This is a genomic window from Anaerococcoides asporogena (assembly GCF_029590275.1).
Lineage (GTDB): Bacteria > Bacillota > Clostridia > Clostridiales > Clostridiaceae > JG1575.
In genome coordinates this window covers 2,531,408-2,589,078 of sequence record NZ_CP120965.1, presented here as the reverse complement: position 1 = coordinate 2,589,078, position 57,671 = coordinate 2,531,408, and the positions used below count along the sequence as shown (strand labels likewise).

49 protein-coding genes and 4 tRNA genes (2 of these 53 running past the window's edge) are annotated in these 57,671 nt (G+C 48.7%); 43 read left to right on the top strand and 10 right to left on the bottom strand.

Annotation, left to right across the window (positions count from 1 at the left end):
- The 3 genes in view from P6M73_RS11905 to P6M73_RS11895 are tightly spaced (at most 44 nt apart) and all read right to left on the bottom strand, a layout consistent with a single transcriptional unit that may run on beyond the window.
- On the bottom strand, positions 1-652 hold the 5' portion of the coding sequence (locus tag P6M73_RS11905; RefSeq protein ID WP_277853269.1) for a PHP domain-containing protein. Its footprint begins 176 nt before the window's first position; 652 of the gene's 828 nt are visible here — the first part of the coding sequence; its start codon is at positions 650-652; its stop codon lies off the left edge, out of view.
- Complete coding sequence (locus P6M73_RS11900; RefSeq protein ID WP_277853268.1) at positions 649-1,875, bottom strand: lactate/malate family dehydrogenase; 1,227 nt, start codon at positions 1,873-1,875, stop codon at positions 649-651. The genes P6M73_RS11905 and P6M73_RS11900 overlap by 4 nt, the downstream gene beginning before the upstream one ends.
- Positions 1,876-1,919: 44 nt before the next feature.
- Entirely contained in the window at positions 1,920-6,647 is a 4,728-nt protein-coding gene (locus P6M73_RS11895; RefSeq protein ID WP_277853267.1) for a nucleotidyl transferase family protein, read from the bottom strand.
- A 690-nt stretch (positions 6,648-7,337) separates the two neighbouring features.
- Between P6M73_RS11895 and P6M73_RS11890 the strand changes: the two genes are divergently transcribed.
- The 11 genes from P6M73_RS11890 (at position 7,338) to P6M73_RS11840 (ending at position 16,240) form a co-directional block, all read left to right on the top strand.
- On the top strand, positions 7,338-8,408 hold the full coding sequence (locus P6M73_RS11890; RefSeq protein ID WP_277853266.1) for a hypothetical protein: 1,071 nt from the start codon (positions 7,338-7,340) through the stop codon (positions 8,406-8,408).
- Entirely contained in the window at positions 8,408-10,435 is a 2,028-nt protein-coding gene (locus tag P6M73_RS11885; RefSeq protein ID WP_277853265.1) for a hypothetical protein, read from the top strand. The genes P6M73_RS11890 and P6M73_RS11885 overlap by 1 nt, the downstream gene beginning before the upstream one ends.
- An 8-nt stretch (positions 10,436-10,443) precedes the next feature.
- On the top strand, positions 10,444-11,100 hold the full coding sequence (locus P6M73_RS11880; protein WP_277853264.1) for a carbohydrate-binding protein: 657 nt from the start codon (positions 10,444-10,446) through the stop codon (positions 11,098-11,100).
- 15 nt (positions 11,101-11,115) lie between these two features.
- A complete protein-coding gene (locus tag P6M73_RS11875) occupies positions 11,116-11,568 on the top strand; it encodes a hypothetical protein (protein ID WP_277853263.1) in 453 nt (150 codons plus the stop codon).
- Positions 11,565-12,308 (top strand): N-acetylmuramoyl-L-alanine amidase, encoded by a 744-nt coding sequence (locus P6M73_RS11870; protein ID WP_277853262.1) that lies wholly within the window; start codon positions 11,565-11,567, stop codon positions 12,306-12,308. Before P6M73_RS11875 ends, P6M73_RS11870 begins: the two co-directional genes overlap by 4 nt.
- A 12-nt stretch (positions 12,309-12,320) precedes the next feature.
- A complete protein-coding gene (locus tag P6M73_RS11865) occupies positions 12,321-12,689 on the top strand; it encodes a phage holin, LLH family (protein WP_277853261.1) in 369 nt (122 codons plus the stop codon).
- 323 nt (positions 12,690-13,012) lie between these two features.
- On the top strand, positions 13,013-13,525 hold the full coding sequence (locus tag P6M73_RS11860) for a PARP domain-containing protein (RefSeq protein WP_277853260.1): 513 nt from the start codon (positions 13,013-13,015) through the stop codon (positions 13,523-13,525).
- A complete protein-coding gene (locus P6M73_RS11855) occupies positions 13,513-13,752 on the top strand; it encodes a hypothetical protein (RefSeq protein WP_277853259.1) in 240 nt (79 codons plus the stop codon). The genes P6M73_RS11860 and P6M73_RS11855 overlap by 13 nt, the downstream gene beginning before the upstream one ends.
- Complete coding sequence (locus P6M73_RS11850) at positions 13,749-14,186, top strand: protein-export chaperone SecB (RefSeq protein ID WP_277853258.1); 438 nt, start codon at positions 13,749-13,751, stop codon at positions 14,184-14,186. Before P6M73_RS11855 ends, P6M73_RS11850 begins: the two co-directional genes overlap by 4 nt.
- Positions 14,187-14,267: 81 nt before the next feature.
- Complete coding sequence (locus P6M73_RS11845; RefSeq protein WP_277853257.1) at positions 14,268-14,447, top strand: hypothetical protein; 180 nt, start codon at positions 14,268-14,270, stop codon at positions 14,445-14,447.
- 293 nt (positions 14,448-14,740) lie between these two features.
- Entirely contained in the window at positions 14,741-16,240 is a 1,500-nt protein-coding gene (locus P6M73_RS11840; protein WP_277853256.1) for an IS5 family transposase, read from the top strand.
- Between the two features lie 24 nt (positions 16,241-16,264).
- Here P6M73_RS11840 and P6M73_RS11835 read toward each other — a convergent pair whose 3' ends face one another.
- From P6M73_RS11835 to P6M73_RS11825, 3 genes are all read right to left on the bottom strand, one after another.
- A complete protein-coding gene (locus tag P6M73_RS11835) occupies positions 16,265-16,834 on the bottom strand; it encodes a hypothetical protein (protein WP_277853255.1) in 570 nt (189 codons plus the stop codon).
- Between the two features lie 232 nt (positions 16,835-17,066).
- Positions 17,067-21,938 carry a DNRLRE domain-containing protein gene (locus tag P6M73_RS11830; protein ID WP_277853254.1) on the bottom strand — a complete coding sequence of 1,624 codons (4,872 nt, stop codon included), beginning with the start codon at positions 21,936-21,938 and terminating at the stop codon, positions 17,067-17,069.
- Entirely contained in the window at positions 21,844-22,710 is an 867-nt protein-coding gene (locus P6M73_RS11825; RefSeq protein WP_277853253.1) for a hypothetical protein, read from the bottom strand. The genes P6M73_RS11830 and P6M73_RS11825 overlap by 95 nt, the downstream gene beginning before the upstream one ends.
- Before the next feature lie 1,106 nt (positions 22,711-23,816).
- Here P6M73_RS11825 and P6M73_RS11820 point away from each other — a divergent pair.
- The 9 genes from P6M73_RS11820 (at position 23,817) to proC (ending at position 32,003) form a co-directional block, all read left to right on the top strand.
- Positions 23,817-24,167 (top strand): hypothetical protein, encoded by a 351-nt coding sequence (locus P6M73_RS11820; protein WP_277853252.1) that lies wholly within the window; start codon positions 23,817-23,819, stop codon positions 24,165-24,167.
- The gene (locus tag P6M73_RS11815) at positions 24,160-25,110 is read left to right on the top strand and encodes a DUF4097 family beta strand repeat-containing protein (protein ID WP_277853251.1); all 951 of its coding nucleotides are present in this window, start codon (positions 24,160-24,162) and stop codon (positions 25,108-25,110) included. The genes P6M73_RS11820 and P6M73_RS11815 overlap by 8 nt, the downstream gene beginning before the upstream one ends.
- A 229-nt stretch (positions 25,111-25,339) precedes the next feature.
- The gene (locus tag P6M73_RS11810; protein WP_277853250.1) at positions 25,340-25,516 is read left to right on the top strand and encodes a ferredoxin; all 177 of its coding nucleotides are present in this window, start codon (positions 25,340-25,342) and stop codon (positions 25,514-25,516) included.
- A 196-nt stretch (positions 25,517-25,712) separates the two neighbouring features.
- Positions 25,713-26,960 (top strand): O-antigen ligase family protein, encoded by a 1,248-nt coding sequence (locus P6M73_RS11805; RefSeq protein ID WP_277853249.1) that lies wholly within the window; start codon positions 25,713-25,715, stop codon positions 26,958-26,960.
- Between the two features lie 136 nt (positions 26,961-27,096).
- Positions 27,097-27,579 (top strand): ferritin family protein, encoded by a 483-nt coding sequence (locus tag P6M73_RS11800; protein ID WP_277853248.1) that lies wholly within the window; start codon positions 27,097-27,099, stop codon positions 27,577-27,579.
- A gap of 426 nt (positions 27,580-28,005) precedes the next feature.
- Positions 28,006-28,638 carry a GyrI-like domain-containing protein gene (locus P6M73_RS11795; protein WP_277853247.1) on the top strand — a complete coding sequence of 211 codons (633 nt, stop codon included), beginning with the start codon at positions 28,006-28,008 and terminating at the stop codon, positions 28,636-28,638.
- 69 nt (positions 28,639-28,707) lie between these two features.
- Positions 28,708-29,157, top strand: coding sequence for a VOC family protein (locus P6M73_RS11790; protein ID WP_277853246.1), 450 nt, complete (start codon positions 28,708-28,710; stop codon positions 29,155-29,157).
- Between the two features lie 268 nt (positions 29,158-29,425).
- The gene (locus tag P6M73_RS11785) at positions 29,426-31,207 is read left to right on the top strand and encodes a M3 family oligoendopeptidase (protein WP_277853245.1); all 1,782 of its coding nucleotides are present in this window, start codon (positions 29,426-29,428) and stop codon (positions 31,205-31,207) included.
- Positions 31,208-31,211: 4 nt separating this feature from the next.
- Entirely contained in the window at positions 31,212-32,003 is a 792-nt protein-coding gene (proC, locus tag P6M73_RS11780; RefSeq protein ID WP_277853244.1) for a pyrroline-5-carboxylate reductase, read from the top strand.
- Between the two features lie 71 nt (positions 32,004-32,074).
- Here the strand turns inward: proC and P6M73_RS11775 are convergent, their stop codons facing one another.
- A complete protein-coding gene (locus P6M73_RS11775; RefSeq protein WP_277853243.1) occupies positions 32,075-32,827 on the bottom strand; it encodes a hypothetical protein in 753 nt (250 codons plus the stop codon).
- 115 nt (positions 32,828-32,942) lie between these two features.
- On the opposite strand from P6M73_RS11775, the gene P6M73_RS11770 reads away from it, so the two are divergent.
- From P6M73_RS11770 to P6M73_RS11710, 13 genes are all read left to right on the top strand, one after another.
- Complete coding sequence (locus P6M73_RS11770) at positions 32,943-33,206, top strand: hypothetical protein (protein ID WP_277853242.1); 264 nt, start codon at positions 32,943-32,945, stop codon at positions 33,204-33,206.
- 57 nt (positions 33,207-33,263) lie between these two features.
- A tRNA-Leu gene (locus P6M73_RS11765) sits at positions 33,264-33,350 on the top strand.
- Positions 33,351-33,784: 434 nt separating this feature from the next.
- Positions 33,785-34,630: a cobyric acid synthase gene (locus tag P6M73_RS11760; RefSeq protein ID WP_277853241.1), complete on the top strand. Its 846-nt coding sequence runs from the start codon at positions 33,785-33,787 to the stop codon at positions 34,628-34,630.
- Complete coding sequence (locus P6M73_RS11755) at positions 34,627-35,280, top strand: Dph6-related ATP pyrophosphatase (protein WP_277853240.1); 654 nt, start codon at positions 34,627-34,629, stop codon at positions 35,278-35,280. The genes P6M73_RS11760 and P6M73_RS11755 overlap by 4 nt, the downstream gene beginning before the upstream one ends.
- 15 nt (positions 35,281-35,295) lie before the next feature.
- A complete protein-coding gene (locus P6M73_RS11750) occupies positions 35,296-35,568 on the top strand; it encodes a cysteine-rich small domain-containing protein (protein ID WP_277853239.1) in 273 nt (90 codons plus the stop codon).
- Positions 35,569-35,709: 141 nt separating this feature from the next.
- Complete coding sequence (gene polA, locus P6M73_RS11745; RefSeq protein ID WP_277853238.1) at positions 35,710-38,421, top strand: DNA polymerase I; 2,712 nt, start codon at positions 35,710-35,712, stop codon at positions 38,419-38,421.
- Complete coding sequence (gene coaE / locus P6M73_RS11740) at positions 38,408-39,037, top strand: dephospho-CoA kinase (RefSeq protein ID WP_277853237.1); 630 nt, start codon at positions 38,408-38,410, stop codon at positions 39,035-39,037. The genes polA and coaE overlap by 14 nt, the downstream gene beginning before the upstream one ends.
- A complete protein-coding gene (locus P6M73_RS11735) occupies positions 39,027-39,614 on the top strand; it encodes a lytic transglycosylase domain-containing protein (protein WP_277853236.1) in 588 nt (195 codons plus the stop codon). Before coaE ends, P6M73_RS11735 begins: the two co-directional genes overlap by 11 nt.
- Before the next feature lie 23 nt (positions 39,615-39,637).
- Positions 39,638-40,501: a DUF2161 family putative PD-(D/E)XK-type phosphodiesterase gene (locus P6M73_RS11730; protein WP_277853235.1), complete on the top strand. Its 864-nt coding sequence runs from the start codon at positions 39,638-39,640 to the stop codon at positions 40,499-40,501.
- 165 nt (positions 40,502-40,666) lie between these two features.
- The gene (locus P6M73_RS11725; protein WP_277853234.1) at positions 40,667-41,146 is read left to right on the top strand and encodes a GNAT family N-acetyltransferase; all 480 of its coding nucleotides are present in this window, start codon (positions 40,667-40,669) and stop codon (positions 41,144-41,146) included.
- A gap of 291 nt (positions 41,147-41,437) precedes the next feature.
- A tRNA-Leu gene (locus tag P6M73_RS11720) sits at positions 41,438-41,523 on the top strand.
- Between the two features lie 25 nt (positions 41,524-41,548).
- Positions 41,549-41,634, top strand: a tRNA-Leu gene (locus P6M73_RS11715).
- Positions 41,635-41,834: 200 nt separating this feature from the next.
- Positions 41,835-41,920: transfer RNA gene (locus P6M73_RS11710), tRNA-Leu, on the top strand.
- A gap of 67 nt (positions 41,921-41,987) precedes the next feature.
- Here P6M73_RS11710 and P6M73_RS11705 read toward each other — a convergent pair.
- The gene (locus tag P6M73_RS11705) at positions 41,988-42,491 is read right to left on the bottom strand and encodes a hypothetical protein (RefSeq protein WP_277853233.1); all 504 of its coding nucleotides are present in this window, start codon (positions 42,489-42,491) and stop codon (positions 41,988-41,990) included.
- 553 nt (positions 42,492-43,044) lie between these two features.
- On the opposite strand from P6M73_RS11705, the gene P6M73_RS11700 reads away from it, so the two are divergent.
- Together P6M73_RS11700 and P6M73_RS11695 are read left to right on the top strand one after the other, a co-directional pair.
- Complete coding sequence (locus P6M73_RS11700) at positions 43,045-43,740, top strand: response regulator transcription factor (RefSeq protein ID WP_277853232.1); 696 nt, start codon at positions 43,045-43,047, stop codon at positions 43,738-43,740.
- A complete protein-coding gene (locus tag P6M73_RS11695) occupies positions 43,730-45,145 on the top strand; it encodes a sensor histidine kinase (protein ID WP_277853231.1) in 1,416 nt (471 codons plus the stop codon). Before P6M73_RS11700 ends, P6M73_RS11695 begins: the two co-directional genes overlap by 11 nt.
- Before the next feature lie 184 nt (positions 45,146-45,329).
- Here the strand turns inward: P6M73_RS11695 and P6M73_RS11690 are convergent, their stop codons facing one another.
- Entirely contained in the window at positions 45,330-45,803 is a 474-nt protein-coding gene (locus P6M73_RS11690; RefSeq protein WP_277853230.1) for a hypothetical protein, read from the bottom strand.
- 283 nt (positions 45,804-46,086) lie between these two features.
- On the opposite strand from P6M73_RS11690, the gene P6M73_RS11685 reads away from it, so the two are divergent.
- From P6M73_RS11685 to P6M73_RS11675, 3 genes are all read left to right on the top strand, one after another.
- Positions 46,087-46,977 (top strand): hypothetical protein, encoded by an 891-nt coding sequence (locus P6M73_RS11685; protein ID WP_277853229.1) that lies wholly within the window; start codon positions 46,087-46,089, stop codon positions 46,975-46,977.
- Between the two features lie 432 nt (positions 46,978-47,409).
- On the top strand, positions 47,410-49,809 hold the full coding sequence (locus P6M73_RS11680) for a VIT and vWA domain-containing protein (RefSeq protein WP_277853228.1): 2,400 nt from the start codon (positions 47,410-47,412) through the stop codon (positions 49,807-49,809).
- Positions 49,810-49,990: 181 nt separating this feature from the next.
- Complete coding sequence (locus tag P6M73_RS11675; RefSeq protein ID WP_277853227.1) at positions 49,991-50,983, top strand: hypothetical protein; 993 nt, start codon at positions 49,991-49,993, stop codon at positions 50,981-50,983.
- A gap of 255 nt (positions 50,984-51,238) precedes the next feature.
- Here the strand turns inward: P6M73_RS11675 and P6M73_RS11670 are convergent, their stop codons facing one another.
- Positions 51,239-52,198, bottom strand: a complete 960-nt coding sequence (locus tag P6M73_RS11670) for a hypothetical protein (RefSeq protein WP_277853226.1) — start codon at positions 52,196-52,198, stop codon at positions 51,239-51,241.
- A 538-nt stretch (positions 52,199-52,736) separates the two neighbouring features.
- Between P6M73_RS11670 and gcvT the strand changes: the two genes are divergently transcribed.
- The 5 genes from gcvT to lpdA form a co-directional block, all read left to right on the top strand.
- A complete protein-coding gene (gene gcvT / locus P6M73_RS11665) occupies positions 52,737-53,825 on the top strand; it encodes a glycine cleavage system aminomethyltransferase GcvT (RefSeq protein ID WP_277853225.1) in 1,089 nt (362 codons plus the stop codon).
- A gap of 88 nt (positions 53,826-53,913) precedes the next feature.
- Entirely contained in the window at positions 53,914-54,300 is a 387-nt protein-coding gene (gene gcvH, locus P6M73_RS11660) for a glycine cleavage system protein GcvH (protein ID WP_277853224.1), read from the top strand.
- A gap of 3 nt (positions 54,301-54,303) precedes the next feature.
- The gene (gene gcvPA, locus P6M73_RS11655; protein WP_277853223.1) at positions 54,304-55,644 is read left to right on the top strand and encodes an aminomethyl-transferring glycine dehydrogenase subunit GcvPA; all 1,341 of its coding nucleotides are present in this window, start codon (positions 54,304-54,306) and stop codon (positions 55,642-55,644) included.
- Entirely contained in the window at positions 55,645-57,180 is a 1,536-nt protein-coding gene (gene gcvPB, locus P6M73_RS11650; RefSeq protein ID WP_277853222.1) for an aminomethyl-transferring glycine dehydrogenase subunit GcvPB, read from the top strand.
- Positions 57,181-57,671, top strand: the 5' portion of a protein-coding gene (gene lpdA / locus P6M73_RS11645) for a dihydrolipoyl dehydrogenase (RefSeq protein WP_277853221.1). It continues 889 nt past the right edge of the window; the window shows 491 of its 1,380 coding nt (coding positions 1-491); it begins with the start codon at positions 57,181-57,183; its stop codon lies off the right edge, out of view. It abuts the gene before it with no gap.

Here is a 57,671-nt window from a genome sequence, read left to right as displayed (position 1 = left end):
TATGATTCGGGTAGTAGCATTCCGCTCCGTCAAAATCCAGTTCGAACAACTCAGCGAAGCTGCTTTTGCGCAGCTCTCCCGGGTGGGCCAGGATCACGGTGGCTCCGGCCTCTTTCAACAGCTGGATTCCTTCCTGAACCGGCATTCTGGAGGAGGGGATGAAGGCTTTGGTATGGTCTCCAAGGAACCGGGCAAAAATTTCGTCTTTTGGAATTCGATACTTTTCCTGGATCAGGCGGGCAATGTTGGCCCGGCCAATGGAAGCGCCCGCCTGATGCGGCAGCAGGGACAAGTCGATGTCCAAACCGTAGTGGATTTTCAGGCGTTCCTGAATCTCCCTGGCACGTTCCGTTCGGCGGGTCTGAAAAGATTCCAGCTGTTCTGTCAGTTCCCGGTTTTGATAGTCACTGCCGCGAAAATATCCCAACAGATGAATGCTTTCCTCTCCATTCCAGGTGGACAGTTCGATGCCCGGAATGAAGTAAACCGAAGTATTTGCGCACAGTCTGGCTACTTCCGCCAGACTCTTGGTCGTATCATGATCGGTCACGGCCAGAACGCGCACATTTGCCGCAAGGGCTGTCTTCACAAGTTCAGCCGGGCTGTACAAGCCGTCCGAAGCGGTGGTGTGGCAGTGCAGTTCGATGCTCATGGGGTCACTCCTGTCATCGAGTTGATCAGATTGACTCGGGTCGCCTCCAGTTTTCCCAGAAAGGATTCGGTCAGGGGCAAGGCTTCGTATTCATTGTAATGGCCATGCTGGCGGTTGCGTGCTCCAAACCAGACACCATCCATCAGGGTGCTGGAATAATGCCATTGTCCCTTCAGACAGGCCAGAATCGACAGGGCACCGGAGGAGAGAGCCGGCGCGATGTACGGCTTGAAGCCGGTCGCACGGATGGTCAGGTTTTCGGTCCTTGTTTTCTCGGTCAGCAGCTCAGACTGGGCTTCATGATACTTTGTAATGCGGTCGAGTATCTGAAGTCCTTCGCCATGCGGTCCGTAAACCCGAAGTTCGTCCATGGGCAGATTCTGTTCTTTGGCGTGGAAGACTGCCCGGGCGTACATGACGCCGAGGCCGAATCCCCGGATCTGCTGACTGTGCAGGCTGCCGCTCTGCCAGGCCGTCATGCAGAGCTGGTCCACCGGGTCGGAAACGATGAAGAAGTGACCCTGGTAATCGCACTCCTGGGCCAACTTGACATATTCTTTGAGGATCTCCGCGTTTCTTTCAAGCTGGATCATCCGTACATCGCGCCCAGCTTCTTCACCCAGCGGCGGAACGCCAGCAGATACGCAGAAAATGAAGACATCGCCCTGGAACAGGTCCTTTTTTTCAATGATCCGGACGGGCGGCATATAGGAGCCATCCGGCTTGAAAATCTGAGAGGCTTCCCGGTACCAGCGCTGCAGCTTGGATTCGCTGCGGTCATAAAGCAGAATTTCAGAGATGGTTTCGTCACCCAGCAGCCTCAGACCGCTTGAGAGGGTGCCACCGACATCGCCCAGGCCGCAGATCACGACCCGGTATGATTCCGGACTTTCCGGCGCCAGTTTCCCTTCCGCCAGATTTAGGACCTGATAGAGGACCTCTCCGTCATTGATGTGAGCCGTGAAACTGTGGTCTGGAGCGGGGCCCGGATCCATCAGGAGTGGGAACGGGCGGCCATTTCCGCAGAAATCAAGATTTCTGGCCAGAAAGCGGCCCGTGAAGCGATGGTCGTCGACCAGAAGATTCAGGCTTCTACTCGATTTCAGGGGTGTCAGATCGGTCAGGGGGTGAAGAGTGACGGAATCACCCAGCCGGTTCCGAACCTGTTTCGTATATTGATCAGGAACCAGGAAGGTTGTTCCGTTCCATTGGCATTGATGCATAGCGTACCTCCAGGCAGATTGCCTGAACGGCCACCCCGTGGCGGTCACACCAGGGGATTGAGCCGGATCAGGTTTTCCAGATTATTTTGAATAAAGGTAGAAGGGCTTTGGGTCAGATCATAGTGAATTCCGACGCCGGGATCCACCGACCGGGGGATCGTGATGACCTGACCAAGATTCCTGAGCGTCATTTTGCGGGCATTGAGGCGGTTATACTCGGTTTCAATGACCCGGAACAGCTCCAGGGCGTTTTCATGACAGATCCTTGAGAGGCGGATGACTTCTTCCCGGGGCTGAGAAGTCAGGAAGGAAGGAAAGGTATAGGGCAGAATCAGGTTGATGCTGGGCAGCAGGTTGCGCTCGGGGAAATGGCCCCGCCACATCGAGTCGCCACCCAGGAAGGGATACAGCTGGTTTTCGTTGAACCATGACTGAATTCTGGGGAAGTAATAGATGGAGTCGATTTTGTGGCCCATGGTTTCAATCAGGTCCCGCCCGCGGGCTGACACGATGCCGGATATGATTTTGCGGATCCGGAGGTCATGCTTGATCAGCAGCGGATTCAGGGCATCCATACGGTACCCTTTGTGAGTCAGAGTATCTACCAGGATGAGGTCCCGGTTGAAGGACTTGATGGTCTTGACCTGATTTTCCAGGTTCAGGTAGAAGGGGAGTTCCCGAATCGAGAACGTGGTCAGATCCGTCTCATAGTATTTTTCAGTATGCAGTGACTTGGTGACGGTATTGGGGATGAGGTGGTCATCCAAGAGATCCCCGTAAGGGACACACATGTATTTGCCCAGTTCTCGCCGGGGACCTTCCACCGGCGGGACTTTGTTTTCTGAGGTGATTTTCCGGATCATGGCCTGATGGAGCATCAGCGGTTCCAGCGGAATGATCAGTTTGCCGGGGAACAGGTCGCCCAGGGCGCCTTGCAGGCGGCAGCGCGTACGAACCACGGCGCGGCGGATGATGGGGGAGCTGCGGAAGGGCTCTTTCAGAATATTCTCCAAATCCAGGTTCAAAACCACCGGGGCGGTCATGTCCACCATATAGAGCCGCCGGCCTGCTTCGTCCAGACGACTGAAATTAAACAGACTCAGGGTCTCTTCAATGCGCGGATCTTTGACCGGAAGCTTCGGATTGTACAGGCAGTTCTCATAGTCCCGGGCAATGAGGAAGGACAGCGCTTCGGTTAAAAGAATCTGATGGTAATCGCGCTGCTCGTCATGAGCTGCCACCCAGGCATAGTCAATGGTGGCCAGGCGGCCCAGCGTGGAATGACGCAGAGTGTCAGCCAGGGATACATGGGGCACTTCCTTGAGGAACATGGACGTTCGAGTCCAGTGGACCAGCACCAGTCCGGCCAGCTCGTTGCGGTCATGATCGCGCAGGATCATAATCCGGCCGGACGGTTTCACCAGGGTTTGCCGGATCAGACCGGCCAGGGATGGTTCCCCCTGGAACAGTCCAGCCAGTTCCTGCTCGAGTTCCGCCGTCAATTTGGTTTCGACGGACAGCCTCAGGTTGTTGAACCGAGCCATTGGTTTTTCAATGGGGGTTTTCTGATAGAAACCATTGTCGTATATATAAGACTGAGCCAGCGGATCAATCAGCGTTGAAATGTCCCGGTTCTCGTCGATGTAGTCCCGGATTTGCGAGGAACTGATAGTTTTCAGCTCATCCGGCAGATTGAGCATCCGGTACTCGCCGAGTCGCTGTCTCATGAGGTTCAGGTGTTCGGCCGGCTCATTGCGCAGAAAGAGCACATGGGGCAGAGCAGCCACGGCTTTCTGATTCTGGTAGGCGGAGGCGTTGAGCACGACATCGGACCCGCACAGGATGGTCACCTGGTCATGGAACAGCTGGCGCAGGTGATCGATATCCTGATCATTGGCTATGTTGATCGGCGTTCCCTGCGGAAAGAGATAGAGGTCTTCCTCGCCTGCAATGCTCATGCTGATGATCTGACGGCGAACTTTGTTAGGCAGGGTCTTTTTTGACCAGGAGAATTCATCCACAGCCAGGTAGACTTCATAGCCCATGTCGCGGGCCAGCAGGGCAATTGCTTTGTGGGACAGCGTAAAGGGATCAAAGGAGCCGGCGAAGAAGGCGTACCGTCCCCGATCGCGGACCTTCAGATCGCCCCGAGCCATTTCATGGTCGCCCATGAAGCGGTAAATATGATTAAAGGCAGCTGCATTGGACATGAAGGTCAGGGAGTCGCCATCCTGTTCATGGGTCAGAACAACGATTTTTTTCGCCAGATCGTGGAAGAATCCGGCTTGATGATCAATGGACAGGATGGGATTGGCAAACAGCCGGCGACCGATTACTGTCATGGCGGTTCGCCGCACCTGGCTGTCCGGGTCGGCCAGGGCCGACAGCAGAATGCCGATCAGGGCATTCAGATGGTCTGCTGTGTGCTCTTTAAGAAACTTGTCCTGGAACTGACGGTAAAAAGCCAGGGCAGTGCCCGCGGTGTTCAGAATCAGGGTTTTCAGTTCAGGCTTGGCGACCTTGATCTTTTCTTCCATGTCATCGATGGTCTCGGACAGTTCGCGGTCTTCCAGATAAAGCATGGCCCGGCCTAAAAAGTTCGGGATGTACTGGGTGAAGCGCTGTCCTTCAATCTCCAGGGCGCGGATCAGTTCCACCACCACCTCATTGCGTTCGAAGGCATTCAGGTGATTCATCAGGGCCAGCAGAGCATTTCCCGCGCTGCGCCGAACCGTTTCAAAGGCGGATACTTTGATCAGGTTGCAAAGATGGATCGCGGTATTGATGGTGGACACATCATCCCGGGTAATGGAAAAATACAGGAGCAGCTTCAGCTGATTTCGCTTGAGGGACCAGTGGGTGGCGGTCTTGAGGTTGGACAGGAACACAATGGGAATCCGGTCCTTGGAATTCTCCATGAAGCCCAGCAGCACCTGCCGCTGTTCCGGTGTCAGGAAGCGGTTGGAAACCTTGAGCAGGAGCTGAGTCACGGTTCGGCCAAGTTCATCCCGGTAGATCAGACCAGTCAGCAGCGGATGCAGGACCTCAGCGTCCAGATCATTCGCTTCGTAGCGTCCGATCAGTTCCAGGCTCAGGATAATCTGCCAGCGGTCGCCGTGTTTCAGAAAATGGGCCAGGACCGGCATGGTTTCGGGTCGGGCGGCTTTGGGCAGGTATTTGGCTGCTTCCAGAAGATAGAGTGATGTTTCCGGGTCTTCCTGAGGAGCTCTGGCGAAACGATCCAGGAACAGATCGGAATATTTTCGCACATAAGCGGAGTCCTTTGTCGGAAGTTCGGGAAACAGAGCAGCCAGAAGCTGACCCAGGGAATGCCCCAGCATGTGGCGATGACTGTCGATGGTTTGAACCGGAGGGTGAATGAGGTAATCCATCAGATCCAGGAACAGTTCCGGACCGCCGGTGCTGCCGGTGTCCGGGACAACTCCCTCCGGCAGTTCCTTTCGATAATCCTCATCATAGCTGGCGATCAGTTCGCCCATAATCCGGATCGAGTGGAGCCGGATGTCATCTTCCGGATGGACCAGGTTCTCCTTCAGGTATTCCAGGGTCTGCAGCTTCTGCTTCTGAGTCAGATACGTCTTGTATTCTTCAAAAACTCTGACATATTCGCGCAGATCCTGCCAGCTGTTGGAAGACCGGGCTTCCTCCAGCAGCGTGCCAAGGCTCTTTTCATCCTTCAACAGCCACATGATGCTGGTGTTGTGGCGCACGGCAAAGAATTTGAGCGTGTGCGGAAGCTGAGCGCCGAAGGTCAGGGCCAGGTCATCCCGGTAGATTTCACGGTATACCGGTGTCTCGCGGGAATAGGGATCTGTAATGATGCCGCTGGCCTCCATATACTCCTCAAAGTCATGGAGCTTGTTGTAGACCTTCTGATAACGGTTGGCTTTTTCCTGTGTGACATTGTCCAGCTTGTGGAGAATAATATCGTAAGATTCATCCAGCGGATAGATGTGCATCTCAAGCGGCTGAGAACCCTCGAGATTCTTAACCCGGAAATCGGAATAGATCAGAATCAGGGATTCCAGGGACAGGTTTTCCAGTTCCAGATCCCAGGTGGAATGGTTCACGGCGATGTTGCGGATATAGTGGATGTCATGCCGCCGGAACCAGAGGTCCGAATAATAGTAATGGAGGTAGGGAACTCGTCGGCTGTCTTTTTTCAGTACGCCGAACTTGCCGATGTCGTGACCTGCGGCTGCACCGGAGACACGCCCCAGGTCGATGTTGAATCCAAGCCGGCGGAACTGGCGCGCGATGTGCATGGCGACAAAATGAACGCCCAGCACGTGATCCAGCGTATTGTAGCCAAAGATCTCCCGGGACAGTTTCATAATTTCATAGATCCGGTCCCGGCTGAACGCTTCGAGGAAGCTGCGGTATTCGTCATCGGGCAGGCTGGCCAGTTCATCCCGGGTCAAAAAATGGAAGGGGTGGCGGCCGATGAAGTCATCGCCCCCGAGGGTCTTAAAGTAGTCCGTCAACGCCGAATAGACTTCCAGTAAACCGGAAAATTGGCGGGCTGTTCTGGAGTCCACGGCCCGGGCCTGATCCGGATAGGCATAGGTCACAACGTACTCGTAAAAGGCCTCTTTGGGAATCTCGAGACCCAGTGCCCGTTCCATGGAAGCCAGGGAATAGCGGTCTTTGCTCCCTTCCCGGATCAATGCCTTGGCCAGGGTACGGGGACCTCCGAGATTTTTCCCTTTCAAGATCTCGGCCAGGCGATTTTCCAATTGTTCCAGGTTCATATCGTCACCTCCGTGGTTCTGCTTATCTATCATTATAATGGGCATTGGCGCGGAATGCTTGCCCATCTTCGCCTGTTTTCGTCCCAATGGCTGAATGTTATTAGATTTGTCATAATTTCACCAATCGGCCTGCTCATTTCTGATTTTTTGCGTTCTTAAAATTTAGAATACGGGGATCTCAATCCAGCATCAGGACTTTATCATCAGGACTCCGTGATCAGAATCAGGAATCAGGCAGCACTGTCACTGGAATCTTCAAATTAGAGTCCGAAACCAGAATCTGGAAATAATAACTGAATCAAAAGGGGAATAATTCTTTAGTCTGGGGAGAAGATATCATTTGGCGCGGTATTTGATATTTTTATAACAGCGACTTTTAATTTTAGGTTAAACTACGAATCGTTCAACCGTGCGGTTTATCTGTCTTTTCGTCAGAAATTCGTCAGAAATTTAAAAACCCTCTAGAAGTTTGGCTGCACGATCCATCATGTCAGCGTTGACGTGGCTGTATACCTTATACACCATTTCTACGGAGTCACCGATTAGAGCCGCTGTCGTCTTGTAGTCGATTCCGGCTGAGATACAGTTAGGAACACCCGGTATTTTGGCGGAGCAAAACAGGTAACACTAACCGCAGAGGATGTAAATCAACGAGCATCCTTTAAATGCGAAATTTTGGAGGAATAACAAATGGCAATTGCAACTGGCCAAATAACTATCATCGATTATAATGACGCACTTACACTCACTGGGTATATCCAGAGTAATCATCCGAAAACTCAGATGTATAACCCGGATAACGGTACGTATCAGCCGAACTGGGCGTCATCCAACCTGGTTTTAACCCCATCCCTGTTTAAGCTTGGTACTGCAACGGATATCATCACGGATGCAGCGGTTCAAAGTGTTCAGTGGTATGACGTAACCACCGGGTCGGAGGTTGCCATTACAGCAAATGCCACTCATGTTTTCAGCGGCACGAAAAACCATATCCTGACCATTAAAGCCAACACTCTGGCGGGTCTTCCCGGTAAGGACTACATGTGTAAAGTTACCTACAAGGATCCTTCGACCGGACTGGATCTGATCCACAAGTTTGACATCTCCTTCTCTCGTGTCGTAAATGGATCAGGTATTACAGATGCCGTATTGACGGCACTTGACGGAGCTGTTTTTAAGAATGGTTCTGTAAGTTCCTTGAGACTGAAAGCTGAACTGTGGCGTGGATCCACGATTGACACCACCTCAGTTACTTACACCTGGTACATCATGGATTCTTCTGTATCCACCGATCAGGGCGGCGGAATCGGATGGCGCAAAATTACCGCCGATGCTGCAAATGTAATTACAGGCTATAACCTTGACACTTTGACCGTCTACCCGGCAGCATTCAATAACATCGGAGTCTTTAAAGTCTACATCAAGGACACGGATGCTGCTTCACCCACCAACGGAACCAGCTTTATCGACACGATTACCCTTGCTGACCAGTCGGATCCAATTCAGGTATCCATTACTTCAACCGGTGGAGATGTCTTTAAGAACGGTTTAGGGTCTACGACTCTTACCGCTAAGCTCTTTCAGGCAGGATCCGAAATTGATGCTGGAGGAACGAAAACCTACCGCTGGTATAAATACAACTCAGCAGGCACCCTTGTAACCGGATGGGGCGGAGCCACGGACTACAAGACGGGCAAATCAATCACCGTCGGTGATTCGGATGTTGATACAAAGGCAACGTTCCTGGTGGAGGTGTCGTAATGGCACCTCTTGCCGTTGGGCAATTTACAATCACTGACCTTAACGATGTCAATATCTCAACCACACAGCCGGCAAATCCAGTTCTGAATCAGCTTTGGTTAGACACCTCTTTGGTGCCTAACCAGCTGAAACGGTGGGATGGGTCCAAGTGGGTCATTGTGAATGATCCGGCGGACACTAACGCAGATGTGGCAGATCTTACTACCCGGGTTATCACTGTGGAACATAAGGTTACCCCAGCTGAAATTGTTGGAGTGATTGAGCAGGCAACGGAAATTGGCGGAGAAAGGAAATTTGCTAAAACTTCTGATGTGACGCAGGCTCTCGATGACTGGACGGCGGAGTTCTCTAAAATCGGCGGGAAGAACCTGATCCCAAACAGTAACGAAATGATCCTATCATCCAGCTACCTGATCAATGAGTACACGACCAATGAGGATCTGATTGCAGGGGAGTGGTACACCCTATCACTCAAGGGCTCAAAGCCTGCAGGGCAAGAATTTGGCGCATGGATGAATTCCGGACAGACGACCGTTGGGATTCTCGGACACAATGGCAATGGAATCTACTCCATCACATTCCAGGCACCCACTCCACAGACAGGAAAAGAGCGGAAGATCAGTATCTACCAGCCACCCATTAACACCCCGGGAGCTGCAGTAATCGAATGGATCATGCTGGAGAAGGGGAAAGTTCAAAGTGACTGGACTCCAGCACCTGGAGAAATTTACAGCGGACGTACAAGGATCAATATTGACGGTGTGTTTGTTGGAGTTTCAAACAGTGATATCAATACGCATATCAATCACCGAGGCATTACAGTTCTCGACATTGACGAGCCCATTGCTTCCTTTGGTGAGGCTGGAGCGGTTATTGCCCAGCTTAAATCCGAGTCAATTATCGGGGATATTATCAACATCCTCCCAGCGGATGTCACCTTTGATGTGGGACCAGCTAAATCAATCAAAACCATTTCTGCAGCGCTGGAATCTTTGGATGCTGACGGAAAGCGGATAAGGTTCTTAAACGGCAAGAAGATCCTGATCAATGTGTATGGCGAACTAAGCGACAATGTATACATCAATGACTTCATGGGCGGGGAACTGGAGATTTTCTTTCAGCCCGGGGCAAAACTAAATGGACATATAACAACCCGAGGAAACGCTTCTCGGGTTATAATCCGTGGAGCCTCCGGAGCTAATGGAACGATTAAACGGGTCAATGCCACTCATCCGATCAACTCAACCGGGGATAAGTACATCCAGGTTGATCGAATGAACATCGATGTCAACGATGGAACGGAAGGTGGAGTTCGAGCAGACAAAGGATCCTTTGTGTATGTTGCTAACTGTGACTTTGTGCGCACCAATTTTGCCATTATGGCCTATGATGCTGCTCAGGTCTTTGCGATCGCTAATCGTGGAAACTGTGGAGCTAATTCATATCGGACCAGCAGTGCAGCGATCTATGCCAGAGGAACTGCACCAAACTGCACCGGATCGGTTGAATTAAGCTATGGTCACTATTTTTCCAGTGGGACCATTACTAAGACGACATCCGCCTACTCACCGCCAGCGGCAACGGCTAAAACATTCACGGCTATTTTTAAGCCCAAGAAGATCTACACCAAGCACCATGGCACTAACACCATTTCCACTTACTACGGAAACAATGCAGCTCAGGGAAAGTGGGACGGTATGGCCAATTGGGAAGATGCTTGCTTTGATTTTGGATCAGAAATAGCAGAATTCCTGGAAGGTGGCACTAACCCGGTTGTTAAGATCAGGCTCCATCGTAAGAACACTACCCACGGACCATCGACCGGAGTAGCACCAGATCCATACAGCTTCTCACTGAGTGGATTCACCGGGGTTAACCGTGGAGCATGGGGCAATCAGGTAACCGGTTCACCGACTCTATTTCCATCAAGCGGAACGACACTGAAATTCTACTCAAGTGTCCTCAATTCTGGATATGCGATCTGGGATGATTTGGAGGTTGAAGCCAGTGTTACCAGGACAGTATAGGAGGAAACATGTTGTATTTTGACGGAATCAAATGGAGGCCTTACACGAAGAAGGTTTCCTATTCGCAGATTATTACAGAATATGACGATGACGCAACAAGGTTTCAAGGATTGTCGGATCTGAAGGTTGAGGACGTGACGCTAACAGATGAGCAGTTAGGCAGGCTGGAAGCGATCAAACATGTGTATAACCTTGGTTCTGAAGAAGTAAGCAGGTATGTTTTAAATGGTGATTTGACCAGTGCCCCGGAAAGCCTGCTCCGAGCTGATTCGATCAGTAAATCAAACGAAGCTCTCAAATCTCTAATTGATTTTGCGAATGCTCCGGCTGAAACTCTGAGCCAGTTGAAATACCTGATCCGAACTTATGACCCGACTGCCTTTTACAGGAAGAATGATCTGGTGGAGGCAGAGGGCGTACTCTATGTTGTGCTTCAGTCTCATTCTGCTCAAAAAGATTGGATTCCAGCTCAGACTCCGGCACTTTATGCGCCAAAACTGACAAGTCTTGATGGGACACCAAAAGAATGGGTACAGCCTGGAAGCACGAATCCATACATGAAAGGGGACCGGGTGCTATATAAGGGGAAGGTGTATGAATCAACAATCGACAATAACGTATGGAGTCCGGAAGGCTATCCTGCCGGATGGAAAGTTGTCCAATAGTTAGGAGAAGAGTGGATGGATGCAAAATTCTTGACGGAATGGTTTGGTGTTGCAGGTGCCGTATTCGCTGTTGTATGGGGTCTTTTCAAAGCCATATGGCCAGAGATTAAGACCCAACTCGAAATCCGTTCCCGGTTAAAAAATGAGGAGAATGAACTAAGGAAGAAAGAGCAGGCCAATGCCAGGGACATGATCGAGGCAGTGAAGGTCACTAATGATCTGGTAGCTAAAAACAACGAAGCCTTCAGCCGTCACAATACGATCTTTGACTTTCATATCGAGATGCTCAAAGAGCTGCGAGAGCATCAGAAGGGCTTAAAATCGGACATGCATAAACGATTTGATCTTGTGGAAGATAAACTGGGAGAACATCACGCGAATGCAGTGAAGATTGAATCCGAACAGTCGGAGCTTGTTGCTGGGCTGCGAAACATGTATGGAATCGGAAAAACTAAGGAGGATAAATGATGTCAATAATTAGAGCGGAAAACTATAATGTCAAAATCTCAACCTTGCGGCGCAACACAACCTTTAAAACCCCGCAAAAGTGGGATGTGATTGTCAACCATATCACTGATGGTCTCATGCCTGGTACGCTTAATTGGCTCACCAACATCGAGAAGAAGGAAGTAACAGACGACGTGTGGCGTTATAAGGCTGAAGTGTCCTGCCATTTCCTCGTTACCCGCAAGGGAGAGGTGTACCAGTTGGCCGATCTTAAGCACGGAACCTGGCATGCGGTGAGGCACTCACCGTCGGCCAGGATCGTCAAGGAACGGCCTGCGCCGGCAAATCTATATACAGTAGGGATCGAGCATGAAGGGCGTCACGAGGACACGCAGGGGCGTCTGACGGCCGCACAGTACGAGGCAACGCTTTGGCTACACAAATACATCATCGAGCAGTATGAGGCTACTTTTAAGGAGCCTTTTTTGATTGACCGGGATCACATCTTAGGTCATTACGAGGTGGACACGATCAACAGATCTATCACAGATCCGGGCAAAGAATTCCCTTGGGAAGAGTTATTGACCGATCTGATCAAATGGGACAAACAAAGAAAACAGGAGGTATCTGTTATGGATGAAGCACAGAAATGGGCAGTGGAAAATGGACTGGTAAAGGACGAAGATTGGAAAGGGCCGATCAGCAAACATACCATGGTATGGATTCTGTTCGCATTTTTCAAGCGTGTACTGAAAAAGTAGGAGGATAGAAGTATGACTGAAAGAACGATTATTGTGGATGCTGTTATTAAGATGGCGATGCTGTTGGTAACAGCCGTGCTGGTACCAGCACTCAAAGAGTGGATTGACCGCAATCGGGACAACCGTGAGATCCAACTGGTGCTTCAGATGGCGGACATTGCCGTGAAATCTGTTGAGAATGATCTGAAGACTGAGCCTGGTCAGAAAAAGAAGGCTGAAGCACTGGCCCGGCTTGCCTGTCAGATTCAGGGCTGGGCAATCAAAGGATTTACTACGGACGAATTGAACCATTATATTGAAACCGCAGTTAAGGAAATGTGGGACCAGGAGCTGCCTGAAGCTCTGCCGATTGTCATTGACGCCCTCGATCCAAGTATGTAAACTAGTTATGACATCATAGGTAAGACGTTAAAAGAGCCCTCGGAGTGATCCGGGGGCTTTTGAATTTTAACTTGCTGGCAACTTAATTTTTCAGCTATTCCACTGTATGGAGGATGCGTAACATGGGGCTTGATTCTATCCTGGGGTTACCAAATAAGTCACTTTTTACGATTTCGCCTAGTTTTTGATTACCTGTAATACCCAAGGATGCTCTCCAATTAAATAAAGTTCATTCAGTTGTAACATTAATCATTAATTTTTGTGCTATACAATTTAAGCCATCATTTTTGGCCTAATGTATTTTTCAAGGGGAAAATTATCCAATGGAATACAATAAACTTTGTTTTCACGGTACCCATAAAAATAACGTAAGTGGGATCTTGAACAATGGGTTTACGGCTTCGAGTAATGAAGTTGATGATAAATATCTTGGCAAAGGTGTCTACTTCATGGAAGAAGATGCCAAAGCATCATTTAATTTCTGTCTTGGAGTACACAAAATGGATCGCGATGATATTAGAGTTATTAAAGTTTTAATAGAGTCTTCGAACTATTTGAATTTAATTAACACAGTGGAGTATGATGAGTTTATTAAAATAGGAAATGAACTTAAAAAAACACTTAAGGAAGCTGGAAAATCTGCAAAAGTAACCCCTGGTATCGTTTTAAATTACATATACAATAACCATGATAAATTTGATTTCGTTAGGCATTGTTTTACAATTCCATGTGTAACTGAATATAAAACGATTAGAAGACAAAATATTTACGTTTGTGTAAAGGACAATAATTGCATAAACATTATTGGAGAGGAGAGTAAGAAATGGGAAGATTAGCTAAAGCTTTGGAAGAATTATACGCAACCCCGGTTGATGAAGTGCTAAGGGGACTTTATGAAGCTGGTTACTCTGAAACAGCAACTCTTGGCAACTTACCTGATGTATTTACAGATTCCGAGGAGGCGCAAGAGTATATTAGTAGAAAGCCATTTTTGACCATGGAATTAGGTGGTATCACGAAGAACGATTTCAATGAAATTATGTTCTGTGGAGTAGCTGCATGATTACTAACGAGCAAATACTCTATAGGTTTGATGATTACCGCTTTGAAAGTATTTCTTTCCAATTAAAAGAAAAACCAATTTTTGATGAATTTACAATTGAAGGGAACATTGATGCGAAAATAGGTTATCAAAAAGACTTAAAATCATGTCAAGTGAAAATGTCCATCGATTTGTTTCCCGAAGAAAGTGACGGACCTTTTAGTTTGAAAGCGACAATAGTAGGGAAATTTTCATTCAAGGAGTCATTAACCGAACAGCAGATTCAAAATTTTATTAAGTTTAATGGTATTGGTACCCTGACACCGTACTTAAGATCAGCGATTACAGATATAACGAAGGTCGCAAATGTCGCTCCTATGATTCTTCCTTATATTAATCCTTCTCAATTTGAGTTATCAGAATTTCAAATAGGAGAAGGAGATAACATCTTTTAAGTTTAGAGTGCTTCTCTAAACTTTTCTTTTTTGTCCGCTCCACATGTTAGAATGTATGTACGAACTAACGAGGTAAGACAAATGAGTGAAAAAGACTTCTTAAAGGCAGCAATCGATCAGTATTTCAGGACCGGAAACCCGGTGTATCAAGCTGAAGGGCGAATGGTACACGTCAACCTGAACACGGTAATCAGGTACAAGCAGCTGGCTGGTCCGGTTCAGTACACAGACTTTTCAGGCACTGCGATCTGCCCGGACTGACAGACATCCCTGATGGGTAGGATCCGGGATGAGATCTACTGGTGCCTGGAATGCAGAGAGCTTTTTGATATGAGCATTTGAGAAACCCCGGAGTGATCCGGGGTTTATGTTGCGAAAACCATGCTAAATGTCGATCCTACCAGGGGGTGTTACCAATTAAACCAGCTATAATTAGAGACTGCTGAATGGGTCCGGAACATAGTGTTCAAGCCACTTTTAACTGGTTTCTGGTATAATAAAGTTATAAGTTTTCATTAAATTTCAGCATTTTTGCTCGTATTCAGGAGATTTTTATGGGTTTTAAGAAGAGAAATCGTCAAATTTCGGTGTTTGAATACCCAAGTGGTTTCCATGGGGTCAGCATTGATCCCTCCAATCGATGGGTGAAATTATCCCATCAAATGCCCTGGGATCTCATCGAAGAAATCTATGCCACTAAGTTCAATGGGCCTCGTGGCAACCGGGCATACTCATCCAGACTGGCCTTTGGCGCTCTTTTTCTCAAACAAGCCTTGAATGTCTCTGATGCGGATTTGATTGAGCTGGTTCGTGAAAATCCATATCTTCAGTTTTTCCTTGGATTCGAAGAATTCTCAAGTGAATTGCCCTTTGATACCAGCTTGATGTCTTACTTCAGGCAACGCTTTACAGCTGCAGAAATTTGCCAAATCAATGAAGCTATTATTGCTCAGAATCCCTTAAAGAAACCATCGTCCAATGATGATAGTGATGATGATTCGAGCGGCGGCCATTCGGGGGAAAGCGATCCCAAAGACTCTGAGTCGAGCACTTCTTCGGTCAATGACTTGGTACAGACAAACAGCGGTACGTTGATCCTGGATGCTACCTGTGTTCCACAAGACATCCACTTCCCGACGGATATCCGCCTCCTGTATGAGGCGGTCTGTTCAGCCATGCGTCATCTAGAAATAACACGAGGAAAACCCATTACCAAAACTCAGAAGTCATTGTTGAATCATGCCAGACAGGCTTATTTGAGCATCTCCAAATCGAAAAAAAATACTCCAGCCCAGTTCCGAGAAAAACAGGGTATTCTCTTGAGATTGCTGAAACGCTGCCTGGGATACTTTGACTCACCAGCCATGAACAAACCCATCAGCCCAAAGACGATGGATGCACTCAAGACACTGTCTTTGATTCATGATCAGCAGTTTGAGATGTGGAAGTTAAAAATTAACCGGATCGAACGTCGAATTGTCAGTGTGTCCCAGCCCTGGGTAAGGCCTATCAAGCGGGGCAAGGCATCCGTCAACACCGAGTTTGGTTCGAAAATTGCCCTCTCAACGGTGGATGGGTATGTGCGAATGGAGTATTTTTCGTTTGAAAACTTCAATGAAGCCCTGACCTTGCAAGAGAGTGCTGAGCGTTACAAAGAAAGAACAGGATCATATCCTGAAAGGATCCTGGCAGATAAGATATATCGAAACAAAGCCAACCTGGCATTCTGCAAAAGCAAGAATATCCGAATGAACGGTCCGGCACTTGGCAGACCCCCAAAGGATCCTCAGGTGCGCCAGCAGCAGCGAGCAGCAGAGGTCCAGGAGGCTGGCGATCGCAATATGGTGGAAGCCAAAATCGGAGAAAGCAAACGGAAGTATGGTCTAGACAGAATTATGGAGAGAACACAGCAAGCCACTGAGGTGATGATCTGTGTTAGTTTTGTTGTGATGAATTCCTTCCGCAACCTGAGGAAGCATCTTGCTTCTTTTTTTGACAAAAACCAAGTCTTCAATTTCTACATATCTTTCGAGGTTTATGCAATTGCTTCCTGAAAAGTAGCAATTATTCATAACCCTCTAATTACGTGTATGATTCTCTTTGTCAATTCTGTCTAAAATGACTTTAAGACTCTGATCATCATAGGTTGGTGTATATGAAAATACAAGTGAATCTCTATCATGTCCCTTATTAAACACAGATTCGGCATAGTTAGAATCTAAGTAACCCACTCCATTTTCTTGCGGTTCTATTTTATATGATTTTTTAAACAATTCCTTGCTAACATCTTTTGGAGTGAAAAAAGTCATTCCTTCAAAATAATTCCAAAAGTCTAGAATTTTTTCGTAGGTTTGATTATTGACTGGCAGAAAACCAATGCTATCAAAATGTTCATCATCAATCTTAAATGGTACTAGATAATTATCAGAAGAGAATTGATTTGGAACATCGTGTCTACACTTAACCAGTTCATCATCTTCTAGAAAAAAACTATCTTCATTGGAAAAATGAAAATAATATTCGATTCCAGAGGTTAGTAGGCTAATAATAGTTTTTAACAATTCTTTTGATTCAGCGGTTTCAATATCGAAACCAGTAATTTCAACTTCATGAATTCCGTTTTTAAGGATCTTTTTATTGTAGCGCATTTAGACTAACTCCTATTAAATTTTTATTGCAATTTATGTTTTAATTAAATGAGAATTATTATGAACATATCATTTGCTCTTCAGTGGCTAGAAGTAGGGAAGTATATATGATTATCCCTATATTGGTATCCTGGAAATTGCCTTAGATAAATTAAAACGAGTTTTAAAATAAATAAAAACTCGTTTTAATTTATCGTTTTAATGACTTGTATTATTAAGTCATTTGTTTATTCTACCAGAATTTTTTCGGTTTCCCAAAGTTCCACGGGTATAAACTTCGATGAATTTTTTTAGCTGCTTTTCCTTTACCCCAGTGTGCGTGCAAACCATGTGTGAAGTCTAAATCTAGCCTGACCCTACTTTTTACATGTGAAATAATAGTTCCTCCGCTTTTTTTACTGGGATTTTTATATAAAGCTTCGAATTTCTTTCCGATTTTAAACCCGTAACCTCCATTCCCATTAAAAATGGCTTTTGAAAGTACTTTTGATGCAAATGTTTCGCCTGCTGCCCCAACACCACCCCACATAAAACCGTTTATCGCACCATCAATAGCACCACTTATGATTCCCTTCTTGCCATTTTTTACTAGGCCAGATAATCCGCCAACCACTGAGCCAAGAACGGCAGAATGCCCAGCCACTTGTAGAGCTCCTAACATTGCTGGGGCTGCTAAACCACCACTTGCAGCGGTTATTACACCTGTTGCTACAATGGCAACTGCCCCTATGGTAATTTTTGCCCAATTAGGAATTTTCCAATTTCCTGTATTATCAAAATTATTAACTGGATTATTACTACAATAGGTAAAAAGATTTTTACTCAATTCTTCATGGTGGTCGTTTACAATCTCAGCTCTATCTGCATTTATGAATCGACCGCTCTCAGGATTGTAGTATCGACTTTGGAGATAATATAGTCCAGTCTGGGTATCATAATGGTATGCGCGATAGCGATACGGGTTCTTTGCACCAAGTGTAGTTGCCATAGACCCGGTGGTGCTCATGAGCTTACCCCAGCTGTCGTAGGTGTAGCTGACAACAGTGGCGCCTGTGGCATCAGCAAGTCCTGTCACATCCCCTTGGAGGTTCGTGAGATAGAAGAACTCACTGCCGTTATAGGTCATGGAGAAGGGCGCCCCACTTCCGTCATAGGTGTAGTGGATCGTCTCAGTTCCTGTGGTTTCAAAGGCTACTTTTCCGTCTAGGTAGATGTATTTGGTCGAAATACCATTGACACTTTTCTCCGTGCGCAGGCCGCTGGAGTTGTACTTGAAGCTTAAGCTGGTGTCGTTTTTATACAGGGTCTTAAGCTGGCGGCCTTCTTCCCAGGTATAGGTCCAGCCGTCAAAGCTTAAGGGGTTGCCAATGGCATCATAGGTTATGGCTTTGCCGTCAAAGCTGGTCAGTTTGTCTTTCCAGTTGGTATCGGCATACCCATAGGAGATGGTTTTGTCAGGGGTTCCTAAGGGATCCGTAGTGCAGGCGTATTCCTTCTTCTCCAGGAGATTGCCGCCGGCATCATAGCGATAGGTGATCGTCTTGTTTATTACTTCATTGTCTTCCCGGACTAGTTCACTTAATTCGTTGTAGGTATAAGTGATGAGCTTGCCGGCAGAGTTAATGGTCTTGATGTTGCCGTTATCATCATAGGTATAACTTATCGTCTTGTCCGGATCCGTGACCGTCTCGACCAAGTTGCTGGTACTGCCGTTAGTTCCCGCTTTGTAAGTGTAACTGGTAATCGCATTTGTTGATCCTGCCTCAAGCGTGATTGTGACCAGGCGACCCAGGCTGTCATAGGTACGGGTCATCGATCCACCGGCATTAGTCAATTTAGTTAGCTTGCCGTCCTTATCATAGGTGTAGGCGGTGTTGTAGCTTTTCTCGCCAAAGCTCTCCGTGATCTGGGTCGCTTGTCCGTTTGGGTCAAAGCCCATGCTGAGGCTGCTGCTGTCACTGACCGTTTCTTTAACCAGACGATCGGACATGTCATAGAAGTAGCGATGAGATAGGTTGTTTACCGCATCGTACTCATAGCCGACGTTTCCTGAAGCATCATACTCATAACGGAACTTAGTTTCATAGCTTCCCGTACCACTATTATATACCTTATAGGCTTTCACCTGATCCAGAGGATCATACTCTACTAATGTTTTATGGCCGTTGCCAAACTCCGTGGTGGTCAGATTTCCACGCGAGTCGTACTTGTAGCCGACCAGGCTCTGGCTGCCGACTTTAACCCCAGTGGCTCGACCGAAAACATCCTTCGTGAAGGAGTAAGAGAAGCCATTGTGGTTAATGCCTGACAGGTCATCCCCATCATAGGTGTAACCTACTGCCACTGTTTGACCGTCCACTTGCTTGGACACACCTTTAAGCTGGTCGGTAGCATCATCATAAGTATAGGTCGTGGTTTTTCCAGCTGCGTCGGTGAGACTTTTCAACAAGCCATTGACGGTATTGTAATCATAGGTGATGACCTTGCCCAAAGGATCGGTCATGGTATTGATGAAATTGCCGTCCTCGGTATAGCTTGAATGACTTTCAATAAAGGGAGTCGTTCCAGTTTTTGTCTTTGTGACATTACCATATTGGTCATAGGTGAAACTGGTATTCTCGCCTTCTGTTGTTTTTACTCCCGTCACCTGATGATTATCATCATAAGATGCCGTGGTGGTATTCTTCAAAGGATCGGTCACAGTGGTGAGATCATCATTTGTGGTATATCCGTATTCTGATGTGTTGCCCGAGAGATCAGTTGAGGGGGTCAGATTACCGGTAGTTTCATCATAAATAGTTGATTCTCCAAAGGTTTCCTTGTAGAGCTGCAGCCCGTCAAAATAACCGGTGTTTAAGTTTTTGTAGTACATGAGGAAAAGATCCACAGAGGTATATGGCTTCTCGGCCACGGCTTCTTCGGCCAGATACTGCCAGTCTTTGGTCTCTTCGTTGAAATGGATGGTTTTCCACGTCGTGGTGCCATCCGTGTTATTGATTCCAAGGCACAGAGAGAAATGGCGGTAAGGTTCCACCGGCAATGAGTCCGATCTTCCCCAGCCGGCAAAGACGAAGGTGTCACCTTTACCACCGCTGACCTTGACATTTTGCGCGATAGCATGATTCTGTGTTGAATCACCCTTGATGGGATACACCTGGTCACTTAAGGATGTGGGGTGAGCCGGATCGGAAGTTGTGATCACCGCTGCATCGGTTGAGTCATCCTGCCAGGAGATCCAACCTAATCCCTTATAGCTGAAGTCCCCGTTTTCGATTAAGTTGTAACGGTTGGACAGAGTGCCTTCCTCCAGCTGGATGTTATCGACCAGAAGATTTCCTGTGGTTGCCCGGATTCCAATGCCAAGGTATACCGTGGTGGAAGCGGCATCAGAGGGCAGTGTGAAGGTGAATTCTCTCCGTTCCCAATCCGTGCTGGTACCTGATAAAAAGGGGCTGTACTGATAGCTGGCTGTGCCCGCACTATTGGTGTACTGAATTCGCAGGTAGGCCCCTGTAGAAGCGCCGGATGCGAGCTCTGTTGGCTTCATCCAAGCAGACAATGTGTAGGTTTTGCCTTTTTCCAGGGTTTGGCTCTGAGTGATTTGGTGGAGACCATCAGGGTTGGTCTTGGAAATCAGTTTGGAATAGGATCCCATAAGCGGCATAGTACTGATTTTTTCAACTTGGCCGATTGAGCCATTCACTGCATTGGATGACCAGTCGGTATCGCGTTCCAATCCGGGATTTCGGATGAGGTTGATGACCGTGCGCTGCAATTTTGAGGATAGGGTCAGTTTGTTCGAGTTGCCTGCGCCTTTACTGTTGTACTCGGAGAACGAGGCGGAACCTTCCTGATCCCGGATCGAAATGGTTTTTCCCATATTGTTGAACTGATAGATGTTTGTACGACCGGTACCATCCGTTAATTTCGTGTTGTTTAATCCATAAACCAGGCTGATGGAAGTTCCCAGCGTCCCATTGGTCCCAACTTCGGTTATTTTGGACGTTTTATAGGGTTTGACTGAAGTATAGGAAAGATTCAAACCATAGCTGTCAAAGTTGCGAACCGAAGTCAGATATCCGCTGGTTGAGTCATAGGTATAAAGGGAAGACTTCCCATCAGGATAAGTGATCTTGGTTAAGCGGTTATTGGTATAGTGATAGGTTGTTTCTTTCCCATCCGGTGCTTTGATTGTGGTGAGTTGACCGGCAGTTGAGTAAATAAACTTCGTAGCTCTTCCGGCTCCATCGGTTACTTGAGTTACTTGTCCGTTGGCACCGGTTTCGATGTGAATAGTGTTGCCATTGGCATCGGCGATTTTAGACAGCAGCCCATGGACCGAGTCATAACGGAAGATCAGCTGATTGCCACTTTTATCTTCCAGTTTAAATTGTTCTTCCGGTTTGCTGGTATTAATCGTCAGTTCCCACTGATCGTCATTTTCTTCTAGCCATTTCCCATCCCTTTGGTTGAAATAATGGGCTGTTCCGTCCTCATCGTAATATCGATAATAGGTCTCCCCTCCAAAGATCATCTTTTTAATGGTCTGGCTGTAGTTAAGCCGCCATCCCAAGCCATATTTTGCATCTGTGGATTTCGTGTTGCCAAATACATGGCTGACCGGGGCTGGCAGGTGGCTGCCTGAAGCTGCGGTATCCGGATGAATGAGAGTCAGTGCGCCGGTGAAGTAGTTGACGTGAACACTTCCTGCCCGCCCGGCTGATGCAGTCTGATAATCCCAGTAAGGCTCCAGGCCATCATTGTTCACGTAAGCCATGGTAATATATGGCCGAGTTTTCCCGCTGAGTGTGGTACCCCCGGAATAGAAGGTAGCGAACTTCCCTGTTTCATCAGCATTTTTTAGCATGACGCCATAGTTTTTACCTGAACTATACCAATCCCGTACCATTTGGGTTACATCAAAGGAAACTTCCTCATCCGCCTTGGCGAATCGATCATATTCCCCAATCAGGCTTTCGTGGGTTGGTATATTATTCCAGGTAATGGTCTCATCGCTCCAGTCTGAAGTTACCCGATGAAGATAGATCTCGCTGGAAGAGGCTAGTTCGTACTTGCGTACCTGTAAGTTCAGGTTGGCATCCACCACGACATCCGATGGGTCCAGGCTCGGGAAGATTGAACTTTACGTAGACCCGGCAAAGGCTGTCCGGTGTATCGGAGGAACCAATGGAGAGATAATCGGTGGTGGTAAAATTCTTATCCGGAGCCAGGCGCGAGACATGGGTATCCTGGATATCCGAAGTGAGGGAAGACGTCCGCAGCGGCGGATCGATGACCACCGGATAGACGCGCTCAGGCGAAGACAGCCACGCCGGGTCCACCGACACGGTGACTTCGATCTTGCCGTTGCCCAGATCCTTCAGGGACAGAGCAGCTTCTGATGCTTCATCCTTGCCGTCATATACAAAGGGAGCAGTCAGAGCCCAGATTTCCTTCGAAGAATCGTTCAGATCATAAAACACAATCCTTGAATCTATTTTCTTCGCGATCAAGTTAGACAGTTGATAGGTGAAGACATAGCTGGTCGGGAGTCCCGCCTGTTTTAAAATCAGATTTTCTTTCACGACAGAGCCGGAAACCACATATTCCAGATCCGTGGCGGGCAGGATGTCTCCATAGCGGACCGAAGAGTGAACACCTGGCAAATCCCAAGCTTGATCGGAGGATGGGGAAGCAGACTCAACCTTTTTAACCGCCGAATCCTTTGCCCCCGAGAGGGACCACTTGAGGCTATAGTTGCCCTTATGAAGCATGCCAAGAAAGTTTGCCTTGGTATTCTTGGCAAACTTCACATAGAAGTCATTGGCCATGTTGGCGATGGTTTCAGTCCCATCAACCGTACTTTCTTGCTTCATTGTGTTATCAATGTTTTTCCACTGTTCGCCATCACGATAGTGGACGGCATCCTCATACAGCGCAATAAAATTAATGCCATCCTTATTTCGGAAGGTCTTGGAGTTTTGGCTGCGTAGTGATGAGATTTCTACAAGTTCCGTTTCATCAATGCTGTCAGCTAGTCCAAGTTCTTCCTCTGAAGGAGGGGCGGATCGTTCGGAAGCAGGCTGTGGTGAAGCCTGAACGGTTTGAAACGAAATTCCCGTAAATGCTGTCAGAAAGATCGCAAAGGATAATAGAATAGATAAGAACGATGAGATCGATGGATCATAAAATAGTACTCCCCTTAATCACTACTTTGTGATTTGAACAATAGGATATCCGTACACATCAAAACCAGATTTCTTGATAAAAAAAGAACGAGCCTCCTCTGGGAATAAGTGTATCTTAAGTGTGTAATTATTAATAGATTTAACGTTCATAAATCGATTTAAATTGCGTTATTTATTAAAATAATCTGCAATATTTGAATATAATACCAGAGCTTGTATCAAGGGGTACAAGTTATTAACGGATTATGAAAGAAAGATTTAAAGATACTCCCAGTATGATATTTAGGTTCATTTTGGAAATGAGAGATTGGATAAAAATCCACATTCAACTGCGGATTATCTGTCGAGGTAAAATTATAATATAAAGACAGAAAAGTTGTTGAGAACCGATACGATTTTCATTCTTTTCCCTTCTTTATACCGAAAGGGCTATGTGTACCCAATGACATTCGGTATTATGGCTTTACCTCCCATAGTATAGAACAAACCTACTGACGTCATATGAAGTGTGTGAGAGCTTCATATGACTCTTTTTTTATGCGCTTACCGCCACGACTGGAAACTGTAAAGAAAAGAGTCTCATTGCGAGACTCTTAATTTTTTCTGATTTCGTCAGAAATTCGTCAGAAATTATAGATAGACATAGGTATATGCTGGTAGGCTATTTTATTGAGAACTGTTCAAAATAGCCATTTTCATAGCTTGAGGTTACTGCTGGTAGGTCCATTTTTTTAATTTTAGGTTAATTAACCATTGGTACATTTGAAATAAACAATAGGACAAGGGTGGTACAGATGAAAAAAACGTTCATGACCCAGCTTATTGTGTTGATTATCGTACTCACGGTGGGACTTCCTGTAGTGGTGGGGCTTGGCATATTTTTACTGACCGGACTGCTTCTGCTTTTCGGAGCGCTGGTGATGGCAATCGGGGTGACATCTGCTCCGGTTATCGCGCAGATTGAGCCGGCAGTAGCCACTTTGATCCAGGGAATCCCTTCTGAATCCATCATATTTTTTGGAATCGGGATCACAGCGCTTACGCTGGTGTTCTTTATTCTGTTTATATTTGGAGTGACCCTCGTCATTCGATTTGTGATTGATATGATTCGTCGGATGATCGGAGTGGAGGTACGACATGGGTAAAACAATGAAGCTTTTTCTGGTGCTTGCGCTGCTCGTAAGCCTGGTTGGTTTTGCCATGAGCGTGATTTCAGCACAACAGGCCGGTTTGTCCGTTGCCGATCTGGCACGGATGGTGGAAATGAATCTGAAAAAACTGAACATTGACATAGTGGTTCCTGAATACAGCAGCGTGGAGCAAACCATGACGGTAACACCCAAAGGCGAAGTGCACAATATTGTCCTCAAGTCGTCCTTTGCGGATATTGCCGTTGAATCCGGCGAGGAATTCCAAGTCCGGCTTCAGGGAAATGTCACCAATGAGCTGGACGATTTACTGTCCTGGCGGCAGTCGGATGATACACTCTATCTGGATGTCGCTGCAGTCATCAAGGAAAATCCTACTGCGACAGGCTTATATGCTCTGGTCACCCTGCCGGCGAAACAATTTCGTGAGTTCGAGCTGGCAACTGTCTCAGGTTCGGTTCAGATTACCGGAATTGAGGCCGATCGGATCCAGATGGAATCCAAGTCCGGTAATTTGAATATCTACGATTCCACTCTGACAGAAGCAGTAATCAAGACAACTTCAGGGGATATTCTGATTCTCAATGATGATCCCATGGAGTTCCAGTGTCGGACCGACAGTGGCTCCATCGATATTATGGGAGAGGATTTATCTGGATCCCTCAAGACGAAATCCGGCTCAATCAGCCTTAATTTCGGCGATCTGACGAATGATCTTGTGCTGACCACGGATTCCGGTCATATGGAGATTTACTACAGAGGTTCTGATCTGGCATACCGCTTTACGAGTGAATCCGGCGATGTCCGGGTGCATCAGGATGATGCGGAGCTGGAAGCATCGGGTACTGCGGGAGAAGGGCAGCATTCCATCAGAGGGAGCAGCCAGTCCGGTTCAGTCACCTTCGAGTTCATTGAGGAAGATCTGATGATTCGTGAGTAATCCATCGGAAAGCCAGTTTTCCTGATGCCTCAATGGTTCAGGAAGTTCGAAATCAAAGGCGCCGGCAGTTTCCGCTTCAGATGCAGTCCAGACACTTAAGATGCATTTTCAATTCTGCTTGACAGGATTCCAGAAAACGATATTATTTATATTGTATCCAGGGGAATCCTTTACGAAGCGGTTTCTGATGTTATAATGGATATGTAAAAAAAACACGGGGGTGTATTATATGAATCCAGTAGTTGATAAAGACTTATGTATCGGTTGCGGCCTTTGCCCAAGCATTGCTCCTGAAATCTTCGAAATGGAAGACGACGGAAAAGCAGTTGCTCTGGTTGCTGAAACTTCAGATCCAGCCGCTCAGGAAGCAGCTGACAGCTGCCCAGTCGGAGCAATCCTGCTCTAAGACCGGCTCGAGGAATTTAACGATCGAAGGGTTTGACACGAAAGTGATCAGACCCTTTCTTTATGTTCAGGAATATGAACCAAGGCAGAGATATGACCCTGGCGGCAGCTCGGAGGACCTGGGATCATGGATCCGCTTTCGTGCAATTTGACTAGACACAGGCCGGGACTTAGAATGGAATGACTGAGGTGATCAAATGACTTATACCTTAAGATCAAGGAATTACATAGATACATACAGCCGTCCCGCCATGTTCAGCCTGCTGCTGATTTTTGTGGTCGGATCTCTCCTGCTGGAATACGGTGAGTCGATCCTGCTGGGATGCAGTGTGCTGGTTTTGTACGGCATTTACTTATATTTATATGCCCCGGCCCGACAGCGTCTGGTCGAAGGCCTGCGTGACGCCAGATACAGCAGAACGACCCTCGCCATGGTGTTTATCCCACTATGGTCATTTATTTCCGCCATCTGGTCGGAAGCCAGGCTCGATACGCTGGGCAACAGCCTGATGTATTTTTACCTGCTGATTCTATATCTGGCCATGAAATACGAGTTTAACGAGGATCATTACCGAAAACGGCTGTTCCAGGCATTTACACTGGCCATCGCCGGAACGATGGGTTACCTGGTCTGGCAGTATGCCTCGGCTTATGTCAGGCACGAGGCCATTGTGCGCGACCGCTTCATTTCAACCATAGAAAATTCGAACAATCTCGGCATCATTGCCATGATGTTTTTTCTGATCTGCGCTTCGTTGGTGCGCAGTGCCGTGGGTTGGAAAAGCCGCTTTCTGTATGGTGTTCTGGCCCTGTTCAGCCTGGCTGGAATCCTGACTTCGCAGTCCCGCTCAAGCATTGTGGTGATCGGCGTGATGCTGATCTATATCATCTGGAAATATAATCCCAAGTATATTCTGGTGCTGGCACTCCTGGCGATGGTGGTGGTGGTCACCCCCACGCTGCAGCAGCGGGTGCTGGATATTTTCTCCTACGAACAGAATGTTCAGCGGGTCAAAGTATGGCATGTCGCTTCCATGCTGTTTCGGGAAAACCCGTTCTTCGGAGTGGGCGCCAACGCCTTTCGGGTGGGCTATGTCCGAATTTTTGAAGCAAATCCCCAGATGTTCAACAATTATGACATCAAAGTTCTGTGGCATGCCCACAACATGTTTCTGCGCTTTGCCGCAGAACAGGGCATTCCGGGACTGGCTTCGCTGTTCCTCCTGATTGGCGGTTCGGTCCGGATGATGCGTTCCATCACCAAGGCTCAGGTTTACCGCGCCAGCCGATCTTTTTTAATGGATGGTGTATATCTGGCCATCATCGCATTCTATCTGGGTAATATTCTGGACAGCTACTGGATGTCGCCCAAACCGCTGTTTGTGTTCTACTTCATCCTGGGACTGGCCGGAGGATATGCCCGGCATCATCGCCTCTCATCCTGATCAGCTCTGCTCCTGCATCGGATAGGCAATGAACCCGCCAGCGTGCTCTGGTAACCGAATTAACGAAACCGTTACTAAGTTTGCGGCGGATTTACGCTATAATGAGGTTGTAATACTTTACATAAGGAGCGATCAAATGGAAAACCAGAAAAATCTTGAGATCATCAAGCAGGCCATCCTGAACGAAGTAGAAGGTTATCAGTTTTATAAGATGTATTCGGAAAAGGTAACCAGCCCCGAAGTGAAGAAAACCTTCCTGGATATCGCCAATGAAGAGCTGGAGCATATTGAGTACCTGAAAAAGCTGATGTCCAACTCCAGAGAAGATAACCTGAAAATGGCTGAGATGGAAGTGCCCGCACCGGGAATCTTTAAGTTCTCCAATCTGACCCCCGCAGAACTGTCTCTCGCACTGGCTGCTTTCTCTATCGCCACCAAGATGGAGGATGACTCTCAGAAATTTTACGCAAAGGCAGCCGCCGATGCCCAGACCGACGAAGAAAAAGTGTTATTCAACAAACTTCAGGAGTGGGAGATTTCACATCGGGATGCCTTCGATGCAAAATACCAGGAACTGAAAGAAGACTGGTGGGCTGACAATGCCTTCGCCCCATTCTAAAACGGAAAGCAGACTGATCCTTGACGGATCGGTCTGTTTTTTTAAGTGAAAATAAAACGTGAACAACACTCTTTTCACAACTGGGTCAGGCTTTTTTTCATATACTTAAATCAAAGGATTTCCTCCGAATTTTTTTCTCGTGCATAGGGTCCCGCCTCCTGGCAATCCGATCGCTGAGGAAAGTCCGGATTACAGGACTTGAGAAGCCTGTATCGAACTGAATACGGATCCGGCCGGAACCGGTGTGAAGGCAATGGCTGAAAGCCGATGCCGAGGGATCAGTACTATGTTCAGGTGGGATCGTTCGGCGGGATCCCTTCACTCAGGTTGTCTGATTGGGAATCTCATCCCATTCGATTCGTGAATAGCAAGATCCAGAGTTGCGCTCTCTGGAAGAGGACGCTGTGACCTTAAGGAGGAATATAAGTGGCTTATGATTTTAAGAAAGAGCAAAAGGAGTTGTATCAGCCAAAGACAAAACCTGTGATTGTGGACGTTCCGCCCATGCGATTCTTGATGATGGACGGTCAGGGAAATCCAAACACCAGTGCAGACTACCAGAACAGCCTGAATGTCCTGTATGGCCTGTCCTATACCATCAAGATGACCAAAGACTGGCCCGGCTGGTTTGAATACGTCGTGCCACCCCTGGAGGGCCTCTGGCGGGTGAACGATCAACTGTTTACCGGACCGGATTCCATACCGCTGAACAAAGCGGATCTGATATGGACTGCCATGATCCGCCAGCCGGAATTTGTGACAGAGGCCGTTCTGACGGGAGCATTGGACATTCTGCGGCGGAAGAAACCGGAGTTGGATCCGACTGGCGTAAGACTGGAAGAGTATCACGAAGGCCTGTGTGTTCAAGTCCTGCACATCGGATCCTATGACGCGGAACCGGAAACGATTCGGGCCATGGATCGATTTGCCGCCGAATCGGGCTATGAGATCGATATGTCAGGGGAGCGCAGGCATCATGAGATATACTTGAGTGATCCCAGAAGAACAGCTCAGGGCAAGCTCAAAACGGTGCTGCGCCATCCCATCCGGCTGAAGTAATCCGGCAAAGCGCGGCTGCAGCTCGAGTGGGAACCGGTGGCATGAAAAAAAGGATAGGAAGGTGAGACCATGACGGGTGTAGAGATCGATCTGGTTGTGCACGACAGTGTGAAAGCCATGAGTTTTTATCAGAAGGTGTTCCGGGCGGAACGCCTGGAAGTGACGAATTTCGAAAGGGGACTCAATGAGGCGGTGTTTGTCTTGTTTGAAACCCGTTTTCATCTGCTGGACGAGAATCCGGAATATGGACTGGTTGCACCGCTGCCGGAGGAAGACAAGCCGTTCTGGGTTAATCTGATGGTGGAAGACCTGGATCGGATTCTTGAAACAGCGCTGGAGAACGGAGCCACACTGATTCAGCCGATTACGCCCATTCCAGAGATCGGTGTGAAAAATGCCAGCTTTATGGATCCATACGGTCATGTCTGGCTGCTGCATCAGCTGCTGGATGAGACGATTTCGGATGATCCGGAAGCGCGCATGGCATTTCTGGAAGAGAAATTCGGCAGAAAATCCTGAGGAATGGCTGACTTTGGCGGCCCGATGAGAAATCACAGCAAATGAAATGGCCAAAGGGAATCTCCTTAAAACGAGCTGGTCCAATCCAGATGAAGGGGCATAGATTGTGAAGTGAAAAGAACACTTTCATCGGAGGGATGATGGAATCAAGACTGGACCGGGAGTACAATGGATGGAAGAGGTCCTGTCGGAGAGACTGACCATCATATGAACTGAATGAGCGGGCGAAGAGATCATGACCGCGCATTCGGGATAGAAAGGATTTGGAATGAAAAGTTTACGATGGAATCTGGATTCGCTGTATCAGGGGTTTGAGACAGATGATTTCAGGGAGGATTTTGATCGCCTTGAAACCGGGTTGAAAGAATTTACCCAGTGGACAAATCTTCGGATGAGTGGCAATGATTCAGCAGTTGAGACGTTGGAGGATTACCTCAGACGTCTGGTGGAAATCAGAAAATTATCTGCCCGGCTGGGTGCATTCAGCCATCTGACGCTGTCGGTGGACTCAAAGAACGAAGCAGCCAAGCAGGCCATGAACCGACTGCAAAATCTTTCCGGTGAGATGACTCAGCTGGAAGTGCGGCTGATCCAGTACTTAAAGGGTCTGTCTGATCTGGAGTCGGTCATGAAGGAAAGCCAGTTCCTGCAGGAACATGAGTTCTTCCTGAAGGAGCATAAGAACAAAGCAGATCATCTTCTTTCTGAAGCGGAGGAAGTTCTGATCAGCAAGCTGAGAAATACCGGGTCTACGGCGTTTGGCCAGCTTCAGGGCGATCTGACGGCCAACCTGCTCATCGAAGTGCCTCTGGACGGGAAGAGCCAGAGCCTGCCGCTGCCGGCGGTGCGAAACCTGGCCTATCACAGTGATGCACAGGTGCGCCGGGAGGCTTACTTCAGCGAACAGAAGGCCTATGCAGCAGTCGAGGAAACATCAGCTGCCGCCCTCAATGCCATAAAAGGCGAAGTCATTACGGTGGCGGAGCTTAAGGGGTATGCCTCTCCGTTGGAGGAGACGCTGGAAGACTCCCGCATGACAGCAGCGGCATTGGATTCACTGCTCGGAGTGATCCGCGAATATCTGCCCTGGTTCCACCGTTACCTCCGGCGCAAAGCAGAACTCCTGGGACATTCTGACGGTCTGCCGTTCTATGATTTATTTGCGCCCATGGGTGAAGTGTCAAGAACCTTTACTTATGATGAGGCGATTGGCTACATCGTCGGAAATTTCCGGAAATTCAGCAGTCGTCTGGCCGGCTATGTCCAAAAGGCCTACGATGAGGAATGGCTGGATGTTGAGCCCCGCATGGGCAAGCGAGGCGGAGCCTTCTGCCTGAATCTTCCAGTCATCAGGGAATCCAGAATTATGTCAAATTTCAATGGTTCCTTCAGCAATATGACGACTCTGGCCCATGAACTGGGACACGGTTATCATGGATTCAATCTGAAGGATGAGTCGATCTTAAATACCTCTTATCCGATGCCAATCGCAGAAACGGCATCGATCTTCAATGAAACCATCGTGGTCAACGCGGCACTTTCTGAATCGTCTGACCAGGAGAAAATTGCGATACTGGAAGCCAGCATCTCGGATGCCACCCAGGTTATCGTGGACATCTATTCCCGGTATCTGTTTGAATCGGATCTGTTCGCGCAGCGTAAGGACCGCACTCTGTCTGCGGACCGGCTCAAGGAGATGATGCTGAACGCTCAGCGGGAAGCTTACGGCGACGGGCTGGACCATAGCCTGCTGCATCCGTACATGTGGGTCAACAAACCGCACTATTACCGTGCCGGACTGTCCTTCTACAACTTCCCCTATGCCTTTGGACTTCTGTTTGCCAAGGGGCTGTACGCCATGTACCTGGAAAAGGGAGAAGACTTCCTGCCGCTCTACGACAAGCTGCTCAATGAAACCGGCCGCAATGATCTGAAGGATCTGACGGCATCAGTGGGGATTGACCTGGAGAATCCTGCCTTCTTCCGTTCCTCCATGGAACTGATCCGGCAGGATATCGAAGAATTCCTCAAGCTCACGGGAAAGGAATGATCAGATGAAAGTTGGTTTTATTGGATTTGGCAATATGGCCTATGCCATGGCCGGAGGAATGATAAAATACGGCGGCTTTGATCCGGCGGATCTAATGGTATCCGCCCGGGACATGGATAAGCTGAAAAGTCGGGCGAATGGACTGAAAATCGCCTGCACCAAGGACAACCGTCAAGTCGCAGCCCAGTCGGAGATTCTGTTTCTGGCCGTTAAACCACACTTTATCAGCCAGGTCATTCAGGAGATTGCCGATGTACTCCGCCCGGAAACCATCGTGGTTTCGGTTGCTGCCGGCATCAGTCTGGCGGAAATGGAGGAGTGTCTGGGAAGACCGGGAAAACTGATCCGAGCTCTGCCAAACACGCCGGTTCTGGTTGGACAGGGAATGACCTTGTATGAAGCCAACGAACAGGTGACACCAGCTGAAGAAGATGCAGTGGTTCAGCTGCTGGAAGGATTTGGCAAAGCCCGTCGAATTGATGAAGCACTGTTTGCGGGCACCGGTTCAATGACCGGTTGCTCACCGGCCTTTCTCTACATGCTCATGGAGGCGATGGGAGATGCCGCGGTCCGTCAGGGTATGACCCGGGAGGCAGCCTATGAACTGGCCGCCCAAACCGTCAAGGGCTCTGCAGAAATGGTCCTGGAGACGAAGCTCCACCCGGGACAGCTCAAAGATATGGTCACCAGTCCGGGCGGAACCACCATCGAAGGGGTAAGAGTTCTGGAACGTCTGGGATTCCGCTCAGCGATCATGGAAGCAATCATCGCTGCCGCTGAAAAAACCAAAAAATAAAGAAATCTCCCTCGCCGCCGGAAAGCGGTTGGGGAGATTTCCATTTCAAGCAACACACAAGCAGCTGTTCATCAGCTTTCTTGCCGTACTTCCTGAACGGTATACTTTTTCTTTCGATTGATGCCGGGAACCTCTGAGTCACCCGATACCACAAAGGCGTGGTGATCATACATATTCAGATCAGGGGAGATTCCGAAATAGACATCTGCCCGAGTCAGCTGATTCCTCTGGTAGGTATACTTCTCATAATGGAGAAACATCAGTTCCGGTTCAGCCTGATCGTATTCGGAAGCAGCATAGGACAAGATTTGTCCGTCGGCTCCGTATATCACTTTGGATACCTTTGTTACTTCTTCCCATCCATGATGGAACGTAACGCCATATTCGACATTTTCGGCCCGGAATATAAATTCCATATCCTCAGGAAGTTCAGGCGGACCCTGAAGCTGAAAGCGGGAGACACAGATTAGCTCCCCAGCTTCATTAAAGCTGTAACGAAAATAATCGTCGGTCGCGGCCTCCGGACCGGGAATCTCGACGCCCTGATTGCAGCCTGCCAGTAAATTAAGCACCGGGCTGGGATTCATGATTCCCCGATGCAGGCATTCTCCGCCCTGGGCATAGGTTGTCGTGGCTGTCCTTTGTCTGGTTTGAACGATAAATTCCGGGAACAGGTGAACATACTGGTCAATCAGGATTCGGAATTCCTCCAGGACAGACTGGAAATTAGCCATCAGAACTTCGTCAGAGTCAGACAGAAATCCATTGATCAGGTTCTGAGCCCCGCTGGTCAGTTTACGGATGGGGTGAATGAATCGTGCCACAATTGTGACCTCCTTCAGGTGTACTCTGAAATCCAAGAATTCGTTGGCTGGAGCAGGATTTGAATTCATCGGATGTCAATCATAACATTACCATGAAAAGCAAAAAAAGGCGAAAATGCATCTTGGCATAGATGCTGAAGCAGGAAAAGAAGCGAACAAGTTTGGATATCGAAAAAGGCTGGATCTCGACATAAGCTGGAAAAACAGGAAGGCAGGTATAGGCGAACACAGCGACAGTCGAACACCGACAGGCGAACACCGACAGGCGAACAAAGAGGTTTCGGGCAAGCACAGCAAAGAAGGCAGAGCCGGCAATCAAAGATTATTGGCGGTAATGGGCGAAGAGGGGCGGATCTGGCCTGCCCGGCTGGGGGGATAACATTTGGAAAAAGTATTTACCTGTGGCTCTAAGGTGTGATACAATAACTTTTGTTAAGCCGCTGTGGCGGAATTGGCAGACGCGCTGGACTCAAAATCCTGTGGTAGCAATATCGTGCCGGTTCGACCCCGGCCAGCGGCACCAGAAGAGCACCGTATCGAAAGGTACTGTGCTTTTGCTTTTTGTGAAATTCATAATGTTTGAACTAAATTGGAATTAGGTATCAAACCGATTCTGATGGATTTCTTTCGTTGGGAATATTATAATCTTCCCGCATTCTCTGATTTGTCACCGGCTGGAGCGGCAACTTGCGTTAAAATGAAAAAGGACGCATCGGGAGGACAGATCTCATCAGTTCAATGGAGATTTGTCTGGCGGACGGATTCGGGATTCGCCGTGATTCAGAGGGAGTGAAAGATCCTTTGCTTTGAACAGCCAGACGGATGAGTTTCCTGAATTTAGGGTGGATTATGGATCCTTTGACAATGGACTGACCCAGCGGGCTTGGCCTGCTCAACCGGAGCTGCCTGATGCGCGCTTGCAGCTGCAAAATCATTCAATCAACGGAGAATAATAAGATGACAAAAAATCTGATGATCCTTGGCACCTCATCCGGTGCGGGGAAATCTACAGTAGTGAGCGGTCTGTGCCGGATTTTCCGACAGGACGGCTTTCAGACCGTGCCTTTTAAATCACAAAATATGTCAAATAACAGCCACGTGCTGCCGGACGGCAGGGAAATGGCGCGGTCCCAGGCCATTGCCGCTTATGCCTGCGGGGTCGAACCCAATGCGGACATGAACCCGATTTTGCTGAAATTTGGGCCGAGCGGTCTGGAGGTCTACGTGCAGGGGAGATTTTCCGGAAAGATGGATTCCTCCACTTACCGCAGGGATCAATCAAGCCTGTGGCAGGCCATTTTGGAATCATACCATCGCCTGGCAGATCCAGCGGACCTGGTCATTCTGGAGGGGGCGGGCAGTCCGGTCGAAATGAATCTGAAGCCAGGCGACCTGGCGAATCTTGATGTAGCCGCACGAGTCCAGGCGCCCTGTTTACTGGTGGCTGACATTGACCGGGGCGGAATGTTCGCTTCTGTCTACGGAACCCTGATGCTTATGACACCGCAGGAACGACGCCTGATTCGGGGCATTATCCTCAATCGGCTGCGAGGCCAGAGCGATTCCTTTGCACAGGTTCGTCAGAGTCTGGAGGAGATTACCGGACTGCCCGTTGTCGGCATGCTGCCTTACGCTGCCATCGCGCTGGAGGATGAAGATTCCCTGATTGACGCCGCAACGGGCGAAAAAGGGGTTCAGACCCATGAGGCGATGGATCAGGAGTTTGACCGGCTGGCTGACCTGTTCCGGGAACATCTGGATCTTGAAGCGATTCGCCGGATTATAGAGGAGGGCGTAGTTTGAAGTTCGCACTCTCCTACAGCGGAGGCAAAGACTCCGTCCTTGCCCTGAAAAAAGCTCTGGATCTGGGTCATGAGCCCGCAGCCCTTCTGACCACCTTTGATGAGGCCAAGGGCAATTCGCACTTTCACCGGATTCCAAGGGAACTGCTGGTTCAGGCAGCAGCAGCATTAAACATTCCGCTCCGACTCATCATAACCGAAGGGGAGCGGTACACCGCAGATTTTGAATTGGCCTTGACCAGGTTGAAACAGGAAGGCGTGAGCATGGTTGTCTTCGGCGACATTGACATTGACGAGCACAGGTCCTGGTGTACACAGCGCTGTGAAAACACCGGACTGGAAGCGTTCTTTCCCTTGTGGCAGATCCCGCGGCATGAGGTAGTCAGCGAGTTCATCGATACGGGCTTTCAGGCTCTGATTACAGCTTTGGATACACAACGGTTGGATGCTTCCTTTTTGGGGCGGGTTCTGTCTCATGAAGTGATTAAAACCATGGCGGTTCAGGGAGTCGATGTCTGCGGCGAAGCCGGAGAATTCCATACTTTCGTTGTGGGCGGTCCGCTGTTTCAAGTTCCGGTGCGCTGGCGGTCCCAGGAGCCCATCGCTTCGGGTCATCATCTGTTTCTGCCTCTGATCAGTCAGGGCGAGTAAAGTTCAGGAGGTTTCATGAAAAACAATTACAAATTTTTCAGCAACGTAGAATGTGAGTACTTTCCCTGTCATGGGACGGACAAGCCGGAGGAGTTCAACTGTCTGTTCTGCTATTGCCCGCTCTACCTGCTGGGACGCGACTGCGGCGGAAATTATCAGTACGTCGGGCCAAACGGCACAATTAAGGACTGCTCCAACTGCACTCTGCCGCATCATCCGGCCTACTATGACATCATTCTGCAGCGTCTGCGGGAGGCTTCTCAAAAACAGAGTAAAAAAACTGAATAAGCGGGATCTGCGGCCGGATATAGACTCCGGAACAGCCATTTCCCGTTGATCCGTTCGATCCCCTGCCTGGCGGGGGATTCTTCACTTTTTTTTCATTTTCATGACGTATAATAATTAAAGCAACGCGAAAGGAAAAGAATCATGGAAAAATTACTGATCATCGATTCCAATTCGATTATGAACCGGGCGTACTTTGCCCTGCCGCCCATGGTGACGCAGGACGGACTGCATACAAACGCCATTTACGGATATATCAATATGCTGCAAAAGATCCGGGAGGAACTGAATCCGGACTTTATTGTGGCGACCTTCGACCGCAAGGCACCCACCTTCCGCCATCAGCAATATGACAATTACAAAGCCGGCCGCAAGGGCATGGATGATGAACTGGCTCAGCAGCTGGCTCCCATGAAGGAAATACTGACCGCCATGAGCATTTCGATTCTGGAGATTGATGGCTATGAAGCCGATGACCTCATCGGCACCCTGAGCCTGGAAGCGGAAAAGCATGGGATTGAATCATATATTATGACTGGGGACAAGGACAACCTTCAGCTGGCCTCAGACTTGACCCGGGTCATCATTACCAAAAAAGGAATTACGGAAAAAGAAGTGTATGACGGACAGCGGTTCCGGGAGGAATTTGGCATTACACCCACTCAGTTCATTGACGTCAAAGGACTGATGGGAGATAAATCCGATAATATCCCCGGCGTGCCGGGCATCGGAGAAAAGACCGCGATGCAGCTGGTTCGGGATTATGGCTCGATTGAGGGCGTATACGAACACCTGGACGCCATCACCAAACCGAAACAGAAGCAGAATCTCCTGGAGTATCGCGAAGATGCCTTCTTCTCAAAAAAACTGGCCACTATTTTGCGGGAAGTTCCCATTGAGATCAACTTGGAAGAGCTGAGGGACCAGAACGGATACAACGAGGAGAGACTCCGGGAGCTGTATCTTCGGTTCCAGTTCCGCACATTGCTCAATCGTCTGGGGAAAAGTTCGGCAGGGACTGCAGGTCAGGTCACCCAACCGGCCGTCGCCCCGGCCGGGGCCGTGGCAGAGACCAAGGGCGGTCTGGAAACAAAGGCTGAACCGGCACCTGTCGGTGCTCTGGCTGCTTTGTCAGACTTCCGGGTGGCAGCGGATGCCGCCGGACTGGCTTCGTTGGAAGCGCAGCTGAGGCTCAAAGGGGACGAACCGCTCCTGTTGTCCTTCCTGTACCAGGAGGATGCCATGCTGTCCCGACGAGAAATCAACGTGATATATGCGGTTTGCGGTGATCTGAATCTGGTATTGGATTTTCCTAGCCTGCGGTGGGATCAGGCAGCCATGGAGATCCTCCGACGCATCCTGGAAGACCACAGGATCCGGAAGCTGGGCTACAACGTCAAAAACGCCTATACCATCTGCAAGAAGCATGGCATCCGGTTTGATCGGGTGGAATTTGATGTGCTGATGGCAGCCTACATTCTCGAGCCCGTCCGGGGACAGTACAGCCTGAAGGATCTTATTTCGACCTACCTCTTCAAGGAAGTGGAAGGGGAAGGCCATGCCTTTGAACTGGCCAAGACGCGGGAGCTGAAGGAACTGAGCCAGATCCTGGCCCGAGAAATTCAAACCGCCGGAGCGGACAAGCTTTTATACGAAGTGGAGCTGCCCCTGACCAATATCCTTTCGGATCTGGAGATCGAAGGATTCCGGATTGACCGTGATTTACTGGATGAGGCCGGCGGGAAAATGCAGGGGGAAATCGCCCGGATTCAGGCGGAGATCTATGAGGCTGCCGGAGAAGAATTCAATATCTCTTCCCCCAAGCAGCTGGGCGTGATTCTGTTTGAAAAGCTGGATCTGCCTCACGGCAAGAAAACAAAAACCGGGTATTCCACCAATCAGGCGGTCCTGGACACTTTGATCGACAAACACCCCATCATTGAAAAGGTCATGTATTACCGGCAGATTACCAAACTGTACTCGACCTATGTCGAGGGATTGCGCAATGCAATCGATGAAGACGGCCGAATCCATTCCAACTTTCAGCAGACGCTGGCGGTGACAGGCCGACTGTCCTCCACCGAACCGAATCTGCAGAATATTCCGATTCGATACGAAATGGGCCGCGAACTGCGCAAAGCCTTTATCCCGCATGATGAGAACTGCCTGATCTTCGCCTCGGATTACTCGCAGATTGAGCTGCGCGTGCTGGCACACCTGTCGGATGATGCCTCCATGCAGCAGGCATTTGCCTCCGGAGTCGACATTCATACCAAGACTGCGGCGGAGGTGTTTGGCAAGACGACGGAAGAGGTAACGTCAAAGGATCGGTCCAACGCCAAGGCGGTGAACTTCGGCATCATTTACGGAATCGGCGATTTTGCTTTGTCTCAGGGACTGGGCATCAGTCGGGCCGAAGCCAGAACTTACATTGACATGTATTATGACCGGTATCCAAGAATCCGGGATTACTTTGAAGGGGTCAAGCGCGAAGCCCGGGAAAAGGGCTATGTCACGACAATCATGGGTCGTCGCCGCCAGATACCTGAAATCAATGCTTCCAATAAGGTGGTGCAAGCACTGGGCGTGCGTCTGGCCATGAATTCGCCGATCCAGGGATCTGCAGCAGACATCATCAAAGCCGCCATGGTAAAAGTGTATGACGCTCTGCGCCAGCATGGACTGAAGTCGCGGATGATTCTGCAGGTACATGATGAAATCATCATCAACATGCATAAGGATGAAGAAGCCATTGTCAGAGAGCTGGTGGCAGATGCCATGGCTCATGCCATGGATCTGAAGGTGGAGCTGAAATCTGATCAGAATACAGGAGGAAACTGGTATGAGGCAAAATAAACTGATCCGCATCGGAGTGACGGGCGGCATGGGCGCAGGAAAGAGCACCGTCGCCGGCTATCTGGAGGAAGCCGGACTGCTGGTGATCGATGCAGACATGGTATCCCGCGATGTGATGGAATTATATCCCGAAGTTCATGATTACATTCGAAAGACCTACGGCGAAGAGTATTTCCTTCCCAACGGCGACCTGGATCGCCGCAGGTTCGGCCGGCGGGTGTTTCCCGATCCTCAGGCACTGGCTGAATATGAGGCGGTGATCATGCCGTTTATCGTAGGTGAAATCAAGGAACGGTTTGATTACATTGACGATGCTACCGAGGATGAATATGCCGTGCTGGACGCTCCGCTGCTGTTTGCGGTAAGGGACTTCGATGTGTTTGATATTTCAATCACGGTGGAGATGCCCCGGGAGCTTCAGATCGAGCGCGCCATGGAACGTGACAGCCTGACCCGCACTGAAGTGGAAGACCGGCTGAACCGCCAGATGTCCAGGGAACAAAGAGAAGCCCTGGCTGACTATGTCATCATCAACGACGGCAGCCTGGAGGAATTAAAAGATAAAACGCTGGCCGTCTTTGAACTGATTAAGCAACGGGGGATGAATGGCCGGTAAGATGAAAAAAAGTTCCAGCCGGAGGATTGTTGAGCTGAGCATTCTGTTTCTGATCGGAACCTGGCTGCTCATCGCCGCTCTGAGAGCTGGATCAGAAATGGCGGTGCCATACGCTTATGATGACCTGATTGATACTTATGCTGAAAAATACGACCTGGACAAGTCTCTGGTGGCTGCTGTTATTTATCAGGAATCCCGTTTCCGGCCTCAGGTTGTCAGCCGAACCGGTGCCACCGGGCTCATGCAGATTATGCCGGATACCGGAAAATGGGTTGCCCAGCAGCTGGAAGTGCCATTTGATCCGAACCGGCTGAAAGAACCGGAGTACAACATTCGGATGGGCACATACTACCTGTCCTATCTCATGGATAAATACCAGGAAGATGAACAGCTGGTTCTTGCGGCCTACAACGCGGGCCCGGGCAATGTGGACAGCTGGCTGAAAAACAGCCGCTATTCAAAGTCCGGCCGACTTACGCAGATTCCTTTCCGTGAGACGCGCGAGTACGTACCCAACGTAATGAAGATGAAAGGAGTATACCGGTCCTTGTATGCCGGTAAATTTCGACAGCCATGAAACGAGATTTTCTGGAGGAGGATATGTATGACCTGGTCCGGGACCATTTCACGGACCTGGGCTACCGTGTCCAGGGTGAGGTGAAATCCTGTGATGTCACGGCTTTGAAAGAGGACCTGCTCATTATTCTGGAACTGAAAAAAAGTCTGTCCATGGAACTTCTGATTCAGGCTGTGAAACGCCAGCGGCTGGGGGATCTGACCTACATCTGCATTCCTAAGCCAAAGAACTATATGAAAAACCGCAAATTTCAGGAGATCCTCTATCTGCTGAAGCGCTTGAGTCTTGGTTTGATATTCTGTGAGCCGGATCGTCAATTTATCGAAGTAATCCTGCATCCGGAGGATTATAACCTGGAACGATCAAAAAAGATCAATAAAAAGCACCGGGAACAGATCATCAGTGAAATGCAGGCGCGAACGACCAGTCTGAATAAAGGCGGATCCCGCGGGCGCAAGCTGATGACGGCATACCGGGAAGATGCCATCCGGTTATTATGGATCTGCTCCCGGCGAGAAACCATGGCTCCGCGAGACGGAGTGAAACTAGGCATCGTTAAGACGCCGGCGATTCTAAGGGACAATCATTACGGCTGGTTTCATAAAGTGGAACGAGGCTGTTATGGCTTGACAGAGTCCGGTCACAAGGCACTGGCAGATTATGATCAGATCCTGCCTGAACTGACTCAGGACCTGCTGCTTCAGGATCAGACGACTCAGGACCTGCCGCAGGATCAGATGACTCAGGATCAGACCATTCGGGACCTGCATCCGGATCAGACGACACAGGAAATCAGTTCGCGACAGCTGTCCTTGACGAAGTCGCCAGAGCAGGCGAGCGCAAAGCAAACCAGACGGACCAAAGCAAGCAAAGCCAACAAAGGTTAATCAAAGTAAGACCAGGGACTGCAGGGAGATTGTTTCTAGCAGGTTTGGTGAAGCCGTCAGGATTCTGGAAGCGGCTACAATGAACCAGATCGAGTTCAAATAAGAAATCAGCAGCAAAGCCGCTCCGGGAGCGGTTTTACTGCTGGATATGAAGGGAATATCAGTATGATCAGGTTAGAGAAAATAAACACCGGAAACGTTTGGGAAACCGTCAAATTATCCGTTCACGAAACACAAAAGTGCTTTGTGGCGACGAACACGCAGAGCATTCTGGAAGCCTATGTGACAGTCGCAGAAGGAAAAGTGGCTCAGCCGTTTTCTATTTATGCACAGGATACTCTGGCGGGTTTCCTCATGATTGGATATGACTACTTCGATGATGGGGAAGAACCTCAAGCAGCCCACGGGAACTATCTTGTGTGGCGACTGATGATTGATCAGAAGTACCAGGGACAGGGATTTGGGAAAGCGGCCTTGAACACTGCATTGGAGTACATCAGAACCAGACCGTTTGGAGATGCTGAGTATTGCTGGTTATCCTACGAACCAGAGAATATCGTGGCAAAGTCGCTCTATGCCTCAGTCGGGTTTGTCGAAAACGGAGAACGGTGCGGTGAGGAAACGGTCGCGGTTTTAAAACTGTAAAGGCCTTCACCGCAGACGGTTCAACGCAATACCATATAAGGCAATGGATGAATGGAAAACCTAGGGGATGCAGGATCTGGCCTGTTCAAAAGGAACGGAGCGCCTGAGATTCCGGAATGAATGATTCATTTGCACACTATTCAGACCTTATCCAATGCCGCATTCAGATCATTATGAATTCCTTTTGGCAAGCCATTTCTCAGGTTTTTGGCAGCAGCAGAAAAAAAGAAAAACCTGAAAAAAGTGGTTGCATTCTATCAAGTGGATGATATAATAGAGAAGTCAGAAAAAGCGGGAGTGCTGGAATCGGCAGACAGGCACGTCTCAGAAGCGTGTGTGCAACGCACGTGTGGGTTCAACTCCCATCTCCCGCACCATTTTTTCTGTTAACATCATATATTGGCGGGAGTGCTGGAATCGGCAGACAGGCACGTTTGAGGGGCGTGTGTGCTACGCACGTGTGGGTTCAAGTCCCATCTCCCGCACCAATATGATCATCTTGGACAGATTGCTGTCAGGATGGTTTATTTTATTTTTTGGGCAGTGATGAATTACAGCGCTTTCTCACCGGGGCTGAAGCATAAGGACAGCGGACGAATCTCCGGAAACAAAGGAAAACCCTGAATTCTTCAAATAAATAGTTGTTGCAATCCGCCCAATGGATGATATAATAGAAAAGTCATAACAAGCGGGAGTGCTGGAATCGGCAGACAGGCACGTCTCAGAAGCGTGTGTGCAACGCACGTGTGGGTTCAACTCCCATCTCCCGCACCAACAGGATCATCTAAGACAATTTATTGTTTCAGATGATCTGTTTATTTTTTTTGGTTCATATTTTGATCTACTTCGGGATATGGGCAAAAGTCGATGAGTGTGACGGCCTGGCAGTCTCCAGGTTCTCTCGGATGATTTCATGCAGTTTTTCAAGGAACAGTTTCTGATCTTCAAAGCTCAGATGGGCCAGATTCAGATAGATCGGCCGGCCGGTCTCCAGAATGATCTCCAGTTCTTCCTTCACGGCATACAGCCGTCGGATGTCGTGAAAGCATATGGTGAGGTTGCGCAGCAGGGAATAGTGAATTTTAAGATGATCTGAATACAGGTAAATATAGGGGCTGCCATGCTGTTCCCAGGAGTGAACTGCCAGAATCAGACATAGCAGTCCTGACAGGATCAGTGTTAGCCCCTTCGCACTGTTGATGGGATAACGGTAAAGCCAGATCAGCGCTGGCGTGCCGATGGCTGCCGCGCCCCACAGCAGGGTGAACAGAAGACTGGTTCGCAGCACGCGGTAACGCAGGATAAAAGGTTTTTCAATGGAGGATGATTTCGGTTGGTAATTCATGGTCGGGCCTCCTTTCTTGATTCTATTATACTATCTGAACCAGCCGAAGACATCGAAGGGAGTCCGTAAGGCGGCTGAAAGTGCCACACATGAGAGTTGACTGTAATGGTTCAGGCAGGGCGCCGTTCGGTGGCCTTTTTGGTTCTGGTATGCTTTCACTCGATATTGGTTGATAAGCTGTTCAATTCAGTTTATATTTTAGATAAGACTGTTCTGGGAAGCCCTTTGGCAAAGGCGCTCGCCGAGGCGTTAGCATAACCTCAGCCAACGCTTCTCACCTGACTGGAGAATTTGTACTGCCCGAAGGATCATCCTTCTGACCTTCACAGATAATCGGCTCAGACTGAAGAGCACGAGCAAGCCTCAGTGCAGTGATGAGCGGACTGACCTGCAGAGTAAGACTTCAACTCTAAACGGAACGTTACTTAAATTGACTGGGGTTCGTTCCATCGGATCAAGTTGCAACTCCGATGGAGTTTCAACCAGAATGATGGACCAGTAACCGCATTAGAACAATGGGCTGAATAACCGCATCAGACGAATGGAGTGAAAAATGGAAGACAAGAGAAAAATCCTGGTCGTAGAGGATGAACGCAAACTGGCACGATTCATCGAACTGGAATTAAAACACGCCGGTTATGATGTTGAAACCGCCAATGAAGGGCAGACCGCGATCATGAATATCATGAATAATCAATACGATGCCATCATTCTGGATCTGATGATCCCGATTATCGATGGCATCGAAGTTTGTCGCCGGGTCCGCAAGTTCTCCAATGTCCCGATTATTATTTTGACCGCCCGGGATGGGGTAAAGGATAAGGTGGAGGGGCTGGATCTTGGCGCCAATGATTACATGACCAAGCCTTTTGAAATGGAAGAACTCCTCGCCAGACTTCGGGTCATTTTCCGCAAGGAGGAGGAGGTGAAGGACAAATCCCTCATCCTGAGTGTGGGAGATCTGATGCTGAACAAGGAAACTTACGAGGTTCGGCGGGATAGTGACCGGAAGGAACTGACCAAGAAGGAATTTGATCTCCTGGCCTATCTAATGGAAAATCAGGGCATCGTGCTGTCCAGGGAAAAGATCCTCAATCAGGTATGGGGATTTGATTTTGAAGGGGAAACCAATGTGGTGGACGTCTATATCCGATTCCTGCGCAGCAAAATCGATGACAAGTATGACAAGAAACTGATCCATACCATGCGGGGAGCCGGGTACACGATCCGGGACATCGATGAAAATTAAGCTCCAGACGAAAATTTCCCTGAGCTATGCCCTGATCTTTACAATGGTGCTCCTGGCGATGAACGGAGCTGTGTTTTTAATCGTTCGGTTCTATACCGACAGCAGCGACAACATCCAGCTGGCGCGGACGCGCACCATCGTGGAATCGGTGCTCCGGGAGAAGGGCCAGTTCAACCAGGCCGATCTGAAAGAGCATGGGATTCGGTTTCCTCTGGTTGTCCAGGTAAAGACGGATGATCAGGAGTTCACTTCGTTGGATGGAGTGATGATCACAGAGGAGAAAGGCTTCAACTTCCTGCAGTTCGATTATCTGGGAGAGATGGCTTCTCATCGCGCCCGAGTGATCCAGACTGAATTCATCGGGCCTGACCAGGTCAGCCATCAACTGACAATCGCCAAAAGCATTGAAGAAACAGTATACAATCAGCGAGTGACCATTGTAACCTCAGCCATTGCCTCATTTCTTGGAATGCTGCTTTCACTGGCGGTGGGCAGCTATATGAGTCATGAAAGCTTCAAGCCCATCAACAACATGCGCCGATCGGTTGATTCCATCGGAGTGCGAAATATGGGGGACCGGATTCGGGTTCCGGATACAGGGGATGAGCTGACTGATTTGGGCAATACCTTCAACTCTCTGCTGGATCGAATGGAATCTGCTTATACCAAGCAAAGCAAGTTTGTATCGGACGCATCGCATGAACTGCGGACTCCGCTGACGGTCATCAAGGGATACGTCGAACTTCTTGACCGCTGGGGCAAGGATGATCCTGAGATTCTGAACGAGGCCATCGCCGCCATCAAGGAAGAAACCCACAATATGAACAACCTGGTAGAAAATCTACTGTTCATCGCCAAGGGGGAAAACAGGAAGCTCAATGTGGTCCCTGAGGAATTCGAACTGCTGGATGTGGTAGAGGAAGTCTGCCAGGAAACCCGGATGAGCCAGCCTCAGAAAAATATCGAATTCGAAGGACAGTCCATTCTGATCGAAGCCGATCGGAAAATGATCAAGCAGCTGCTGCGGGTGTTCATAGAAAACTCCGTAAAATTTACCCGGCCGGATGGAACAATACGAGTTGTCCTGGCCAAAACCAGTCATCAGGCTATTCTGAAGGTCTGGGACAACGGGGATGGAATTGCACCCAAGGACATCCCGCGAGTGTTTGAGCGGTTTTTTGTGGCAGACAAGGCGCGTACCAAGGATAAATCTGGTTCGGGGCTTGGACTGTCTATCGCGAAGTGGATTATTGATGTCCATCGGGGAAAAGTCAGCCTGGACTCAAAATTAGGCGAATTTACTGAATTTGCAGTCACGCTTCCTTTGAAATTCCAGGGCGATCTTCCGGATCTAACCCCTGCGCAGCCACCGGCTGAAGATCATTCAGGCAAACCGATTGGATAGATATGGATGAAAAGAATGCAGCATGAAAAAAAGCAAAGTCTGAGAAGTATCTCGGAGCTTTGCTTTTTTAATAGAAATGGTTCCAATCGCAAGCCAGCGTAAATGACACTAGAATCCAAAGAGCCGGTTTGATCAAGGGCGGTTCATCAGGTGAGGGATCTGTCTGATTCTGAAGACGACGGTGTTAGGCTTTTTTTAGCTTCTTGCGCTGCTGCTTCAGATGGTTGTATTGTTTTACCTTATAATATTTGCGGCCGCCGGTATAAAGTACCTGGAGCAGGAAGCCGATCAGAAGGCCAATGAAAATCAGGGAATACCAGGTGCCTTGCAGGGATGGCAGTTTCATGTCATAGATCAAATTGTCCCACTGGCGCAGGAAGTAGAGGTTCTGACCTCCCCAGGCTCCGAAAAATGTGCTGTAGGCCAGGAGTTTAAAGTCCATGGTCAAAAAAACCAGGATGATGACTCCGAGACTAAGATATAACCAGCTGTAATTCCCCAGAATCGACGGGATGGACATAGGATCCAGAAGTTCCAGAGGATCCAGAGTATATGTGTAAATTTCCCAGCCGATATGTGTCAGGACAAAGATTAAGATGGGAAGAGTCCGTAATATGGTCGACAAGATAAAAAGCAGGGTTTTCCCCACATGTTTCAAATTGCCACCTCCTCGTAAATAAAAATTTGGATAAAAACTCGAAAAGGAAAGGGTTAAGACTACAAACATTATACTATATTCTCTTCAAAAAGCACGGACTGGAATAACAGAGGTTCACGCTCTATGGTTCAACCCCTGGAGGCTCCCTTTACCAGCGTGAGGAAATTTGCTAAAAAAAGTCGGGATAAGATATACTTGGTATGGCAGGATTCACTGGATTGGGTTTTCTAAAGACCGGGAACCTGCACAACTCTAACTTTGATTTGAGGAGACCATATACTGTATGAAACAACGAACCAATTTCGGACGGAGATCTCCGCTCCATCAGATATCCTTGCTGCAGCTCACTCTTTATGGGATGGCAGGAACCTTTGCTGTCGACTTTTCTTTCAGCATGCTCAAGATTCCCTTCACTCTTTTCAGTCTGTTCTATTTCGATCCGAGCCGAATCATCAACAGAGGCGAAGTGTGGCGACTGCCAGCCTTTCCCTTCCTTCACCACAGAACCGGTCTTGATTTCACATCCATCATCTGGTTTGCCTTCAGCATGCTGATTTACCAGGTAGTGATTCGCACTCTGGAAAATAGAGTAGGGCGGTATAAGGCTAATCTGTTCATGCTGATGTCCTGGGCAGTTCTGGCTGCCTATGGTTTCTTCACCGGAAACATCATTGATTTTTATCCGGTCGTTCTTGGCATCACTGCCTTGGCCGGACTGTACAACCCGAATTTCACCATCTACTTCTATTTTTTCATTCCGGTACGCGGGCTGGTTCTTGGAATCCTTGGCATGGCTTTGATGGTTTATAACGGAGTGACCGGACAGTATCAATACCTTCTGATTCTGGCGCTGCTGCTGATCCTGAACCGGGAGGCTGTCCGAGGTTTCATTTCCAGAAAAAAACGCAACCAGGAATTCACAAAGAAAATCAACCATGGACAGGCTCCATGGAAAGAAAGACATCGCTGTGAAGTCTGCGGCCGTACCGAACAGGATGTCCCGGATATGACATTCCGCTTCTGCAGCAAATGCGAGGGAAGCTTTGAGTACTGCGAAGACCACATTCAAAATCACCAGCATCGCACCAATCTTATTACCATGGATCGGTCGGCCCGCACCCCGGAAAGCATCCCGGTCCCTGACTCCGATCCAAATGGGAAACCTGAAGAATAAAGCTGAAATGAGGTGTGGCCAGGTGACGCACCTCTTTTTGTACTCGGATCGTTTGGCGTTTCATATAAGTCATGCTGCAACGTTCGGAGAAACCACTGACAGCCGCATCCAATAACCAGGACTCTGCTTACCGCTGATCAATGAACAGCAGCTCAATTCCAATGGGAATCAGCCTGTCTCCGGGGAAGTGAACCTGATTCCCTGAACCTGAATCTCATTTGGGGGTGGACTGAGTTGGATCGAGCTGAGAAGAGTTGGGTATGGTTTGTAAATAATCGGCCGATAGATGGTTACAGCCTCCTCAGGCGTACGTTATAATATAAGATAAGACTAACAAGCATTCATGAGAACATTATCGCAGGCTATGCCTGATCAATCGGCCGCAATGCGGCGGATTAGGCTCCATATCAGGAAACGCACAGGAGGAATATCATGAAAAAATACGGACTCTCCGCAAAAGACAAGGCAGTGAAATTAAATAAACTCCAGGTGTCCGGCAATGTTTGCGGGGAGTATATTGAATATACGATCGCTCAGCATTATCGCAATACCGGCAAGGACAATGTGCAGTGCACCTACTCCTTCCCAATTCCTGACACAGCCACGCTGACTGATTTTTCCATCAGTCTGGGGGGCAAGAACCTTTCGGCTTCGGTGGAATCCAGAGAAGAAGTGCTGAAAATCCTTGAAAATGCAAAAGAGGAGAATCTGAATCCCATTTCCCTTCTTTCCGATGAAGAGGATGATTTCCAAATTACGATCGGGGATGTCATGCCCAATGAGACGGTAGTCATAAAAATTACCTACATGGATCAGCTCATTTATGATGATAATCAGGTTCGCGTGATTATCCCATCGGTTGTTGACCCGACTTTTGTCAGCGCGCAGACCGATGAAGCCATCGATCAGCCATCCGAATTTTACCTGAGTCTTCTGATTGAGTCTTACGGTGAAGTTTCAATCAAGAGCAGCTCACATAAAATCAAGGTGGAACGCCATGATGAGACACTCAGAAAACTAACCATCGACAAGGGACAGACGCTGGATCGGGATTTTGTTCTTGAAATTGTGGAACGAAAACCCCGTCAGGCAGATGGCATCGCCTATACCTACTATGATCAGGAAGAGGAAGTAGACAAGGCGATTCTCATGCTTCGATTTTTCCCGATCCTGCCGGATAACGGGATGTCCGGGGCCAAAAATTATACATTCATCATCGATATGTCGGAATCCATGGCGGGCAGCAAGATCGAAGAGGCGAAGAACGCTCTGCTGATTGCCCTGCGCAGCCTGGATGAAGGGGATCGTTTCAATATCATTACCTTCTCAGGAGAAGTGACTCAATTCAGCCATCAGGGAAAGCTGGCCTACACCAAGGAAAATCTTGATGCGGCTACTGAATGGATCGAAGCGTTGGAGCTGGGGGAAGGTGCTGATGTTTATTCCGCTCTGCGCGAAGCTCTGATGGGGGTAGAGGATACTGATATCCCAGAGTACCTGTTCCTGTTCTCCGATGATATGGTCGAAAATGAAGATGAGATCATCGAATATGTCCGATCCAATATCGGAAATGCCCGGCTGTTCACGATTGGGATGGATACCGAAGTCAATTCATACTTCATCACCAAGCTGGCTGAGGCTGGCTATGGAATGTCGGAATTCGTGGAGGAAGGCCAGCGTGTGGATGATATTATTCTGCGGCACTTTCACCGGATCCATAATCCTCAGCTGGATGTCACGTCCATCGACTGGGGCAAGATGCAGGTGGAAAAAACCTATCCTGGCACCATTTCCTATCTGTATGACCGGGAACCCTTCACCATTTTCGCCAGTGTAATCGGCGAGATTGAAGGCAAAGTGACCTTGAAGGGGAAAATCATCGGGCGGGAAGGCGAACGCGAGCATAAGCTCGTTGCAGATCTGGATCGGCTGGAAATCGAGGAAAACTCGAAACTGATCGAAAAAGTCTGGGCAAAAAAGATGATTGAATCTCTGGAGGAACGAGAACGGAAAGCTCGTGGCCATGAGAAGGAACAGATCCGGGAACGGATCCTGGATTTGGCGAAAGAATATAATATGCTTTCCTCAGAGACCGCGTTCATCCTGACGGAGTCCATTGAGGATCCGGTATCCGGATATGCCATGCAGCGCATTGTGCCGCTGGACATGTCAGTCGAAACCATGAAGCTTCTCTCAGAGTCCTTCTTCCTGGATGATACTCGTTACTCCAAGGACATTACCATACGCGAAACTATGGCGCAAAAGGGCATCTCCAGACAGGAAGCTCTGAAGGCGATTCAGTTTGAACGGGAAAACCTGCTTCGAATCCTTGCGAAGAACCAGCAGGCTGACGGCTCCTTCCGCGATCTGGGGACCGTTCTCGAAGGGGATGTGCTGGAAACTACTCTGAAGAGTCTGCTGGCCTTTACAGCCGGCAAGGAACCTGCCACGATCTATCTGAACAGCATCAACAAAGCATTCAGCTTTGTCATGACAACGATTCGCGAAGATGAAGCGTTGTTGACCGAACGCAATCTGATGCTTTTGTCCATCGCATATGAAATGGCGGATGCCAAACGGCTGATCAAGGAAAAAACCAAAGAGGCACTGGATACTCTGTTTGACCGGATCGAGGAAGGTGAATTCTCACCGTCCCTGAAAGAAGTTGAAACCGTGGTGGAAAATACCTCACCCCTGCAGATGAAATACATCATGGCCGCGGCTTTGAATATTTCCTCGTCCCAGATCTCCGATCTGGAAGAAATCTTTGAGAAGGACATTAAATCAAACATCACCAGGATATCTGAAGTTGCCCTGGCGAAAGCCCTGTAAGAGATACGTATCCGCTCTCCCAGGAGAGTGGATACTATTTTTATGGGGATAAACTGTTCTCAGGCAGAAACGAAGGTCATTTGTCACCGGTTTGTAATCCCGTAGTAACCATACAGAAACCTAATAATAAGTGAAAGGCGATATATTGAAAGCTAGATTAGACAGAGGCAGGATAATTCCCATGAAAAAGCATGTTCCTTACAGCTTAATAATAATGGTTCTTCTGGTGACGATGTTGTTGCCGACGGCGAGCCTGGCGGCACAGTCAGATGATCAGATCAAAGTCGAAGTCTGCCTGATGGATGATTATGGGAATGTCCTCAAAGACTATACAACAAAGTATTTTCAGATCAGCAATGGTCGGTTTGTTTATCGAAAGGCACCCCTTGTTTCGGGATATGTCTTCGCCACCGCCAACGTGCTTAAACTGGAAACAGAAAAAGGCCATACCTATCGGGTTCAGTACTTCTACACGCTGGAATCGCAGGAACCGGCACCGCTTCCCGAACCGGTGCCGATGGCTGAAATGCCTCTGAAGCGAACTCCATTGGAAGAGCGGATCGTCTGGGTATCCTGGACGGACTCGACCATGAAGGAACTGAGGGATTCCAAAACCCAGTCCTGGGATTTTTTCTGGGAAGCTTACGATATTCCAGCTCCTGCAAAGTTGGCTGGCTATGGATTCCAACAGCTTTTAACCGGCGAGAAAACATATAAAGGGAGAAAAGTTCCCCATTTCGTATTTGTCTATGAAAAAGCTGAAGCCAGTGAACCCGCTCCGTCTTTAATCTTTGACCATCTCATTGAATCCCGTACCATTCGGACGCTTCAGGCTGAGCCCAACCCCCCGGAGCCAAATTCGTCGGGCGCTGCCACCAGGCCAATGACACAGCCTGCGACCAGGGCGGATACCAGGACCGATGCGTCTGCAGAAGCACCAGGAACCAGGCCGGAATCGGAGGCACCAACCGGGACGACTACGACTCGGTCCGATGCGGCGACCAGTGATCGAGAGACTTCCTCCACTTCCGATGGAACTACTCGGCCAGGTGACAAGACGGGAAACGGAACTTCGGCTCCGGCACAAAGTCCGGGGCGAGCCGCCATCCCTCTGCTGGTGGGCGGAATCATTCTGTCACTGGGAACAATTCTATACCGGTTTCTGAAACGATAAGGAGACCCCGGCCAAACCGGCGATCTGAAAACTGGATTAACTGAACCGATCAAGCCCAAGAAAGAGCCTTCCCGCGGGAAGGCTCTTTCTTGGGCTTGATCGGTTTAACTCGTTTGGCCGATTATGCCACGCGAGAAGTACTGGGGAGGATAGCATTCGTTTCACTGAAGCGACTTATTTCGCAAGAATATATTCGGAGTGGAGGAATTCAGCCTTGCATATTTTGAAATCGCTTCTGAATAATCAAAGAGGAAATTAATTGTGAGTTCGAGGGGGCGCGATCTGGATCAGGTTGTCCTTTCCGGGGGCGGTCAGGGCTTTATCGATTTCCGCTGCCAGTGACAGAGTGTTGATCAGACGTGGGGGAATCTGGTATTTGACAAAGCCGCCTGCAGGCTGTTCGAAGTAAAGATAAATATCCTGAAACTGATACCCCAGGGCACAGGTATCATTTAACAGACGGGCTGCTTCCTGACCAATCGGAAAGCTGGCGGGCTGATCTTTGAAGATATAGAGATCAAGGCTTTTGAGAAAGATCGAAGAGTTGGGCTCAAAGGGTTGATCCAGTTTCGTTTTCGGAATATTATCCGGATATTGTTCGTAGGAGACATCCAGATTCATTTGCTTAAGCGGGACCTGCTGAGTGGAGTGTTGATCGAGAAGGGCTTGAAATTCATAGCGCCAGCGGTTCATCGTACTGTGGCGCTCGATAACATCGCGATGGAAGGAGTCGAACACTTTGATTCCGTCATAATACAGTGAGAAAACCGTATCGATGCTCTCCTTTGAATAGGCTTTGGCCTGTTTGAAGGTTTTGCCTTCTTTCTGATAATCCAGAATGTCCGCTACCCGGAAGGTGTACTCCGGATAGTTCTCCTGCAGGTATTTCTGAAAGACGGGCCGAAACGATTCATTGGCCTTAATCGTATTGTCAGTGAGGGTAGTCAAATCACGGGGAACAGGGACCAGGGGATGACTTTTGGGATTTTCCTTGCAGTAGTGTGCCGGATCACTGAGGATGCCGCTGGTTATGACCACAGGGGTTGTGGTCTTTGTCTGAGCGGTTTTCGGAGAGGTTCCCCTCGTCCCGGTGCTGCCGGAAGCAATGGAGGGGTTCGACTGCTCCGTAGCGGTTGAGGGAGCGGTATTTAAATTACATCCGGGCAGACTAAGCAGCAGCAGGAGAATCAGAGTCCAGGAATAAAGGTGTTTCATAGATTTTCTCCATCGTTCATCAATTATAGATTGCTTGCGATTTGCGCTTTGAACAGGACGGAATGCACAAAAAGGGTGAATGAGTTGCTGAACCGGCCGGTTGGAATGCATGAAATCGTTACAGGTACGATTTTACCACGAATCAGGGTCTTTCTGTAAGCAAAAGAGAATGGAACCATGAGAAGGTTGGGTTTTATTCATTTTTATGCACTGTCTATTAATATGTTATATAATAAACAATTAAATTTCTGATTGACAAAGTCTTGTTTATCGCGGGTTTTCGCCCCCTGAGGCAGTTCATCAATTATTAAATTTTGGCTACTGTATTTTAAATACCGTTAACAATTCATTTAAATATTATCCTGGAAACGTTCGTAAATGGCATGAACAGCCAATTCAGGCGATTGTATAATGTGTGACAAGCATTTTATATTAAATTGTGTCAAACCTATTGAAAATTGGCAAACAGACCACTCTTCAATATAATTGAAATGAGGCTTGTAAAAACCCGATTATTTATTCATCAATGGAGGTTAAAATGGAAGACGTAAAAAGAACGCCAGTCTACGAGTCCTACGCAAAGTACGGTGGCAAAAACGTAGCTTACGCAGGATGGGAAATGCCCGTGGAGTACATCGGCCTGGTGCCTGAGCACAACAAAGTGCGCACAGATGCAGGCATCTTCGATGTTTCCCACATGGGAGAGGTTACCGTGAAAGGTAAGGATGCGCTGGCTTATATTGACCACCTTGTTACGAATGACGTAACGAAGCTGGTTGACGGACAGTGCCAGTACAACGTTTTATGCTATCCTGACGGCGGGGTTGTGGATGACCTGATCGTCTATCGGTTTGGACCGGAAGATTTCCTTCTGGTTATCAATGCCGGCAATACGGATAAAGACTATGTCTGGTTCAAGGAACACCTTGATGGCTATGACGTTGTCATTGAAAATGTCTCTCCGGAAACCGGACAGGTTGCTGTTCAGGGACCAAAAGCTGAGGAATATGTCCAAAAATTAACCGATACGGATTTATCCCAGATTGCCTTCTTCCATAACAAGAAAGATGTCAATATTGGCGGAATCAACTGCCTCGTTTCCAGAACCGGCTACACCGGCGAAGATGGCTTTGAAATCTACTGCCACAAAGACGAAGTTGCCAAGCTCTTTGAAATGATCGCTGATGCAGGGGTTCAGCCCATCGGTTTAGGCGCCAGAGATACACTGCGCTTCGAAGCCAACCTTCCCTTGTACGGTCAGGAATACGATGAGACGATCTCACCTCTGGAAGCCGGCTACGGATACTTCGTCAAGCTGGATAAGGAAGGAGACTTCATCGGCAAGGAAGCTTTGAAAAAGCAGAAAGCTGAAGGACTCAAGAGAAAGATTGTCGGATTTGAAATGGCAAAGGGCAGCCCGCGTCATGGTTACGATGTTTACAAGGGCGATAAGAAAATTGGTGTAGTCACTACCGGATACATTTCTCCGTCCCTGGGAAAAGCCATTGGAATGGCACTGGTTGATATCGAAGAGTCCGAAATGGGCAACACCTTTGACATCGCAGTCCGCAACAAGAGAATGCCGGCCACCGTTATCTCCAGAAAATTCCTCAAAAAAGATAAATAAATCTTAACATTTTTCTAGGTTTACAAGGCATCTGATGATGAGATAGAATCAAATTTATAAAAACATAAATAAAAGGAGAACTTGAATTATGGAAAACGTAAAAGAAAATCTTTATTACACGAAGGATCATGACTGGGTAAGAGTAGAGGGAGATAAGGCTTATGTTGGTCTGACCAACTATGCACAGCATCACCTCGGATCCATTGTTTACGCGGAAGCTCCGGAAGTTGACGCTGAATTCGCTAAAGGCGATGCTTACGGCGTTGTAGAATCCGTTAAGGCTGCTACCGATGTCAACATGCCAGTATCCGGCAAGATCGTTGAAGTGAATGAAGAAGTTGTTGACGCTCCGGAAAAATTCAATGAAGATCCATGGGGCAACTGGTTTGTTGCCGTAGAAATGAGCGATAAGGCAGAACTCGAAGAACTGCTGTCCGCTGAAGACTATCAGAAGCTGCTCGACGAGGAGGAATAAGATTTGAAGCATCCATATCTTCCGGGTACCGACAAAGACCTGGAGATTATGCTCGATCGAATCGGCGTATCCTCAGTAGATGCGCTCTTTAAGGCAGTGCCGGCAAACGTCAAGCTTCAGGAAGACCTGAAGCTTGACCCGGCAATGACCGAGATCGACGTAAGACGCAAAGTCGGTGCTATGGCTAATAAGAACAAGTCCATCGACGACCTGACCTGTTTCCTTGGAGCAGGTTCTTACGATCATTACATCCCATCAACCGTGAAACACATCATTTCCCGTTCTGAATTCTACACGGCGTACACGCCTTATCAGCCGGAAATTGCCCAGGGTACCCTTCAGGGTGTCTGGGAATATCAGTCCATGATGTGCATGCTCACGGGCATGGATGTATCCAATGTTTCCATGTACGACGGCCCGACCGCTGCGGCAGAGGCAGCCATGCTGGCTACGGGATCACAGCGCCGGAACAAGATCCTTGTTTCGGAAGGTGTTAACCCGGAAACCCGTCAGGTGCTGGAATCCTACCTGAGATCCCGTGATGTCGAAATCGCCTACGTTCCACTGACTGAAGACGGACAGACGGATACCGCGAAACTGGCAGATCTTCTGGATAAGGAAATCGCCGGATTGGTGGTAGGCTATCCAAACTTCTATGGAATTGTTGAGGATTTCAGCGAAATCGTGGAAAAAGTTCACGCCAACAAGTCACTGTTCATCATGCAGATTGACCCGCTGGCAATGGGCTTATTGAAGACTCCAGGTGAAATCGGAGCCGATATCGTTGTTGGAGAAGGCCAGTCCCTGGGCCAGAACCTGAATTACGGCGGACCGGTCCTTGGTTTCATGAACATAACAGAAAAGCTGGTGCGTAAAGCTCCCGGCCGTATTATCGGACGTTCCATCGACGTGGATGGCAATCCCGCATATGTGCTGACTCTGCAGGCCAGAGAACAGCACATCAGAAGAGAAAAAGCCACTTCCAATATTTGCTCCGACCAGACTCTCAACTCCATTGCTGCCGCTGTGTATCTGGCCAGCATGGGACCAGAGGGCATGAAGGAAGCTGCCATTCAGTCTGCTCAGAAGGCACACTATCTGGCGAAAAAGCTGGAAGCCACCGGAAAGTTCAAAATGAAATTCAATGCTCCGTATTTCAAGGAATTTGTCATGGAAACGGATCTTGACGCTGGTAAAATGAATGAAGAACTCTTAAAGCAAGGCATGCTGGGCCCCCTGAGTCTGGATTCCTGCGGCCTGCCGGGAGCTGTTCTCTTCTGTGTGACGGAGAACCGGTCCAAAGAAGAGATGGATAAGCTCGTAGCAGCTTTGGAGGTGATCTAGATGTTTGATAAATACGGAAAAACAATATTTGACCTCTCTCAGGAAGGCAGACGCGCGACCACACTTCCGAAGCTGGATGTGGAAGAACTGGCACTGGATGATATGATTCCGGCCAATCTGCAGCGGAAAACAGAGCTGAACCTGCCCCAGGTCACTCAGCTGGATGTAATGCGCCACTATACGCTTCTGTCCAAGCTGAATTACTCCGTGGACGCCGGATTCTATCCGTTAGGCTCCTGCACCATGAAGTACAACCCTAAGATTAACGAAGACATGGCAGGACTTCCCGGATTTGCCAGACTTCATCCCTATCAGGATGAGTCAACGGTACAGGGAGCACTGGAAGTTCAGTACAAACTGAGCAAAGCACTTTGTGAAATCGTCGGAATGGATGCAGTGACCCTACAGCCGGCTGCCGGTGCGCACGGTGAAATGACCGGTCTGATGCTGATCAAGGAATACCATAAGAGACGCGGCGATACCAAGCGGACCAAGATCATTGTTCCCGATGCGGCTCACGGAACCAACCCGGCTTCCGTATCCGTGGTAGGGTTCGATGTTGTTGAAGTTCCTTCCACCAAGGAAGGCGATGTGGATCTGGATGCACTCAGAGCAGTAGCCAATGATGAAGTGGCCGGTCTGATGCTGACAAACCCCTCCACCCTGGGAGTTTTTGAATCCAACATCATGGAAATCGCTAAGATCATCCACGACTGCGGCGGACTGATTTACTATGATGGAGCCAACCTCAATGCCATCATGGGTAAAGTACGTCCTGGCGATATGGGCTTCGACGTTCTCCACATGAATCTCCACAAGACCATGTCAACGCCTCACGGCGGCGGCGGCCCCGGAGCTGGTCCGGTTGCCTGCAAGAAGGAGCTCGCTCCCTACCTGCCAGTGCCAATGGTCACCTACAATGAGGCGGAAGATAAGTACGGCTGGGATTATGACCGTCCTGAATCGATCGGCAAAATCAAGGGCTTCTTCGGAAACTTTGGTGTGCTGCTGAGAGCTTACGTCTACATCTTGTCCATGGGCAGAGATGGCCTCAGGAAAGCATCCGAAGATGCGGTTCTTAATGCCAACTACATCAAGTTCTCCCTGAAGGACGACTACAAGATCATTAATGAGAACCCGACCATGCACGAAGTTGTATTCGCCGGACTCAAGGACAAGTCCACCGGTGTCTCAACGCTCGAAGTTGCAAAACGTCTGATCGACTATGGATTCCATCCACCGACGATCTACTTCCCGCTCATCGTCGATCAGGCTCTGATGGTTGAACCGACTGAAACAGAATCCAGGGAAACCATGGATCACTTTATCGGCGCCATGAAGCTGATTGCCGAAGAAGCCAGAACCAACCCGCAGATCTTTAAGACGGCTCCTCACAACACCCCGGTTCGCCGGATCGATGAAGTTGCCGCTGTTAAGAATCCGATCCTGAAATGGACACCGGATCTTAAGAAGGAGCTCGGAGAGGATTATGCAACAAAGCCGGTCGCCTGTGCGCCGGACACTGAAGGTAAATAAATGGGTAAAAAGATCGCGATCATCGGAGCCGGTCCCGGCGGATACGTCTGTGCCATTCGGTTTGCTCAGCTGGGGGCTGATGTCACCCTGTTCGAGAAAGACCGCATTGGCGGGACCTGCTTGAATCGCGGCTGTATCCCAACCAAGGCGCTGCATCGCAGCGCCGAGGTTTTTCATGATACATTGCACGCGATGGAATACGGAATTGAAGTAGAAGGAACCCCGAAGCCCAATGGCGACAAGATCTTCGAACGCAAGGCCAATGTCGTGGAAACTCTTGTTTCCGGCGTGGAACATGTGGTCAAGGCAAATGGTGTCCGGGTGATCCTGGATCAGGCCAGACTGGGTGAGGGAATGAAAGTTCACTGGAGTGAAGGAGAAGAACAGTTTGACAATATTATTATTGCCACTGGTACCGTTCCCTCGACTCCGCCCATTGAAGGCGCAGACCTGCCTGGACTGCTGGATTCGGACAAATTGCTGGCAATGAA

What these genes read in the sequence shown, in the direction of transcription:
- P6M73_RS11900 (WP_277853268.1), bottom strand. Translation starts at nt 1,875, where the DNA reads ATGCATCAATGCCAATGGAACGGAACAACCTTCCTGGTTCCTGATCAA.
- P6M73_RS11895 (WP_277853267.1), bottom strand. Translation starts at nt 6,647, where the DNA reads ATGAACCTGGAACAATTGGAAAATCGCCTGGCCGAGATCTTGAAAGGG.
- P6M73_RS11890 (WP_277853266.1), top strand. Translation starts at nt 7,338, where the DNA reads ATGGCAATTGCAACTGGCCAAATAACTATCATCGATTATAATGACGCA.
- P6M73_RS11885 (WP_277853265.1), top strand. Translation starts at nt 8,408, where the DNA reads ATGGCACCTCTTGCCGTTGGGCAATTTACAATCACTGACCTTAACGAT.
- P6M73_RS11880 (WP_277853264.1), top strand. Translation starts at nt 10,444, where the DNA reads ATGTTGTATTTTGACGGAATCAAATGGAGGCCTTACACGAAGAAGGTT.
- P6M73_RS11875 (WP_277853263.1), top strand. Translation starts at nt 11,116, where the DNA reads ATGGATGCAAAATTCTTGACGGAATGGTTTGGTGTTGCAGGTGCCGTA.
- P6M73_RS11870 (WP_277853262.1), top strand. Translation starts at nt 11,565, where the DNA reads ATGATGTCAATAATTAGAGCGGAAAACTATAATGTCAAAATCTCAACC.
- P6M73_RS11865 (WP_277853261.1), top strand. Translation starts at nt 12,321, where the DNA reads ATGACTGAAAGAACGATTATTGTGGATGCTGTTATTAAGATGGCGATG.
- P6M73_RS11860 (WP_277853260.1), top strand. Translation starts at nt 13,013, where the DNA reads ATGGAATACAATAAACTTTGTTTTCACGGTACCCATAAAAATAACGTA.
- P6M73_RS11855 (WP_277853259.1), top strand. Translation starts at nt 13,513, where the DNA reads ATGGGAAGATTAGCTAAAGCTTTGGAAGAATTATACGCAACCCCGGTT.
- P6M73_RS11850 (WP_277853258.1), top strand. Translation starts at nt 13,749, where the DNA reads ATGATTACTAACGAGCAAATACTCTATAGGTTTGATGATTACCGCTTT.
- P6M73_RS11845 (WP_277853257.1), top strand. Translation starts at nt 14,268, where the DNA reads ATGAGTGAAAAAGACTTCTTAAAGGCAGCAATCGATCAGTATTTCAGG.
- P6M73_RS11840 (WP_277853256.1), top strand. Translation starts at nt 14,741, where the DNA reads ATGGGTTTTAAGAAGAGAAATCGTCAAATTTCGGTGTTTGAATACCCA.
- P6M73_RS11835 (WP_277853255.1), bottom strand. Translation starts at nt 16,834, where the DNA reads ATGCGCTACAATAAAAAGATCCTTAAAAACGGAATTCATGAAGTTGAA.
- P6M73_RS11825 (WP_277853253.1), bottom strand. Translation starts at nt 22,710, where the DNA reads ATGAAGCAAGAAAGTACGGTTGATGGGACTGAAACCATCGCCAACATG.
- P6M73_RS11820 (WP_277853252.1), top strand. Translation starts at nt 23,817, where the DNA reads ATGAAAAAAACGTTCATGACCCAGCTTATTGTGTTGATTATCGTACTC.
- P6M73_RS11815 (WP_277853251.1), top strand. Translation starts at nt 24,160, where the DNA reads ATGGGTAAAACAATGAAGCTTTTTCTGGTGCTTGCGCTGCTCGTAAGC.
- P6M73_RS11810 (WP_277853250.1), top strand. Translation starts at nt 25,340, where the DNA reads ATGAATCCAGTAGTTGATAAAGACTTATGTATCGGTTGCGGCCTTTGC.
- P6M73_RS11805 (WP_277853249.1), top strand. Translation starts at nt 25,713, where the DNA reads ATGACTTATACCTTAAGATCAAGGAATTACATAGATACATACAGCCGT.
- P6M73_RS11800 (WP_277853248.1), top strand. Translation starts at nt 27,097, where the DNA reads ATGGAAAACCAGAAAAATCTTGAGATCATCAAGCAGGCCATCCTGAAC.
- P6M73_RS11790 (WP_277853246.1), top strand. Translation starts at nt 28,708, where the DNA reads ATGACGGGTGTAGAGATCGATCTGGTTGTGCACGACAGTGTGAAAGCC.
- P6M73_RS11785 (WP_277853245.1), top strand. Translation starts at nt 29,426, where the DNA reads ATGAAAAGTTTACGATGGAATCTGGATTCGCTGTATCAGGGGTTTGAG.
- proC (WP_277853244.1), top strand. Translation starts at nt 31,212, where the DNA reads ATGAAAGTTGGTTTTATTGGATTTGGCAATATGGCCTATGCCATGGCC.
- P6M73_RS11770 (WP_277853242.1), top strand. Translation starts at nt 32,943, where the DNA reads ATGCATCTTGGCATAGATGCTGAAGCAGGAAAAGAAGCGAACAAGTTT.
- P6M73_RS11760 (WP_277853241.1), top strand. Translation starts at nt 33,785, where the DNA reads ATGACAAAAAATCTGATGATCCTTGGCACCTCATCCGGTGCGGGGAAA.
- P6M73_RS11750 (WP_277853239.1), top strand. Translation starts at nt 35,296, where the DNA reads ATGAAAAACAATTACAAATTTTTCAGCAACGTAGAATGTGAGTACTTT.
- polA (WP_277853238.1), top strand. Translation starts at nt 35,710, where the DNA reads ATGGAAAAATTACTGATCATCGATTCCAATTCGATTATGAACCGGGCG.
- coaE (WP_277853237.1), top strand. Translation starts at nt 38,408, where the DNA reads ATGAGGCAAAATAAACTGATCCGCATCGGAGTGACGGGCGGCATGGGC.
- P6M73_RS11735 (WP_277853236.1), top strand. Translation starts at nt 39,027, where the DNA reads ATGGCCGGTAAGATGAAAAAAAGTTCCAGCCGGAGGATTGTTGAGCTG.
- P6M73_RS11730 (WP_277853235.1), top strand. Translation starts at nt 39,638, where the DNA reads ATGTATGACCTGGTCCGGGACCATTTCACGGACCTGGGCTACCGTGTC.
- P6M73_RS11725 (WP_277853234.1), top strand. Translation starts at nt 40,667, where the DNA reads ATGATCAGGTTAGAGAAAATAAACACCGGAAACGTTTGGGAAACCGTC.
- P6M73_RS11705 (WP_277853233.1), bottom strand. Translation starts at nt 42,491, where the DNA reads ATGAATTACCAACCGAAATCATCCTCCATTGAAAAACCTTTTATCCTG.
- P6M73_RS11700 (WP_277853232.1), top strand. Translation starts at nt 43,045, where the DNA reads ATGGAAGACAAGAGAAAAATCCTGGTCGTAGAGGATGAACGCAAACTG.
- P6M73_RS11695 (WP_277853231.1), top strand. Translation starts at nt 43,730, where the DNA reads ATGAAAATTAAGCTCCAGACGAAAATTTCCCTGAGCTATGCCCTGATC.
- P6M73_RS11685 (WP_277853229.1), top strand. Translation starts at nt 46,087, where the DNA reads ATGAAACAACGAACCAATTTCGGACGGAGATCTCCGCTCCATCAGATA.
- P6M73_RS11680 (WP_277853228.1), top strand. Translation starts at nt 47,410, where the DNA reads ATGAAAAAATACGGACTCTCCGCAAAAGACAAGGCAGTGAAATTAAAT.
- P6M73_RS11675 (WP_277853227.1), top strand. Translation starts at nt 49,991, where the DNA reads ATGAAAAAGCATGTTCCTTACAGCTTAATAATAATGGTTCTTCTGGTG.
- P6M73_RS11670 (WP_277853226.1), bottom strand. Translation starts at nt 52,198, where the DNA reads ATGAAACACCTTTATTCCTGGACTCTGATTCTCCTGCTGCTGCTTAGT.
- gcvT (WP_277853225.1), top strand. Translation starts at nt 52,737, where the DNA reads ATGGAAGACGTAAAAAGAACGCCAGTCTACGAGTCCTACGCAAAGTAC.
- gcvH (WP_277853224.1), top strand. Translation starts at nt 53,914, where the DNA reads ATGGAAAACGTAAAAGAAAATCTTTATTACACGAAGGATCATGACTGG.
- gcvPB (WP_277853222.1), top strand. Translation starts at nt 55,645, where the DNA reads ATGTTTGATAAATACGGAAAAACAATATTTGACCTCTCTCAGGAAGGC.